Raw genomic sequence first — 56,788 nt, 5'->3', positions numbered from 1 at the left:
TTTTTCAGACCTCGCGAGGGATGGCTACCCAGACCAATAATCTCGAAGCCACCCTCAGGCTTGATTTCGGCGACAATAGCCACGATTTTCGATGTGCCGATATCAAGACCGACAATCATGTTCTTGCCTTCCTTGACTTTACTCATTTGAAAATCCCCCGATTTCATAGTTATGGTGCTCTGTTTGCCTTGAATTGAATACACAAACTCAGTGTATGCGAACAGCAAACCCGTTGGCATAACGCAAATCTACATAAGTGGAGTTGCCGTACCAATCCAGACTTTCGTTATATTGCGTATGAACTGCCACATAACGTTTCAAACGTTGTTCCATCTGTTTCCTTCCCAATTTAAGCCAGGTTCCAGTGTTCAGTCGTACGTGCCATGCATGCCGTGGTGTCAGGGCGATCTCCGTGACCGTGTACCCGGTCGGCTGCAGCAGCTTGTTGAAAATATGATACTGGCGTGTAATCAAATGATTGCTTTTATCAGGGCCTGTGAATACCGGGAGACGTGCATTATCCATAATCGCGTGAAATATTTCTCCATTCGTATTGACCAGTGCTGCCTCTCCCCAAGATGCAAGCGGTTTATGCTCTTCGAGTAATATGTCCAATGCAGGTGGCCAATTGCGCGAAATTTTAACTGAACGTACCCATGGCAGCTCCATGAAAGCTTTTTGTAAAATCTTCAGGTCGATCATTATAAAATTACCATTCACCGAGTTGTGTATGACCTGTTCAATCTGATCCCGGGTGATATGTGCTAGACGTATATTGCTTGTCTGGCTCTTGTCCACAGCCTCTACCCGAACCTCCCGTAATGAAAAAAATGGCAATGCCAGCACCCTGATTCCTACTGCATAGATCATGGCCAGAAGAACGCCTGTCAGCAGTATGTTTGCTAGAAGATTTAAGGATTGATGATCGTTCCACATATGTCCTGGTTACAGTATCAATTTACCCTGATCACCTTGATCTGGATTTTTATCTTTAAGCATATTCACAACTCAACTCCAGAATTTGTATAACAAGTTCATCAAAGGAAATGCCTGCAACCTGTGCCGCCATCGGTACAAGACTGTGATTAGTCATTCCTGGCGAAGTATTGGCCTCAAGGAAAAAAGGCTGGTCATTTTTATCCAGAATCAGATCCACTCTGCTCCAGCCGGTACATCCCAGTATCCGATGAGCATGTAAAGCCTGTTCCTGTATGCGGGTTGTCAATATTTCCGACAAACCACTTGGACAAGTGTAGCGTGTGCTTTCAGAAAAATATTTAGCCTGATAATCATATAGGCCTTCTGTCACATCGATTCGTACCAGCGGAAGAGGCACATCATCCAGAATGGCTGCTGTCAGCTCGATTCCCTGAATAAACTGCTCTGCTATTACAAGCGAATCGTGTTGTGCGGCAGTTTGATAGGCGGATTGCATATCTTGCGCGTAATCCACTTTGTTCAATCCGATGGTTGAACCTTCCCGGGCAGGTTTTATGATGAGCGGTAATCCCAGCCTGTCAGTCACTTCCTGGAAATTGCTGTCAGCATCTAGCATGACGTAGTCAGGTGTGCTGATACCTGCCGCCTGCCAGATCATTTTTGTGCGCCATTTATCCATTGCTAGTGCGCTGGCGAGTATGCCGCTGCCGGTATAAGGCAGATCCATCAGCTCCAGTGCCCCCTGAACAGAGCCATCTTCACCATAACGACCATGCAGCGCAATAAATGCCCGATCAAAGCCCTGTTTTAAAAGATTTTCCAGAGGCTGGTCGACCGGATCAAATGCATGCGCATCAACCTGGCTTCGCTGTAATGCTGCCAGTACGGCATGGCCGCTTTTAAGTGAGATTTCACGTTCAGCGGAACGTCCACCCAGCAATACAGCCACTTTCCCAAGGTCACGAATGTTCACAGCTCGTTTCCTTTGTGCTGTCCGATAATGCGTACTTCCGTGACCAGCCTGATCCCGGTTTTCTTGTAAACGATATCTTGCACAGTATTAATCACTGTCTCGATTTCCGTAGCAGTAGCGTGTCCACAGTTAATAATAAAATTGGCATGTAACGTAGAAATCATGGCATCACCGATCCGAAACCCCTTCAGACCACATTGCTCAACTAACCGGGCGGCATAATCTCCTGGCGGATTGCAAAAAACCGATCCTGCGCTGGGAAATCCCAAGGGTTGCGTTTTGATACGTGTACCTAGCAATGCTTTGACCGCCTGACGGGAAGGTTCCTGCTGACCAGGGCGAAGTCTGAACCAGCCGCCGACAAACCAGCTGCAAGATGTATCGGGCGGCACGACCTCATGCAATTCGACCTGACGGTAGCCGATACGGTAATCCTCAGGTGTTCGCTCATGCAATGTACCGTCGCGATCAATGGTTCTGACCCGCTCTACCCGTTCCCATGTTTCAGAGCCGTAACACCCTGCGTTCATCGCCAGTGCGCCGCCGACCGTACCGGGAATGCCGGCCAGAAATTCCGCACCGGCCAGGTTATGTAATGAAGCAAACCTGGCCAGCTTGGCGCAGGGTACCCCCGCTCCGGCATAAATCAGGCCACCATCCTCCTCTTGTTCAACCAGCAGCAGATCATTAAGTTTTGCATGCAATGCAATCATTACTCCCGGTAGTCCACCATCCCGAACCAGAAAATTACTACCGAGGCCAATCATCATGACGGGTTCGTCTTTCGGCCAGAAGTGTAAAAATACAGCCAGATCTTCCAGATCTGCCGGTTGGTAAAAATAGGCAGCGTGTCCACCGGCGCGCCAGGAAACATGCTGCTTCATGGGTTCATGTTGACGTAATTCGCCGCGTAGCAGATGTGTGTCGATACCGAGTGCAGGGGACTGCAAGCTCGGAGCATTAATATCGACTGGCAGTCGGGCTTTTGTCTGCATATTTTTCAATCAACCTGTTATCAGTGTCAGCTTCATCGTTGGCTCTGCCAGGCCAGGTGCGATTTTTCCAATGGATCCGGCCCCCATAATGAGAACTACGTCACCCTCCTGTACAACGGTATGAACGGCGGATTTCAGCTCGTTGATGTGTTCAATATAAATAGGCTCAACCTTTCCCTGCACCCGGATCGCCCGGGCCAGAGATTTGCTGTCGGCAGCAATGATTGGTTCTTCCCCGGCTGAATATATTTCTGTCAGCAGCAGTGCATCCGCACTGGATAACACCCGGACAAAATCCTCGAATAAATCCCGTGTACGACTGTAGCGATGTGGTTGAAACACCAAAACCAGGCGACGACCGGGAAAAGCATTGCGGGCAGCTGCCATCGTGGCAGCGATTTCAGCCGGATGATGGCCATAATCATCAATGAGGGTAAAAGATCTTCGATCCGGCAAACGGATTTCACCATACTGCTGAAATCGTCTATCGACTCCGCCGAAGGTAGCCAGCGCTTTTACCATTGCTTCATCCGGTATATTCAGTTCATTGCCAACCGCAATGGCTGCCAGCGCATTGAGTACATTGTGTTTGCCTGGCAGATTTAATGTGATGTCTAGTGTTCGTGCCGAGCCATTGACACCAATATGGGCACAGAAATGCATCTTGCATTGATCGTGGCGAATATCGGTGGCACGTATTTGTGCATTTTCAGATGTAATCCCATACGTGGTTACTTGCTTGGAAACCATTGGTATGATGGCGCTTACATGCGGATCATCTGCACAAAGTACTGCCATGCCATAAAAAGGCAGGTGTTCGATGAATTCGACAAAAGTCTGTTTGAGCCGGTTGAAATCATGTTCGTACGTGCTCATGTGATCTGCATCGATATTGGTCACCACGGTCAACACTGGTTGCAGATAGAGGAACGAAGCATCGGATTCATCCGCCTCAACTACAATGAATTCTCCTTTGCCCAGCCTGGCGTGGCTATCGACTGTTTTAAGTCTGCCGCCTATTACAAACGTTGGATCTTGGCCTGCTTCCGCCAGAATACTGGCAACCAGGCTTGTGGTAGTGGTTTTACCGTGAGTGCCTGCGATTGCAATACCCTGGTGCAGACGTAACAACTCAGCTAGCATCATGGCCCGAGGTACCACGGGTATACGGCGTTCACGTGCTGCAATAACTTCCGGGTTATCAGGCTGGATAGCTGTTGAAATGACGACGGCATCTGCAGATTGGATGTTTTCAGCCGCGTGGGTATGATGAATGACAGCACCCAGGCATTGCAGACGTTTGGTGGTCGAATTGCCATTCAGATCCGAGCCGCTGATCTGGAAGCCTTGATTGATCAGCACCTCAGCAATCCCGCCCATTCCCGAACCACCAATCCCTACAAAATGAATATGCTTGATTTTATGTTTCATGGGCTTGTCTCAATAAGTTGTTGACAAACTGTGACTACGCTTTGTGCAGCTTCAGGCATGGCCAGCATGCGTGCATTGATTGCCATTGTTTGCAGTTGTGTGCGTGTACAAGTCATCAGCCATTGTGCAAGTGAGTTTGCGGTCAGTTCGGATTGAGGCCATAAAACAGCAGCATTGTGTTCACTCAAAAATCGCGCATTAGCCGTCTGATGATCATCCACTGCGTAAGGGTAAGGCACCAGAATACTGGCTACTCCTGCCGCAGCCAGTTCAGCGATCGTTAGCGCGCCAGCGCGACAAATTACCAGATCACAATTCTGGTAATGCACAGCCATATTCTCAATGAATGCGACCAGATTACCTGTGACACCATGCTCAGCGTAAGCTTGCTGCAACGCAGCCAGATGAACTTTTCCGGACTGGTGGGTAACAAATGGCCGCTGATTTCCAGGAATCATGCTCAAAGCCTGCGGCAGCACGATATTTAATACCTGTGCACCAAGGCTGCCACCCACCACCAGGATGTTCAGCTTGCCTGCCCGTTTTGCATAACGCACTTCCGGTGACGGAAGCTGCGCGATCTCTGTTCGTACCGGATTGCCGGTGACCTGAATCTTGCCTGCCTGGTCCGTGATGGTGCCGGGAAATGCCAGCAGGATACGGCTGGCAATTTTTGCCAGTATTTTATTGGTTAGTCCTGCGATTCTGTTTTGCTCATGAATCAGCAACGGTTTGCCAGACAAAACAGCCATTATTCCTCCAGGAAGCGCCGGGTAACCTCCCATCCCGAGTACAATCTGCGGGCGTTGGCGATGCAATATGCAGAAACTTTGCCAGCAGGCTTTTGTCAATCTCCAGGGGAGCAACAAATAGCTGACCGGTTTTTTGCCGCGCAGCCCGGAAAAATTGATCAGCTCAATAGTAAAACCATGTTGTGGTACCAGTGTGGCCTCCATGCCATTACGAGTACCCAGCCAGATAACTCGCCAGCCCTCAGCCTGCATGGCACGAGCTACCGCAAGCCCCGGAAATACATGCCCGCCGGTTCCTCCCGCCATGATCATGATTGTGCGGGACAAGCTGTGAACTCCACATGTGGTGTATGCCATGGACCAGATTGCAGGTGTTTATTCATACATTTAGCCCTCTGCGTTTTTGCCGATTTTCCCAATCAATCCGCAGCAATATGGCAATTGCAATACTGTTGATAACGATACTGCTGCCGCCATAGCTCATGAATGGCAATGTCAAGCCTTTGGTAGGAAGCAGACCCATGTTTACGCCCATGTTGATGAAAGCCTGAAAACCCAGCCAGACTCCGATACCTTGCGCGACCAGTGCCCCGAATTGATCTCCCTGGGTGGCTGCCGCACGGCCGATTCTGAATGTGCGGATTAGCAGAAAGAAAAACAGCGCTATAACAGTGGCCACGCCTGCAAAACCAAGTTCTTCGGCCAGTACTGCAAACATGAAATCAGTGTGGGCCTCGGGCAGATAATTTAATTTTTCTACACTGCCTCCAAGCCCCACTCCCCACCATTCACCAAGTCCGAACGCGATTAGTGCATGGGTGAGCTGGTAGCCTTTATTGAATGGATCATTCCAGGGATCAAAAATAGCGTTGATCCGATCCATACGATAAGGCTCAAATATAATCAGCAGAATTAGCGGGATTGGTATCAGGCATAACAGCCCCAGAAACATTTTCAGGCTCATTCCGTTGATGAACATGATGGATAACACGATGGCAGCTATGATCACTGCAGCCCCCAGATCCGGTTCCATCAGCAAAAGTAGGGAAACAATAGCCAGTAATGTAAGAATGGGCAGAAAACCTTTGAAAAAATGATCCTTGTAAGCGGTTTTGCGTACAACGTAATCTGCTGTAAAAATCAGAATGAGTAACTTCATCAGCTCGGAAGGCTGGAAGTTAAATATCACCAGAGGCAGCCAGCGACGGCTGCCATTGATTTCAAGGCCGATACCCGGGATCAGCACTACGATCAGCAGTACAATACCTATTGCAAGCAGATAGTGAGAATAAGTTTGCCACTGGCGTAACGAAACCTGGAAAGCGACCATCCCGGCAAATATTCCCAATAAGATAGAAAGAGCTTGCCGGACAAGAAAATAATAAGTACCGCCCTCACCATATTTTGATTCGGCGATTGCAATAGAGGCGGAATACACCATGACCAGTCCTAGGCCCAGCAACAGCAGAACAGCTGAAAGCAGATGCAGATCTAGTTCGGGCTGGATTGGCTGATTATGTGTAGTGGATGGACTTATCATACGGTTAGTGACATGTCTGTGCCGTGAGTACAAATTTGTGTTCGATTCCCTGGACTGCAGCCGTAAAAACCTCAGCGCGATGGATGTAGTTGTTGAACATATCAAGACTGGCACAGGCCGGGGAGAGTAGAACGCTATCGCCACGCTCTGCCAGCAAAAAACTTACCCGGACAGCCTCATCCATAGTTGCCACGCGATGTACCGGTACATTGCAGCCCTGAATTGCCTGTGAAATTTTCTCGGCATCTCTTCCCAGCAGTACAACACCGCGTGTATGTTTGCTGATAGGCTGTTCCAGAGGTGAGAAATCCTGCCCTTTGCCATCTCCGCCTGCAATCAGAATCACGTTTTTTCGGAAACCATTCAGTGCGGCAACAGCGGAGCCCACGTTGGTGCTTTTGGAATCATCATAAAAAGTCACGCCATTGAACTCGGCAATTTTCTGCATGCGATGCGGCAATCCCTTGAAGATGTGCAAAGCATGTAACAACGGTTCAAAAGGTAGATCAATGGCCCGGCATAATGCTAGTGCCGCCAGTGCGTTGGCCGCGTTATGCAATCCCGCGACAGCAAGTTCGCTGACTTTCATCAAGCGAGTGGTGCCCTGTGCCAACCACAAATCCGATCCACTGGGTAACACACCGAATTCATCGTCGAATGCCGGTGCGGACAAGCCAAAAGTTAATTGTTTGCTGTTTTCGTGAGCCATGGCGTATACCCGGGCATCTTCCCGATTGAGTACCTGCACACAACTGTTATGTGGATCGGGAAATATCCTTGCTTTTGCGGCTGCGTATTCCTCGATAATGCGGTAGCGATCCAGGTGATCTTCGCTGAGGTTTAATACGACGGCAGCATTGGGACGTAAACTGCTGGTGGTTTCTAGCTGAAAACTTGACAGTTCGAGTACCCATAAATGCGGCCATTTTCCTGTATCTATTCGCTGCATCAGCGCATCCAGCGCCGCCAGGCCGATGTTACCCGCTACTTCAACATCCCATCCGGTATTCCTTGCCATTTCACCTACCATGGTGGCAACAGTGGTTTTCCCATTGGATCCGGTGATTGCCAGAATTTTCGTACCCAGTGGCGCGTGCTGATCAAGTGCGATGGCGAACAGCTCGATATCTCCTATTACTGATACGCCCTGTTGCAATGCAGCTTGTACCAGTGGCTCGGCAATTGCCACGCCGGGGCTGATAGCAATTGCATCAATGTCCTTGAACAGCTCTGCCTTGAATGGACCACAGAAAATCGTTTCAAGCGGCACTATCTGACTCAGCAGCTCAAGATTCGGTGGGGTGGTACGTGTATCGGCTACGGATACCCGGGCTCCGGCACGGGAAAGCCACTTGACCATGGAGATGCCGGTTTTACCCATACCCAGAACCAATATATTTTTGTCGGCGTAATTCATCGTAGTTTCAGTGTTGATAAGCCGATCAGCACCAGAATGATGGTAATAATCCAGAATCTCACTACAACCTGGTTTTCCTTCCATCCCTTGAGCTCGTAATGATGATGCAACGGTGCCATGCGGAAAACACGCCGGCCGAATAACTTGAAGGAGGCGACCTGGATCATGACCGATAATGCCTCCATGACGAATACCCCTCCCATGATGACCAGTACTATTTCCTGGCGAACAATGACCGTTATCACTCCCAATGCTGCTCCTAGCGCCAGGGCACCAACATCGCCCATAAACACTTCCGCCGGATTGGCGTTAAACCATAAAAATGCCAGACCGGCGCCAGCCAGCGCACCACAGAAAACAGCCAGTTCACCTGCGCTGGGAATATGTGGAATACCAAGATATTTGGCAAATATGGCGTGGCCGGCAACATAGGCAAAGATGGCCAGCGCGCCACTGATCATGACAGTGGGCATAATAGCCAGGCCATCCAATCCGTCCGTCAGGTTGACTGCATTACTGCTGCCAACGATAACCAGATAGGTCAAAATGATGAACAGAAATGATCCCAATGGGATGGCGACTTCCTTGAAAAACGGCACGATCATATCAGTGTGCTGAGGAAGTTCAGCCGTCATGGCAAGATATACTGCGACCAGCAACGCAATGATTGATTGCCAAAAAAACTTGGCTGAAGCCGAAAGTCCTTTGGAATTATGCTGTACGACCTTGCGATAATCATCCACCCAGCCAATTGCACCAAAACCCAAGGTTGTCAGTAGTACGAGCCAGATATAACGATTACTCAAATCTGCCCACAGCAGTGTCGTAATGATAACTGCCATCAGAATTAGTGCGCCACCCATGGTCGGAGTGCCCGCCTTTGTCAGGTGAGATTGGGGACCATCACTACGCACGGACTGGCCAACTTTACGCGTAGTCAGGCTGCGTATCATGGCCGGACCGATCAAAAAGGAGATGCTCAATGCAGTCAGCGCTGCCAGCATGGTACGTAGCGTGATGTAACTGAATACATTGAAAGCTCGGATATCTTCCGCAATCCATTGAAAAAGCGCCAATAACATTTTACGGTTCCCGTTGCAATGTCCGGTCGCAGACACAAAAAACAGTTTTAATCAGAGGATCTACCTTGTTCCTACTCAACATATCTATCCTGCAGTTGCTCGATCACACGCTCCATGCGCATGAATCGCGAGCCTTTGACCAGAACAGAAACATTCTTTCCCAGGCAGTCTTTTGCTTTTTCCAGCAATGTATCCAGATCGGCAAAATATTGTGCCCCGCTGCCAAATCCTGCAACGGTTTGCTGGCTTAATTCTCCCAGTGCCAGTAACGCATCTATGCCAGCTTTTGCAGCCTGTTGGCCGATGGTGTAGTGGAATCCTGCAGCATCCGTACCGAGCTCCCCCATGTCCCCCATAATCAGAATTTTTTTGCCGGGCATCTCTGCCAGAACATTCAGCGCTGCCTGCATGGAATCCGGGTTGGCATTGTAGGTGTCATCAATCAGAATAGATTGATATAGCCCCACTTTTTTCTGCAAACGCCCAGGAGTGCCCATGAAGTTATGCAGACCCTCGGCAATGGAGGTTGTGCTGATGCCGGCAGCCGTAGCAGCTGCCGCTGCAGCCAGTGCGTTGTAAATATTGTGACGGCCTGGTACCTGCAGCGTTATTTCAACTTTGTCGTCTGGCAGTTGCAACAACCATGCAGCTTCTGATGAGCTGGACATTTGTTGCGCACGGATTGCAGCAGGATTCGTTATGCCGAAATCCAGAATCTGTCTGCTTCCTGCCAGTTGTCGCCACAGCTGGGCATAAGCATCATCCGCGTTGATGATTGCAATGCCCTGTGCTCCCAGCCCTGTAAAGATTTCCCCCTTGGCACGGGCAATCGCTTCGGTTGTACCCAGGTGTTCAATATGTGCGGTGCCGGCATTGGTGATGACGGCAATCGTGGGTGCAGCCAGTTGACTGAGATAGGCAATTTCGCCAGCGTGGTTCATGCCCATTTCAATAACCGCGCAAGTATGCCCGGTATTGAGCTGCAACAGCATTTGTGGAACACCAATGTCGTTATTCAGGTTGCCGGTCGTTGCAAGAACGTTTCCTGATCCGAATTCATGTCTGAAAATAGCTGCAATCATTTCCTTGACGGTGGTTTTGCCATTACTACCTGTCACGGCAACCAGCGGGAGTGTAAAGTGCTGACGCCAGTTTGCGGCCAATTGGCCGAAGCCAAGCCGAGTGTCGTTTACTTTGATCCAGCCGAAATCAGATTTTGTCGGAACGATGACCGTATCGGTCGAAACCATTGCGGCAACGGCACCTTTTTCGATGGCAGTAGAAATGAAGTGCTGACCGTCAAACTGCTCGCCGGATAGCGCGATGAAAAGATCGCCCGGTCTCAGGGTGCGACTGTCTGTGCTGACCCCAGTGAATATCGGGTTGCCACCAGACCAATTTGAATTTGCATGCAGGGCTAGTGCAGCTTCCTGTACGCTCATCATCCCTGCACCTGCAATTCTGGACCAGCCAGGTCATGCAATACCTGCCGCACTACCTCGCGATCATCGAATGGATATTTTTTTCCTTGTATTTCCTGATGAGTTTCTGCCCCCTTGCCGGCGATCAATACAATATCGCCCTTGCGCGCACCATGAATAGCCCGGTAAATGGCTGCAGTGCGATCCGCTTCAGCCGTGCAGTGCTTGCCACTGGCCCCAAGCATGATTTCATTGATAATATCTGCCGGATTTTCATTGCGCGGATTATCGCTGGTAATAATGACTTCATCAGCCAGGTGTGAAGCAATCTCTCCAATCAACGGGCGCTTGCCGCGATCTCTATCTCCTCCGCAACCGATCACGCAAACCAGTTTTGCCTGGTTTTTTCGTATCCGTTTTTTCATGCGCGTACCGGCCAGTGTTTCGCGCAAGCCGGTTAATACTTCGTTCAATGCATCGGGTGTATGCGCATAATCAACGATTACGATGGGCTGATCACCTCCTCCCAGTTTTTCCATTCGCCCTGGAATTGGTTGTACTTGTTGCAAGGCAGTTATTGCATCATCAAGATCAACATTACTGGCAAGTAAAGTGGCCAGTACAGCCAATAGGTTATATGCGTTATAACGACCGGTTACATTACATTGCAGACTGGCGCGCCGATTACAAAATTCAACATCGAAGCTAATATGCTGTGTGGTAAATCGCAGATTACTTCCGTAGAGTATTTTTTGGTTACCGGTTGTACGGGCTGATGGATCAGGTTGCCTGAAACCGTAACCAATGATCGACACGTCTTTCCAGGCCAGCTGTTGTGATAGTTCCACGCCCAGTACCTCATCCAGATTAAGGACAGCGTGTTGCAGCCCCTCCCAGAAAAAGAGTTTTGCCTTAGCAGCAGCATAGGCATCCATACTGCCATGATAATCCAGGTGGTCACGCGTCAGATTGGTCAGTACGGCAATCGAAAATTCCGAACCAGCCAGCCTGTCTTGAGAAAGACCATGTGAAGAAGCTTCCATAACCAGGGAGCGAGCGCCGTGCTGTAAATAGTCAGCCATCAGTTGCTGCAGATATACTGCATCCGGCGTTGTATGGTTGGCATGATTCAACGCTCCCGGGAAGCCATGTCCCAGCGTGCCAATGATGGCTGTCTTTTCCCCCAGTGTCATCATGGCCTGGGCGTACCAGTGACTACACGTAGTTTTTCCGTTGGTGCCTGTGATTCCAACTAGCCGTAAATGTCTGGATGGGTGGTCGTACACCTGGCTGGCAATTTTCCCGGCTTCATGGCGTAATCCAGAGATACCCAGATTGGGTATCTTCCACTCCGGTTTCCAGGAAAATCCTTGTTTTTCCCAGATAACTGCATTGACGCCCAATGCAATTGCTTGTGGAATATCGTTGCGTGCATCATGCTGTTCGCCAGCACAAGCCAGGAAGGTATCGCCCGGTTTCAGGGTGCGGCTGTCTGCCGCCAGACGTTGTATCTTGACGCTCAGCCGATCCAGCAAGCAAGCAAGATAAGTTTCATCTGATCCAAAGCGGGACGAAGTGCTCATCCCTTATCTTCCAGCTCTGCAGGAACAGGTGATATAACCAGATTGCCCAGTGGCTCATCAAACGGCACGTTCAATATGCGCAACGTACCTTCCATTACCCGACTGAAGACAGGGGCGGCTACTGTACCGCCATAATAATTTCCGCTTGAGGGTTCATCAATCATGATGGCGATGATTACGCGCGGATCAGACGCCGGAGCGAAGCCGACAAATGAAGAGATATAGCGATCTTTGGCATAACCTTTCTGACCTTTCAGGCGTTTGTGTGCGGTACCGGTTTTTCCTGCAACACGGTAGCCGCTGATGCGTGCACTATTGCCTGTGCCTTCAGGTTGAACGGCAAGTTCCAGCATTTTTCGGACTGATTGTGCAGTTTCGTGCGAAATGACTTTCTGGCCAACGGCAGGCATATCACGCTTTAGCAGTGTGACAGGCTTTAATTCTCCATCAGTGGCGAACAGCGTATAAGCACGCGCCAGCTGCATTAAACTGGCTGAAATGCCATGGCCATAGGACATGGTGGCCTGCTCGATCGGTCGCCAGGTATTATATGCACGTAACCGTCCGCTTGCCTCGCCGGGAAATCCAATGCCGGTTTCAGTCCCAAAACCTGAGCGGTTGAGCATTTCCCAGAAAGTTTTTGGCGGGAGCAACAAAGCAATTTTTGCAGCGCCAACATTACTGGAAGCCTGAATAACCTGGGAAACGGTCAGGTTGCCCTTGTCACGCACGTCATGTATGACAGCTCTGCCTATTTTCAGTTTGCCTCCAGCAGTCTCCATCAGCGTATCCGGCTTGATCCGGCCGGTTTCCATTGCCACAGCCACGACGAATGGCTTTAATGTTGAACCAGGTTCGAATGTATCGACCAGCACGCGATTACGAATTACTTCATTATTCATGCTGGCGCGCTGATTGGGATTGAAAGCCGGGTAGTTCGCCATTGCCAGTACTTCACCAGTTTGTACATCCAACGCTACGATGCTACCTGCTTTAGCGTGCTGTTCTTTTACTGCGCGTGCCAATTCCCGGTAAGCGAGGTATTGTATTTTACTGTCAATTGACAGAACGACATCCTGGCCCGGTTTCGGAGATTGAATCTGCTCGACATCTTCCACAATACGTCCGATCCGGTCCTTAATCACGCGCCGTTTACCATCCTCGCCGGTCAGCATGTCCTGCCACGCCAGCTCCATTCCTTCCTGCCCCCGTCCATCTATATCAGTGAAGCCCAGAATATGCGCGGCCAGCTCGCGTGCTGGATAATAACGATAGAACTCGTGCTTGAGATTTACTCCTTTTATATTGAGTTCAGCTACCTTTTCCGCTAATTCTGGAGGGAGCTGCCGTCTCAGGTATACAAATTTTTTCCCGCTGCGAATGCGCTGCTGGATGACTGCTTCTTCTACGCCCGTCAAACTGGCTAATTGTCTAATTTGTTCCGGTGTTGCATTTACTCTTTGAGGTTCGATCCATACAGATCTGACAGGTGCGCTAACAGCAAGGATTTCACCATTGCGATCCTTGATATTGCCGCGCTGCATATTTTGTTCGATAACCCGCTCGTGACGTGACTGCCCTTGTTGCTGAAGAAAATCCTTGTTCAGTGCCTGTAAGTAAATTGACCGGGAGATTAGTATGATCAGGCACGTCAGTAGAAGTCCCTGCACCAAGCGTGAACGCCATTCTGGAACAGGAGAGATTGTTTTACGGGAAGGATTGAACAAAACTTTCATTCGGTTGTGCCCGGAGTGTAATCAGGATGAATAGCCAGAATATTTCCGGTCGTAGGTGGCGTAATCATGCCAAGTTCTTTCCGGGCGATTTTTTCTACACGCGCAGACATGGCCAGTGTGCTTTGCTCCAGTAGTAGCTGGCTCCATTCGGTTTCTAGCTGCTCAGTTAATTTTTGTTCCTTTTCCTGTTCCATGAAAAGTTTACGTGCTTCATACCGTGCGGTCACAATACCCAATCCACAGATAATCAATATTACAAATAGAAAAATATTTAGCTTGATCATCTGCTTATCGCGTTTCTGGTTTCCAGTTTTTCTGCCACCCGCATGACAGCGCTGCGTGCTCGTGGATTGGCGGATACTTCATCCGATCCTGGGCGAATTTTTTTACCGATAATTCTTAATTTTTGCTGATTGTGTAAACGGCTTTCCTCCTCCCTGATAGGCAATCTTCGCGGCAGAGTATCGGTACCGGTCTGCATACGCATGAAACGCTTGACAATGCGATCTTCTAATGAATGAAAGCTGATCACCACCAACCGGCCGCCTGTATTCAGCAACTCCACACATTGTGGCAATGTCATTGATAGTTCTTCAAGCTCCTGGTTAAGGTGAATCCGTATCGCCTGGAAAGTACGTGTCGCTGGATGCTGTCGATCATCCCGGTGACCGCGCTTACGCACAACTGCTGCGACAATCTCGGCAAGCCGAAGCGTGGTACTGATGGGCTGGCGTGCCTGCTCCATAACAATTGCACTTGCAATCTGTCCTGCGTACCGCTCTTCGCCGTAGGTTCTGATTATTTCCTTTAATTCTGTTTCTGACGCCATAGTCAGCCACTCTGCTGCTGTTTTACCCCGGCTGGAATCCATGCGCATATCCAGGGGACCATCATGACGAAAGCTGAATCCGCGCGAAGCTTCGTCCAGTTGAATTGACGATACACCAAGATCCAGCAGAATACCGTCAACCCGGTTTATGCCCAGCGACTGAAGTGCTGTGTACATTCCGGCATAACTGCTGTGTACTGCCTGAAATCTTTCATCCAGGATGGATCGAGCTTCGGAAATAGCCGCCGGATCCTTGTCAAACGCGATTAACTGGCCTGACTTGTCCAGTCGCGACAGAATCAGGCGGCTGTGGCCACCCCGGCCATACGTTCCATCCACATAGATGCCGCCTTTTTGAATATTTAGCGCATCTACAACTTCTTCCAGCAGAACGGATATGTGCACGGCGTTACCGGCACATTACAGTGAAAATCCTTCCAGTTCGGGAGGAATATCTCCGCCCTTGCAAGCAGTTGCCGTATCGATTTCCAGATCCCATTTCGCCATATCCCAGAGTTCAAATTTTTCGCCTTGTCCCGCGAGCACGACTTCTTTCTGTAAACCGGCAAATTGCCGCAAGGGGGCGCTGATCAGAATGCGACCGGAGCCATCCATTTCCACGTCACAGGCATTACCGATAATAAGTCTCTGCAAACTTCGAATCTGTGGGTTGAAGCTAGAAAAGCCGCTCAGTTTCTTTTCAATTGGTTCCCACACGGGCTGGGGGTATATCAGCAGGCATCTGGAGGGATCAGCAGTCACAACGATGTTGCCTCCACAATTGGCAAATAATTCATTCCGATATTTGGCGGGAATCGCGAGCCTTCCCTTGCTATCGAGATTTAATTGAGTGGAGCCACGAAACATTTCGTCCCTTTTGATTTCAATGGAGGTGGCTGTTTAATATTTGAATCGTATTTACTCCACTGGCATCCACAATTCTACATATTTCACCACTTTTTGCCACTTTACTCAATAAAATTTTCAGGGTCAAGTCGGGAGGAATTTTTATATTGTTGTGACAATTACTTAACAGATTTTTCCGGTAATCATTTCAAATAAAATCACCTTGTAAAGACAGCTTATTTCGGGATTTGAATATGGCATAGTACAAACCGGGAGAACATTTCAAACCAGACCGATATGGCTTTGGTATTTTGGGAACAGGCAGTTAATGACTTGTCGGCACGTGATCCGATGATGCACCGGATCATTCCGAGCATCTTGGTTATGCCCGGCATGATCCTGCCGGGCGTGGGGGGCGGTATCGGTTTCGATCCGGTGGATGATCTTGCACTTGTTATCGACATTGATCGACAGCTTGTAGCCGAAGTGGCTCTTGCCGGGCTTCTTCGTCCAGGTCGCGTCGGTATCCTTCTGGCACCGTGTCGCCGGCTTCCAGTCGGATGCCTTGGGTAAATCTCTCCAGGGACAACCGGTATGCATGCGTACAGTATGCCTTCGACAGTTATACGCAAATCTTGCTTGTTGTAGATGTTGTCGTGAAGCAAAATGGTCAATAGCTTCGACCAAAGTTCGGCATTGAGCAGTAATCGGAGTATTGCAAGCTCGTATTGTTGTTGTGTGAAAGCTACAACGATATGAGTGCTTCTTTAAATCAATGGCTTGAGATCAAACGGGAACAGGCCCTAGGCGCAGTATAATTACCGAAGAAAAACAGCGGTGATTCAAATCATTTGGACAAATACCATGACTCAACATATTTCCTGCAATTTACACGACTATATCGAAGTGGCTTGTATGTATGGCTATCAGGTCAGGTTGATCCTGAAGGACCAGTCAACTGCGGAAGGGAAGGCGAAGGATATTCTGACGGATACTGAAACGCGTGAGTTTCTGCTGCTGGAAACTGAAATCGGATCCCGGCAGGTTGAATTAATTTTTCTCGATAAACTGCAAGTACTGACTCCGGATGCACGATTTACTGAAGTTGTCTTTTCCGGATCCTGTGAATCCTGAATCCGTTACGATCCGGAAACTGCCTGAATAATCAGGCTAATCAGGCGCGCAATCCGTCATCCGTCGGACTGACTTTTCCAGATTCCGGCTTTTGCCGGAGTGACACAGCCTGAATTAACAGCGTAGCGGGATAACCGGTCTTTTCCCGGTCAGCGTCTACCGTCGTACCACATCGGCAGCTTCTTTTTATTACGCAATGAGCCCAAGGGAGACAATACCAGGTAAAAAAATTGTCGGGTAATCTCCCATCCGCTGTAAAGCCTGGTTTTTCTGGAGGATGTTTCGAGCGGGTGTTTGCTCAAAATTGCAAACTTGAGCTTGTGCTGGCGGCCATATTTCTTGAGTTTCCGGCTCAATTCGATTTCTTCCGCCGCGTACAGTGTCAAATCAAATCCGCCTACCTCTTTGAATGCGATGGCATTGCATACTATCAGCGCCCCAGCAGCCCAGCCAAGCTGCACTGACAGCAGCGTCCATATTCGCAGCAATATCTCCGCCCATCTGGGCTGATCCGGCATATAAAGCGTGCTGCCCGCACCGACATGCCTGCCTTGTTTGATCAATTCAAACATATCACCTACCAGTCCGGCATTCATAAGGCAATCGGCATCCATAAATATCAGCCATTTCCCCTTGGCAACATCTGCGCCAGCAGTTCTGGCACGCGCAATATGATTGATCGGCTCAAAAACCACCCGGGCACCTGCTCGTTTAGCCAAACGAGCCGTTGCATCAGTAGAATTGTTATCCACTACGATGACTTCATGGGTATAGCCATAGGAGCGATTCGCCATCACTGCATCGGCAACTGAACGCAGGCACTGCTCGATCAATTGCTCTTCATTGAAAGCTGGAATGATAAAAGAAATGCGCATATAACCTATTTCAATAATAAAAATTCAGTAATTACTGCCATTACCGAGCGTTCATCGTAAATCGCAGAATTACAACCTTATTCAGCTTACAATATAAAATTCGGGTAAGGATAGATATGCCCAGAAGCCTGCATTTATAATTACATCTTCCAATTTTAAACAGCTTGATTTCACGCGCCCCTGCCATATGATCTGGAAACCCAATGTTACAGTCGCCGCAGTTGTTGAACAGAATGGTAAATACCTGTTGGTGGAAGAAATTCCCAAAGGAACCGAGATAAAACTCAACCAACCAGCCGGTCATCTGGAACCCGGTGAGTCCATTATTCAGGCGTGCTGTCGAGAAGTACTGGAAGAAACTGGCCATACCTTTCAGCCTGAGGTGTTAACCGGCATTTATCATTGGACATCAGCCTCGAATGGTATTACCTACCTGCGCTTTACCTTCTCCGGTCAAGTTACTGCTTTTGACCACGAAAGAAAACTCGATACCGGTATCATACGGGCAATCTGGCTCAATATAGATGAAATCCGTGCAAAACAGGCATTTCATCGCACACCGCTGGTAATGCAATGTATTGAAGACTACCTCACCGGGAGAAACTATCCGCTGAATATCCTGAAGTACTACGGCTGAGAGCCAATCAGCTAACTACAAAATTCCGCACAAGGAATCTACATATGAACCGGTATGGCAACCCATGGACTTTCTACACTCTTATCTAGCAAGGATAGAAACAGCAATCCCATAACCATACAAATCACGATGCTGCCCAGCTTGTTTTTTGTTATACAATCCGGTGGTGGTTTATGTTCTAACCCGAATCAAAAGAATCGAGCCAGAATCAAACGGCCCGGTTAAAAGGAAATACACTAAGCAGCACCAAAATTTGAAATCATAAAGTGGAGGAAATATGAAGAAGGTTTTTCGAAACAGATACGTTGCCGGGCTATGCCTCGCAATATCAATGTTTCTGGTATCGTTGCCCGCATCAGCTCAGCTGATGCTCGCGCACGAGGGGCATCATGATGACTCAGGGTGTAAAGTTGATGATGGAGATTTTCCTGTTGCGATCAGCATTTATGAAGTTCCGGAAGGGAATATTCCTCCTATGCATTCATATTGCAGTCATGTTCCCAATGCAGGCAAGATCAATATGACGATTGAGCTTTCCGATGCCAAGACACGTGAAGTTCCTATCGCTGTCAGGGTCCTTATGGAAGGACATGAAGGTAGTGAGCACGGCGCACATGAAGTGCTGTATATGCCTGCCGAGAAATATTCTTCCGGTATTATCGTGGTTGCAACCAATCTTGAACAAGTTGGGCAGTATAATGTTCAGCTGGAAACAGACGATGGTGCAGGCAATGTCAAAACAGCCGTCAAGATCCCGCTGCATATTGGAGAGGGGAGTGGCCACAGTCATGGATCCAACTTTGGTACGATGGAATTGATTCTACTTGCTGGTGTGGGCATAGCAGGTGCTTTCATTTTTCTTCGCAAGAAAGATCCCGCAAAAGCTTAACCAAGATAATATCAATTAAATATGAAAGCATGCAGCATTGTGTTGCCCAAATATAGAGCTGCATGCCTGAATACCTGGATACTCGAAAAAAGTGGCGCAAGCTATGCGTAAGCATACTCCCAACCATTTTCTTACAATAAAAAATCATGGCACTCAGTTTGATATCCCCATCGTTTTCTCATCAAGGCCTAATTCCAGCAGATCATACCTGCGACGGTGAGGACTCTTCTCCGAAGCTCATCTGGACAGGAGTACCAGAAAATACGAAAAGCCTGGTTCTGATCGTTGATGACCCGGATGCACCTGATCCACAGGCACCCAAAATGACATGGGTACATTGGGTACTTTACAATATTCCAATTACGGTTGATAACCTGCCAGCACAAGTAACCGTAGATAGATTGCCTGCCGGTACTTTGGAAGGTATAAACGACTGGGGAAGAACTGGTTACGGCGGACCATGTCCACCAATCGGAACCCATCGCTATTTTCATAAGTTGTACGCTCTGGATACTATATTGCCCGATTTGAACCAACCAACCAAAGCTGTTCTGGAAAAAGCCATGCAAGGTCACATTATTGCTCAGGCTGAATTAATCGGACGATATTGCCGCCCAAGCAACGCCTGAAACACAAACAGCCAAGTTAAAAGCCAACAAACTGCATCATCCTGTCAATCCTGGCTGCTGACTCCGATACTGCTATCACTCTTGTTAATATGTCTATCAAATCACGTATCCGTACTATCCCACACTACCCTCGCGAAGGGATTATGTTCCGGGATATCACCACTCTTCTGAAAGATCCAGTCGGATTGCGTATAACTATTGATGAGATTGCCGAGCGTTATCGGGCTGAAAAAATCGACAAAGTTGTCGGAATAGAATCTCGTGGTTTTATCTTTGCCGCACCGGTTGCTTATGCGCTGGGGGCCGGATTTGTTCCCATCCGCAAGCAAGGTAAATTGCCGGCAGAAACCATCAGCTGTGATTACCAACTGGAATATGGTTACGATAAGATTGAAATCCATGCGGATGCAATCGATAAAGACGACCGTGTGCTAATGATCGATGATCTAATTGCAACAGGTGGAACGATGGAAGCAGCGATCAAGCTGGTTCAGGAGATGGGCGGAAAAATAATCGAATGCTGTTTTGTGATTGATTTACCTGGTGTCGGTGGAAGTACACGGCTGCGCCAACAAGACCATCCACTGTATTCTCTGTGCAGTTTTGATGATTGAATCTGCTGGCGGCATCCTCGTCTCTGGATTAAACACGTATACAGATATCTAATTTCTGTTCAAACAGAATCGTTGCAATGCTAATATCCGCAGCAGATTAGCCGCAATCCTGCCGGTTAAGATGCCGGAGCAACTTTCCACAATAACAAATTTTATATCGACCCAGCCTACTGGCTGCCGTGGAGTCCGTTCACATGTTAGATATCCAGCAATTACGTAGCGACCTACAAAATATTACTACTTGTCTAGCCCAAAGAGGTTACAACTTTCCTGTGTCCGATTTTGAGAATCTAGAAAGCCAACGTAAATCCATACAAACCCTGACTCAAACATTACAGGCAAAACGTAATTCAGCTTCTAAGCAAATTGGTATCGCCAAACAGCAGGGAGAAGATGTCAGTACGATCATGGCTGAAATAGCGAATATGGGAGATGCGTTAAAGCAGGCGGAAAATCAGTTCGAATCTATTCAAACCAAACTACAGCAATTGTTGATGGAAATTCCCAATCTGCCTCATAACAGCGTTCCGACAGGCAAGAATGCAGATGGCAATCTTGAAATAAGGCGCTGGGGAACGCCCAAGAATTTTGATTTTACAGTCAAGGATCATGTCAGCATCGGTGAGCATCTTGGGTTGATTGATTTTGAAACCGCGGCAAAGCTGAGCGGGGCACGCTTCTGCCTGCTGAAAGGCGGGGTGGCGCGGCTGCATCGCGCGCTGGCGCAATTTATGCTCGATGCCCATACGCAAGAAAATGGCTACAACGAGGTCTATGTGCCTTATCTAGTTAATGCGGACTGTTTGCGCGGAACTGGACAGCTACCCAAATTCGAACAAGATCTCTTTTCTGTACTGACCAACGCACAGGATGAAACAGATAATGTAGATAAAACAGGCATGGTTGGCCTGCACCTCATTCCTACTGCCGAAGTCCCTCTTGCCAATATCGTTCGCAATACGATTGTTCCTCTTGAGCAGCTTCCGCTTAAGTTTGTCGCTCATACTCCGTGTTTCCGTTCCGAGGCGGGAAGTTACGGTAAGGATACACGCGGATTAATCCGTCAGCATCAATTTGATAAGGTCGAACTGGTACAAATCACCCATCCGGAAAAATCTTACGAAGCATTGGAATCGCTGGTAGGTCATGCCGAGAAAATTCTCCAAAAGCTGGAGCTGCCTTATAGGATCATGTTGTTGTGTACAGGAGATATGGGATTCTCTGCCGCCAAGACTTACGACATTGAAGTATGGCTACCCGCACAACAAACCTACCGGGAGATATCATCGTGTAGTAATTGTGAAGCGTTCCAGGCGCGACGCATGCAAGCACGCTTCCGTAAGGGGCAAGATAAACCGGAACTGCTGCATACACTTAATGGCTCTGGACTAGCAGTAGGACGAACGCTGGTGGCCATCTTGGAAAATTATCAGAATGAAGATGGCAGTGTTACTATCCCGGAAATTTTGCAGACTTATATGGGCGGCATCAAGCGGATCAGCCTATAATGTATGCATGTTCGTCTGTATTAACTACTAGAAATGGAGGATTCTGATGCAAAATGACAATCATGATGCCACCCATACTGATAAGGATGTTACCCAACTTGCCGAAGAAGTCAGGAAAGCAATAGAGCAGGGTGGTGATGTGGAAAATGCTGTCAGAAATCTTACACTCAAGACTATGCACTCTAACGGTCTGGATATCGAATCCCTGAAACAGATAGCAACCGCTGTAATGGAAGGGGCTCAGGCTGGTGCGCAGCAGAAAATAACGCATGCCACAGGGCAATCTCAAACAGCGCGATCACAAATCACCCAGGCAGTCAGCGGACTAGATGGTGCTTTTGCTCAATTGGCCGGTGCTTCCAAGCTGGCTCTGGAAGAAGCAGCAGGAAAAGCAAAGCAGTTCTCCGACAGCGACCTGGCCAAAGCCCGGGCAGATTTGGAAGATCTGGAAGATGTATTTCTGGATACCCTGAAACAGACGGCTTCCGCCACACAGGGTTTGATTGCTGAAACACTGCAGGACCTGCTAACACATGCACAACATAATGGCACCGCTGTGGGCAGACAGATCAAAGATACGCTGGCAGTTTTGGCGCATCAAGTAGCTTCAGCCGGCCGGGCACAATTTGAAGCGGGCGTAAAACTCACTCAAATGACTGCAGATCTTCTGTACAAAATTTCTACCGGGGTCTTATCCGGCATCACCAGTCAAACTGATCGGGATAAAAAATAATCATTTCTCCGATCCAGAAAATCTGTCGAAAATTCTGGCGCGCCTCAACCTGGTAAATAATAACGGTTAACTGGGTTGAGCAAGCTATCCAGCTCGTAACAAAGCGGCTGACCTGTCGTAATTGATAAGCGCATCACCTGTGCGCCTGTCAATCCTTCCAATTGCATAACTAAAGTTCTTAAAAGCCCCTTGTGCGAGACAATTAGCAAACGTTTCCCCTGCCTGATTTCAGGGAGAATCGTTTGCTGCCAGAAGGGCTGTACGCGCACCAATGCTTGTTGCATACTTTCTGCCAGAGGTAACTGGGCATGATTAACTGCTGCATAGCGCTGCTGGCTGGCGGGTACACGAGGATCATTTGCCATCAGCAATGGAGGCACCGCATCAAAATGGAGCTGGCTTTTCAGTACCGGCCAGATACCAAATCTACGAATGGCAGCCCAAGGACGCATGCCCTCCAGTGCGCCGTAATGACGTTCATTCAGCCGCCAGCTCCGATGAACCGGGAGATGGCTCAGGCTCATTTCCGATTGTACAAAAGCGAGCGTATCTCGTGCGCGCTTTAGCTCCGAACAGAAACAGATATCAAAACTAAAACCTGCCTGCTTGAGACGCTGGCCTGCTCTTCTTGCTTCCTCCTCACCTTGCAAGCTGAGTGCAATATCACTCCAACCAGTAAAGTGCCTGTCTTTATTCCAGACACTTTTCCCATGGCGGAGCAATACCAGCCGGGTTAACTTTTCTGTTTTACTCACAAATATGATTGTAAATTTTTAGAGACAGTAAAAGTTACAAAAATATTAAACATCAATCCCGTACATTATTTTTCTTTACTGCCGCCGTAGATTCCTGCCAGATTTGCCTCAATGCAGACCACAATCCATTACGATTGGCTTGTAAAATCAATTGGTTATCACCAAATTCCTGTGCAAGCCTCTTTTGAGCCTTGCCGAGATTGTGGTAGGGCATGCTCATGAAAAGATGGTGTGTAGCGTGGTAACGCAGCCCGACCGGCGCCCATAATCCAGTCATAAAATTACCGGGGACATTGATGGAATCAAGATACTGCTCAACCAGTGTCAGATGATAATCACCTCTATGACGATACGCATGGGCAGCCAGAGTGCGCAGTGAATTCAGGATAAAAATTGCGACAGCAACCACATACCAGAGCACCAATACCTGCCAGGATAACTTCCCCAATATCACACTGGCTACGACAATTACTGCAAACAAAAATGTCGCCAGCTCCTGCAGCTGCCAATGATGATCGTTACGTACAGCATTTGCTCGACGAATATAGGCTGGATTAATTGTTAGCGAAGAAGCACGCTCCCAGATAATTTTCCGCAAGGGTGGAATCAGATACGAAATTGGAGTCAGCAACAAAAACCGCATCACCAGCAGTAGCGGCAGAATCAGTGAAAGCAGTACATAACCTACTAACCCTACCGGATGTTGAGTGGCAAAGGGAAGATATTCCCCATCTTCAGAGGTGCCATAGATAGCCGGTTTATGATGATCATAATGCACGCCGTCATAGGTAAAAGACGGGATCATAAATGGAATGCCACAAGTCAGATTCCACACCAGTCGGAACATTTTGAACGTTCCTCGCTCAAGATGGGCAAGCTCATGGATGAAAATTGCAGCACGATAAAAGGCAAATATCGCTACCCAACAAGAAAGTATTTGCCAGATGGAAAACCATGACATGTGGAATGCCGTCGCGAAAGCTGCCCATCCCAGCATGATGTGAAACAGAAAATCTGACCAGTAAATTCCAGGATCAGGCGTCATTAGGTCACGCACCAATGCACGCGCCTCATATAAGGGAAAATTGACTTGTATCGTATTATCGTTATCAGCAGCCATGAGGGAAAATATTTTTCAAATTTATCCCCAGTTAGAAATCAGGTGTTTGATTATCAGCTGGTTTATATCTGGATTGGTTCCGTTAATTTTGCTGAAATCAGGCATACCGGGCCAACCAGCGTCAAAAAAAGTTTTACCAGCAAATTCTCTGGCTTGTGCATAACGAGGAATAACGTGAAAATGGACATCAGGGTCAACCATCATCAACATCAGGTAATTCAATTTGTCATACTGAAAGGCTTTTCTTAAAGCAACGTCAATCTTGCCAGTCACAATTTTCAGTTCAGTAAAACTGGCACTGCTCAACGCAGAAAAACTTTGTACCGGTTCATGCGCAATCAAAACCAAAGCACCCAAGGTCAACTGGGCTGGACGCAACAGCACGCTCCAATACTGAAACTGGCAAATAACTGTGTCTGGCGCGCCAAACTTCTGCATGGTGCCATTAAATATTTTCATACTCACTATCTTTTCTCCAGATCAGCCTGGTGCCTGCAGGAACTGATCAGATTGCGATTGATCTGCAGCAATCTCCACACAAGAGAAGTAGTTTCTCGCCCTCTGTAAATCCTGAATAAAGTCAATTTCACACCAGTGATTACCAACAACCGAGTGGCTACTTACTATACCTTGTTTAGCTAACGCACTGATAATAGCCAGATACCACGATCCAAGTTTCTCCGGTTCGCGTAATGCCTGCTCCACTGCATTACGGAAAAGCCGCGCACCTTGCCCGTTGAAACGAATCAGTCCAATTGATTCTGCATTGGTTTCCTCTACAGACAGTTTCTTGCTGACCTGTTTCACTTGGCCTAGCAGATCAAGCTGAACCTTCATGTCATCGTCATCAAATTTTTCTTTAAAATCAATGCATAAAGTGATTGGTGCTATTTGTGTGCGCAACACACCTGACAGCAAATTATCTTCCAGCAGCGTATCACCATTCAGTAATAGAAATCCGGTATTCATCTCTTCACGTGCAATCCAGCAACTGGCCAGATTATCCGCTACTTCGTAGAAAGGATTAAACACAACCCGAATATTAGAATGATTCGGATAGCGTTCGGCTAACAGCATTTCCACTTTGCCAATTTGGAAGCCGGCGACGATTACGATTTCCTGGATACCATTGGCCAGCAAGGTATCAATCTGCCAAACAATCACCGGTTTGCCTGAAACTGGCAACAGGCATTTAGGAGTATCTTCAGTCAAGGGTAATAATCGTCTGCCCTGCCCGGCACTCAGAATGATCGCCTTACCCGGAAAATCATCAATTTGATCAGTCATTTTTATATCCGGCTCTATTCAATTACGGGTTCTTTCGATATATTCACACATTTAGCAGTACGCTCATTTTTCTCAATTCATCCGCTATATGCCTGATAGCAGAAAGAAAAGCGTCAACTTCTTCAATTGTATTATCTGGCCCCAGACTTGCCCTTACCGCACATCGCGCCAGAATAGTTGGTACATTCATGGCTTCCAGTACATGACTTTTACCGGGTACAGTACTGGAACAGGCAGCGCCACTGGCAACTGCAAATCCTCTTTTATCCAGGCGAACAACTAAGGTATCGCCTTCTATATCTGGCAATGCAAAATAACAGGTATTAGGCAAGCGAGAAGCATCCAATCCAAATACCGTAGCACCCATCGCCAGCAAACCATGCTCCAGATGATCACGCAACTTCACCGTGTGTGCCATTGATTCAGTTAGCCTGGATATAGCAAGTTCACAAGCAGCACCAAATCCGACAATAGCTGGCACATTCTCGGTACCGGAGCGCAGCCCATCTTCATGGCCGCCTCCGTAAATGAGCGGTTTAAGTGGTAGACGCGCATCAATAATCAGCGCTGCAGCCCCCTTGGGCCCGCAAATTTTATGTGCAGACAACGTCATGGCATGTATGCCAAGTTCATCAAAATTTACCGGAACTTTACCAAATGCCTGCACTGCATCGGTATGCATCCAAGTACCCTGTGCCTTTGCAGCCTCAGCAATGGAAGTAACATCCTGAATCACACCAGTTTCATTATTTGCCAGCATTACTGAAACCATGGCTGGTTTTTCTGCAACCAGCATTTCCGTTGCTTCATCCGTATTTACCTGTCCTGCAGCATCCACTGACAGATAATGCAGTTGCCATTTCTCACCGTTTTTTCTTGTCAGTGCCTGCGCGGTACGCATGACGCATGGATGCTCAATTGCACTTACAATCAGTGCGGAAGGCTTCAGGCTATCTGCTACACCGCGAATAAACAAGTTATTTGCCTCAGAACCACCACTGGTAAAAATGACCTGTGCAGGCCGAGCTCCTACCGCCTGAGCCACCTGTTCACGCGCCTGATCAATTGCTCGGCGTGCAGCCAATCCAAGGGAATGACTGCTAGACGCATTACCATAATGTTCACGGAAGTAAGGCAGCATCGCTGTCAGCACTGCATCATCCACTTTAGTAGTGGCATTATGATCAAAATAAACTTGAGTCATGAGATGTAAGAATCGGTTAGTACACCGGATAGCTTGTATCCGGCAAACTCCTGATATAGAAATCAATAAAGAACGAGTATAGTCAAATTTGTGGACTGCGGATACGATCTTTCAAATATCTGCCTCAAATTAACTGGCAACAGATAAATCACTCGATGGTGCAATCACAAGATACCTGCCCAGAGGGTGATGCATCTAATTTGTACGGTGGCAAGAAAAGAAGAGGTGTTTTTGGCGTATCTTATAGCAAGCAAGCAAGCAAGCAAGCAAGCAAGCAAGCAAGCAAGCAAGCAACGCCATGCCAGTGGATAAAGCGATGGTGGGTATTCTCCCGTAGTCCGGCGGTAAATCCCTCCCTATGCCCCTTCTCTGCCCGGTAAATGCTCATCAAGTAGCAACCAGCTTATTTGAAATATCATGCCTGCGATGGGGTTGTGTTGTATGAGATCCTTTTAAAAATAAAAGAATCTCATATTTTCAATCTCGTGACTACGCCATCTAAGTTAAAATCGACATTTCTCATTCGCGTTGACTGGGTAGGGTGATCAGGGTAGAATCGCCGCACTTTTTTAGGGACATTTCACTTTTTAATTTTTCGACGTATCCGCTTGGATTATGTTTCTGATTAAGCACAGACCGCTTGGTATTGTTCTGCTCTGGCAACTGACATTTGCATTTGTGGTGGCGATTGTTTGTGGTTTGTTGTCAGGTGTAAGTGGCGCATTCTCTGGTTTTTTTGGTGTATTAGTCAGCGTAATTGCAGGAGGTGCTTACGCAGTTTTGGTATCCAGGCACAGCGGATATTCTGCAGGTGATGTTTTACGCACGGCACTTCGTGCGGAAGCTGTGAAAATATTTTTAATAGTAATGCTGTTATGGATCGTGTTTGCAGCATATAAAGATTTGAAGCCTGTTATATTTATTGGTTCGTTTACTGTTGCTGTATTGATGTCAAGCATGGCAGTGTTTGTTTCAGAAAAGCCTCCTGTTAAATGAACATATCAAATAACGTAATAAAGGTAAGTAGATGTCAACTGAAGCTGAGTTAAACCCAACATCGTACATACAGCATCACTTAACACATATGACGATGAGCATCGGAGAGGGTTCATTCTGGGTTTTGCATGTGGATACACTGGTGATGTCATTGATACTTGGCGTGATCAGTCTTGGTTTTATTTGGATGGTTGTTAGGAAAGCTACGTCGGGAGTCCCCGGTAAAACACAGGCTTTTGTTGAGTTGTTGATAGAATTTATAGATGATCAGGTAAAAAATACATTTCACGGAAATCGTCATGCCTTTGTTGCCCCGGCGGCGTTAACAATTTTTGTCTGGGTTCTTCTGTTAAATTCCATGGATTTTTTGCCTGTCGATATTATGGCGTGGATTTACGAGCACTTGTTCGGTCTGCATAACTGGCGAGGTGTGCCGACGGCAGATGTTAATACAACTTTTGCACTTGCGCTTTCTATCTGGGTGCTAACAATTTACTTCAGCATCAAAGTAAAGGGTTTTGGAGGGTGGATTAAAGAGTTGTTTTGCGCCCCTTTCGGCAAGAATCCTATATTGTGGCCGTTTAATTTGTTGTTGAATCTGATTGAATACATCTCAAAGCCTTTATCTCATTCTTTGCGACTTTTTGGGAACATGTATGCGGGTGAGATTATTTTTATGTTGCTCGGTATGTGGGCGGCAACAGGGATCGCCGGTACAATTTTTGGAGCTGTCCTTGGTGTTGGTTGGGCAATTTTTCACATACTGATCGTGGTGTTGCATGCGTTTATATTTATGATACTGGCTGTGGTTTATCTTTCCATGGCGCATGAATCACATTGATTTAAAAGTTTTTTTGTTATTAACTTGAACTAAAGGGAAAAATATGGATAACGTTCAATTTCTTGCAATGATTCAGGCGTATACCGGAATTGGTATTGGATTAATGATTGGTTTGGGTGCAGCGGGTGCGTGTATTGGTGTGGGTGTGATGTGCGGCCGATTTTTGGAAGGTGCTGCTCGTCAGCCTGAAATGATTCCTACCTTGCAGGGTAAGGTGTTTTTGTTGCTGGGATTGACTGATGCTTCATTTATTATTGCCGTAGGTTTAGCAATGCTTTTTGCATTTGGTAACCCATTGTTAGCTGTTGTTCAGTAAATTATTGAATTAGTTGCCGAATGTAAATAAGGGGCTGTTATGAATATAAATTTCACATTGGTCTCGCAAGCGATAGCTTTTTCCATATTTATATGGTTTACCACAAAATTTGTGTGGCCGTATTTGTTGCGTGCTATTGAAGAGCGTCAGCAGAAAATAGCGGATGGCTTGGCAGCAGGTGAGCGTGGTAAGAAGGAATTGGAGCTTGCCAGCCAGCGTTCATCAGAGGTATTGAAAGAAGCCAAGCAGCGTGCGGGTGAGATCGTTATTCAGGCGGAAAAAAGAGCTTCTGACATCATAGAAGAAGCTAAAAAGAATGCTCGAGTTGAGGGTGAAAAAATTCTAGCCGGAGCTAAAGCGGAAATTCAGCATGAGATTTTTAGTGCGCGTGAATCATTGCGTCAACAGGTGGCGGGGTTGGCAGTGCAAGGTGCTTCAAAAATTCTACGTCGTGAAGTAAATGCCAAGGCTCATGCTGATCTACTGGCATCAATAGAGACAGAGTTAAAATAAATGGCTGAAGCGATAACAATTGCACGACCGTATGCAGAGGCAGTTTTCAGACTTGCTCAAGGAAGTGAATCTTTGTCACTCTGGTCGGAGATGCTTGGGATTGTCAGCTCTGTTATTCAGGAATCTCAGGTAAATGCTTTAATCGGTAACCCACAAATCCCATCAATAAAACTGCGTGAAATCGTTTTCAGTATTTGTGATAAAGAACTAAATGAAGATGGAAGGCGTTTAATTTCATTGTTGATTGAAAATGGACGGCTACTTGTATTGCCGCAGATAAGCGAGCTGTATGAGCAGCTTAAGGCGCAACATGAGAGTGTGCTTGAAGCGGAAATAGTATCAGCATTTCCTCTTGAATCGTATCAGCTGGAAAAGCTCATATCGGTTCTGGAGGCAAAATTTCAGCATAAAGTAAAGGCTCAGGTAAGTGTGGATAGTGGGCTTATTGGTGGCGTAAAAATTGAAATCGGTGACCAGGTGATTGACAGTTCTGTGTCCGGAAAGCTGGAAGCTATGGCGGCGACTCTCAAAAGCTAGGAGTGATATAAAATGCAGTTAAATCCATCAGAAATCAGTGAATTAATCAAGAGTAAAATTGAAGGCCTTTCTGTTACATCGGAATTTCGTACACAAGGAACTATTGTATCGTTAACGGATGGTATCGTTCGAGTGCACGGTCTTTCTGACGTAATGCAAGGCGAGATGCTGGAGTTTCCGGGTGGGACGTATGGCCTGGCGTTAAATTTGGAGCGTGATTCGGTTGGTGCGGTTATCTTAGGTGCTTACGAACATCTTACGGAAGGGGATATCGTAAAATGTACTGGCAGAGTTCTTGAGGTTCCTGTAGGAGAGGCTTTGCTGGGTCGTGTCGTAAATGCTTTAGGGCAGCCGATTGATGGTAAAGGACCTATAGCTGCACAGGGAATGGAACCAATAGAGAAAATTGCTCCTGGCGTCATATCACGTAAATCAGTTGATCAACCAATGCAAACTGGCTTGAAATCGGTTGATTCAATGGTTCCGATCGGAAGAGGGCAGCGTGAGTTGATCATTGGAGATCGGCAGACAGGTAAAACAGCAGTTGCAATTGATGCGATCATTAATCAAAAAGGTGAAGATATGATCTGCATCTATGTTGCAATAGGTCAGAAAGCCTCATCAATTGCAAACGTGGTGCGTAAACTGGAAGAAGTTGGTGCCATGGCATATACCATTGTGGTAGTGGCTTCTGCTTCTGAATCAGCAGCTATGCAGTATATTGCACCTTATTCTGGCTGTACCATGGGTGAATATTTTCGTGACAAGGGGCAAGATGCGCTGATTGTCTATGATGACCTAACTAAGCAGGCATGGGCTTATCGTCAGATTTCTTTGTTGTTGCGCCGACCTCCTGGTCGTGAGGCTTATCCGGGAGATGTTTTCTATCTTCACTCTCGTTTATTAGAAAGAGCAGCAAGAGTGAATGCTGATTATGTTGAAAAAGCTACTGGTGGAAAAGTAAAAGGAAAAACAGGATCGCTAACCGCGTTACCTATTATTGAAACTCAAGCAGGTGACGTAACGGCATTTGTACCTACTAACGTAATTTCAATTACGGATGGTCAGATATTCCTTGAGTCTGATTTATTTAATGCAGGTATACGGCCGGCAATCAATGCTGGTGTTTCGGTTTCCAGAGTCGGGGGCGCTGCTCAGACCAAGGTCATCAAAAAACTAGGCGGTGGTATTCGTTTGGCTTTGGCGCAATATCGTGAACTTGCTGCTTTTGCACAGTTTGCTTCTGATCTTGATGAGGCCACACGTAAGCAACTGGAGCGTGGAAAAATGGCTACCGAGTTAATGAAGCAGGCGCAGTACGCTACATTAAAAGTTTCAGAGATGGCATTAACACTGTTTGCGTTAAATAAAGGTTATTTTGATGATGTTGACATTAAGCGCGCTCTTGCTTTTGAGTCTGCATTAAAAAGCCATGTTCGTAGTCATCATGCTGCAATACTGGATAAGATCGAGACAACCAAGGAGCTTGACGCTGAAACAGAAAAGGCGTTAGAAGCAGCTATTCAGGAATTTAAGCAGAACGGGATATACTAACCCATGGCAAGCAGCAGAGAAATACGAAACAAAATCAAGAGTATTAAAAATACGCAAAAGATTACGCGTGCGATGGAAATGGTTGCTGCCTCCAAGATGAGAAAAGCACAGGATCGCATGAAAAAGGCGCGTCCTTATGGCGAAAAGATTCGTAATGTGGCCGCACATATGAGCAAGGCGAGTGTTGAGTATCGTCACCCTTTTCTGATTGACCGTAATTCTGTTAAAAGAGTAGGAATTATTGTTGTGACATCAGATAAAGGGTTATGTGGCGGGCTGAATACTAATGTATTACGTAGAGCTCTCAATGAAATACGAGTTTGGGGAGCCGAAGGCGAGCAAATAGAAGTTTGCTGCATAGGTAACAAAGGTTTGGGGTTCATGAGTCGTCTCGGTGTCCAGGTGATTTCACAGGTTACTGGTTTAGGTGATGCACCTAATATGGAAAAATTGATAGGCGCAGTTAAGGTTGTCTTGGATGCTTATACTACTGACCATTTTGACAGGGTATATATTTTCTATAACCGTTTTGTCAACACTATGAAACAAATACCGGTTATGGAGCAACTTCTCCCGCTGACTGACGAGCATATGAGGGATGATAGTAATGAAGCCAAGCCTGCTCGCGCTCCATGGGATTATATTTATGAACCTGAAGCTAAACCTGTTATTGACGATATTATGATCAGGTATATAGAGGCACTCGTATATCAGGCAGTTGCTGAAAATATGGCTTCCGAGCAATCAGCAAGGATGGTTGCTATGAAAGCAGCCTCCGATAATGCTGGTAATCTAATTGACGAACTGACACTCATTTATAACAAATCTCGTCAGGCAGCTATTACCAAAGAACTTTCAGAAATCGTCGGTGGAGCAGCGGCTGTTTAAGTATTGTAAATTTGTATTTAGGGAAAAGTGATGAGCCATCAAGGAAAGGTCGTTCAATGCATTGGCGCGGTAATCGACGTAGAATTTGCATCAGAGGGAATACCAAAAGTATATGACGCTCTGGTAATGGAAGGGTCGGAGTTAACATTGGAAGTACAGCAGCAGTTGGGAGATGGCGTTGTCAGAACCATTGCACTTGGATCGTCAGATGGTCTGAGGCGAGGGATGATGGTTACCAATACACAAAAGCAGATATCGGTTCCTGTTGGTACCAAGACGCTGGGGCGCATTATGGATGTTCTCGGTAGGCCCATTGATGAAATGGGAGAAATTGGTGCAGAATCATTCATGCCCATTCATCGGACTGCCCCTGCTTTTGATGAACTGTCAGCCTCGACGGAGCTGCTGGAAACTGGAATCAAAGTTATTGATTTGATTTGTCCTTTTGCCAAGGGAGGCAAGGTTGGGCTTTTCGGCGGTGCTGGTGTAGGAAAAACTGTCAACATGATGGAGCTTATCCGTAATATCGCAATTGAGCATAGCGGATACTCGGTATTCGCTGGTGTGGGCGAGAGGACACGGGAAGGAAACGATTTCTATCATGAAATGAAAGATTCCAATGTATTGGACAAGGTGGCATTAGTTTATGGACAGATGAACGAGCCACCTGGAAACCGTTTACGTGTTGCGCTAACAGGTTTGACAATGGCTGAAGCATTTCGCGATGAAGGGCGTGATGTCTTATTCTTTGTAGACAATATTTATCGTTACACTCTGGCGGGGACGGAGGTTTCTGCATTATTAGGGCGTATGCCATCTGCAGTTGGATATCAGCCGACACTTGCAGAAGAAATGGGGCGTTTACAGGAAAGAATTACTTCTTCTAAAACGGGTTCAATTACGTCAATTCAGGCTGTATATGTACCGGCTGATGACTTGACCGATCCGTCTCCGGCAACGACGTTTGGTCACCTTGACGCTACTGTAGTGTTGTCGAGGGATATCGCTTCTCTTGGGATTTATCCTGCTGTTGATCCACTCGATTCGACTTCACGTCAATTAGATCCCCTGGTTGTTGGCGAAGATCACTACAACACAGCGCGTGAAGTTCAGCAGACATTACAGCGTTACAAAGAGCTGCGTGACATCATTGCTATTTTAGGTATGGATGAACTTTCACCAGAAGATAAATTATCGGTTAGTCGCGCACGAAAAATACAAAGATTCCTGTCGCAGCCATTTTTTGTTGCCGAAGTCTTTACAGGCTCACCCGGGAAATATGTTTCATTAAAAGAAACCATTAAGGGCTTCAAAGGAATTATTAATGGTGAGTATGATGATATTCCCGAACAGGCTTTTTACATGGTGGGCGGAATTGAAGAAGTGCTAGAGAAGGCTAAATCATTCCAATAATAAATATCTATTTTATAGGTAATCAATGGGTACGATATTCCACTTGGATATAGTGAGTGCAGAAGAATCGATTTATTCTGGACCTGCAGAATTCATTGTTGCTCCGGCAGTGATGGGGGAGGTAGGAATATATCCTCAGCATACCCCTATGCTTACTCGTATCAAATCAGGTGTGGTACGAGTAAAGGCACCACTTCAAGATGATGAAGAAATTTATGTTTCGGGTGGTATGCTTGAAGTACAGCCCGATGTTGTAACAATTCTGGCAGATACCGCTGTGCGGGGGCAGGACTTAGATGAAGCCAAAGCCTTGGAGGCGAAGCGCAAAGCAGAAGAAATCATGAAAAATAAGACTTCTGATATTGAATATGCACGGGCACAAGCTGAATTAATTGAAGCAACAGCCCAGCTGGCAGCTATTCGGAAGCTAAGAAAAAGGAGACACTAGAGTTATCTAATTAGTGTTCAATGGTAATGTGTTTATAAAAAAGGGCGATTCATAATCGCCTTTTTTTATAAACAGAAGGTATTTTGTTAGCTGTCTTATTTATTCCACCCTTTCCCTTTCCAGTACACTTAATTTGCGTGTGTTTGTCACTGATAATTGTGCAAGAGTGATAGATAATTCTTGGTTTAGCAGATACACCTTTGACTGCATAACCATAAACAAAGCATTTCAAGTAAGGATTAACTCGTGTTACAAATTGATGTAGTCATACTGGCAGCTGGGATGGGTAAGAGGATGCGGTCAACTTTACCCAAGGTTTTGCATCCTTTGGCCGGAAAACCTATTTTATTCCATGTTTTAGATACTGCGCGTATTCTGTCTCCTACAAAAATATGTGTGATTTACGGGCATGGCGGAGAGCTGGTTCGGCAAACTGTTGGTAATGATCCTAATCTTATCTGGGTAAAACAGACACAGCAGCTGGGGACGGGGCATGCAGTAAAGCAAGCTCTGCCTTGCTTGGGGAAGAATGGTATTACGCTGGTTTTATTCGGTGATGTACCGTTAGTAAAGAGTAATACACTCAAATCCCTGATTGATAAAGCGTGTGAAGATAGCCTGGCTTTGCTGACTGTAGAATTAAATGACCCTGCCGGTTATGGGCGTATCATACGCGACCCTAAAACAAATCGTGTCCAAGCAATTGTAGAAGAACAGGATGCCCTGCCATCGCAGAAGAAAATTCGTGAAATTAACACAGGCATCATGGTTCTTCCGAATATGTATCTGGAGAGCTGGCTCGATAGGCTAAGTAATGCCAATACTCAGGGCGAATACTACCTTACCGATATTATTGCGATGGCTGTTAATGATGGAGTCCAAATAGAGACTTCCAGCCCCGCATCTGATTGGGAAGTGGTTGGTGTAAACGACAAGATTCAATTGTCTACCTTGGAGCGCGCCCATCAGCAGGATGTTGCAAAGGGGCTTATGGAGCAGGGAGTGATGTTTGCTGATCCTGCGCGCTTTGATGTGCGCGGCCAGCTGATTTGCGGACATAATGTTGAAATCGACATCAACTGCGTATTTGAAGGTAATGTACGCTTGGGGGATAACGTGAAGATTAGCGCAAACTGCATACTTAGAAACGTGGCCATCTCGGATGGATCGATTGTCCATCCTTTTAGCATGATAGAAGATACAGAGGTAGGTAAAAATTGCCGTGTTGGCCCTTATGCTCGCATCCGACCGGGGACACAACTCGACGACGCTGTACATGTTGGAAATTTTGTCGAGATTAAAAATAGTCATATAGCTTCTGGGAGCAAGGTTAATCACCTCAGCTATATTGGTGATACTGAAATGGGCAGACGGGTGAATATTGGTGCTGGTACGATTACTTGTAATTATGACGGAGCCTTTAAACACCAAACGATCATTGAAGATGACGTGTTTATTGGCTCTGATTCGCAGTTGATCGCTCCGATAACGGTGGCCAAGGGATCGACAATTGGCGCTGGATCCACTATTACGCGTGATACGCCTGAAGGTCAGCTAACATTATCCAGGATTAAACAAATAAGTATTGCCAACTGGAAGCGGCCGAAAAAAAACAAGGATTGATGCTGTTTATACAAGGTAGAGCTGAGTAGAGGATAGGTTATGTGCGGTATTGTAGGTGCAATTGCGAAAAATGATGTTGTACCATTTTTATTGGAAGGATTATCCAGGCTTGAGTACCGTGGTTATGACTCGGCAGGAATCGTAGTTGCAGATGGTACGTTGCATAGATTGCGGACAACGGGCCGTGTTTCTGAGCTGAGCAAGCTGGTTCATGCCGGAGGAACATCAGGACTTACCGGTATTGCGCATACTCGTTGGGCAACGCATGGGGCGCCTTCTGAGCGGAATGCTCACCCGCATTTTTCTGGTGATCAAAGAAAAATTGCTGTTGTACATAATGGTATTATCGAAAATCACGAAACTCTCCGGCAACGTTTAGAACAGGAGGGATTTAAATTTCTGTCAGATACCGACACCGAAGTAATTGCTCATTTGATTTCGCTTTATCTTCGTAAGACCGATGATTTGCTGGATGCTGTCTGCCATTCCCTTGAGGAGTTGCAGGGCGCATATGCTATCGCCGTTATGGAAGAGGCGCGTCAGGATCGCATTGTCGTTGCCAGAAATGGGGCTCCACTCTTGCTCGGGATAGATGATGGTGGACTTTACGCTGCTTCTGATGCCTCTGCACTGGTACAGATTACGCAGCGGATTGTGTATCTTGAAGAAGGAGATGTGGCGGAGTTGTCCAGTGATGGATATCGTATTTTGAATTGCCTGAATACGGTAAACGGCTGTGAAGTCACTCGTGAAGTAATTGAGAGCAGCTTGACGCGGGATGCGGTGGAGCTAGGTTCATATTCGCATTTTATGCAAAAGGAGATCTTTGAGCAGCCGGTTGCTGTGGCAAATACCCTGGAAATGGTATTGAATGTACAATCAGTGTCTCCTCAATTATTTGGCAGTGAAGCACAAACGATTTTTGCCCAGACTCGGGGAATATTGATACTCGCTTGCGGGACCAGCTATCATGCTGGTCTGGTTGCAAAATACTGGTTGGAAACAATTGCAAGACTTCCTTGTAATGTCGAGATTGCCAGTGAATATCGATATCGCAATCCAATTGCTGATCCAGCTACGCTGGTTATTGGTATTTCTCAATCTGGTGAAACTGCGGATACTCTGGCTGCGCTAAGTTATGCTAAGTCATTAGGCCATCGCTACAATTTAGCAATTTGTAACGTGCCGGAAAGTGCCCTGATTAGGCAAACTAATCTGCGCTTCCTGACTCGTGCCGGCCCTGAAATTGGAGTTGCCTCCACAAAAGCTTTCACTACGCAGCTGGCAGTTTTGCTGTTGTTTACAGCAGTGCTTGCAAAGATACGCAACAAATTGCCGACTGAAGACGAACAGAAAATGATTGCCGCATTACGGCATTTGCCAGTTGCGATACAGCGTACGCTTCAAAGTGAGCTGGAAATTAAAAAATGGGCAGGAGATTTTTCCCAGAAACACCATGCTCTGTTTCTGGGGCGCGGCGTACACTACCCAATCGCATTGGAGGGGGCGCTGAAGCTTAAGGAGATTTCGTATATTCATGCTGAAGCTTATGCCGCAGGTGAACTCAAGCACGGCCCTCTTGCGCTTGTAGACAGTGGAATGCCTGTAGTTGCCATAGCTCCGAATGATGTGTTGCTGGAAAAGCTGAAATCCAATTTGCATGAAGTGCGTGCACGCGGAGGAGAGTTGTACGTCTTTGCAGATGCAGATTCACGTATTGAGGAGAGTGAAGGGGTGCATATTATTCGCATGGATGAATATGGAGGTGTACTTAGTCCCATTTTGCATACTATTCCGTTACAGCTATTGGCTTATCACGTGGCTTTGCAAAAGGGTACCGATGTTGATAAACCCAGAAATCTGGCAAAATCCGTTACGGTTGAGTAATTGAGCTGCTTTGATTTTCAGCTTGCGATTAAAGTATCCAAGTACTCTCTGGCCCGACCAACAAGGCACACGGCTGCGGCATGCTTTATACAATGATGCTGGAATGGTAGCATTGTAGCCTTTCAATGATTAGAGGAAGTCAATGGCTGGTCATAGTAAGTGGGCCAATATTAAGCATAAAAAGGCCGCGCAAGATGCAAAACGAGGAAAGATTTTTACTCGTCTGATTAAGGAAATTACAGTTGCTGCCCGGCTGGGTGGCGGAGACCCTGGTAGTAATCCCCGTTTAAGGTTGGCGATGGATAAAGCCTTTGGACATAACATGCCAAAGGATAATGTCGAGCGTGCGATCAAGCGCGGGTGTGGTGAGCTTGAAGGCGTTAACTATGAGGAAATTCGCTACGAAGGCTATGGGGTATCCGGGGCTGCTGTCATGGTTGATTGCATGACGGATAATCGTACACGAACCGTGGCGGATGTTCGTCATGCATTTACCAAGCACGGTGGCAACTTGGGAACGGATGGTTCTGTCTCTTATTTGTTCACACATTGTGGCCAATTATTATTTGCGCCAGATATTGATGAAGCGCGGTTACTGGAAGTTGCGCTCAATGCAGGTGCGGAAGATGTTATCGATAATGATGACGGCAGTCTGGAAGTTATTACCAGTCCGGATACATTTGTAGCAGTCAGAGACGAGCTGGAAAAGGCTGCTTTTAAGGCTGAACTGGCTGAGGTAACCTGGAAACCGGAAAACGAAATCTTGCTGCAGGGTGATGATGCAGCCAAAATGCAGAAGCTGTTGGATGCTCTGGAAGATATAGACGATGTACAGGATGTTTATACTACTGCAGTCTTAGACATCTAATCTTGTTACCTTCCGGCAAGAGCATCCGCATACTGGGGATTGACCCTGGCTTACGTATAACAGGTTTTGGTGTTATCGAAAAAAATGGAAGCCAACTAACCTACCTTGGAAGTGGCTGCGTAGTAACCGAAAAATCCGGTTTACCGGATCGCTTGAAGACCATCCTTGATGGACTGAATGAAATTATTTTGCAGCACCAACCGGAGCAGGTTGCTGTAGAACAGGTTTTTGTCAATATCAATCCTAAATCGACGCTGTTGCTCGGACAGGCTCGCGGTGCCGCAATTAGTGCAGCAGTTCTTCATGAACTTTCCGTGTACGAATATACTGCTCTGCAAATCAAGCAATCTGTAGTGGGGAATGGCCATGCCCGGAAAGAGCAGGTGCAGGAAATGGTGATGCGATTGTTGAGGCTGGGAGAACGCCCTCGCTCGGATGCGGCTGATGCGTTGGCCTGTGCCATTTGCCATGCTCATGGAGGAACAGGCTTGCTTGCCCTGAGTGTGCGTAATCATCCGAAACGAGGTGGTTGTCCGTGATTGGCAGAATTACCGGGTTGCTGCTTGAAAAACATCCTCCGCTGGTGTTGGTTGATGTACAAGGTACCGGTTATGAAATTGACGTGCCAATGAGTACTTTCTGCAAGTTGCCTGATATTGGCAAAAAGGTAACGCTCCATACCCATTTCTGGGTACGAGAGGATGTACATTTACTGTTTGGTTTTATGACGGAGCAGGAACGTGCACTTTTTCGCCAGCTTACAAAAATTTCTGGTATTGGTGCGAGAACAGGTTTGGCGATTTTGTCCGGCTTGAGCGTCACAGATCTCCATCAAGCTGTGGTATCGCAGGACAGTATTCGCCTAACCAAAATCCCCGGAATTGGAAAGAAGACGGCGGAGCGTTTATTACTGGAGTTGCGCGATAAGATCGACCCAGTAGCGATCCTTTCTGAAACGGGACCGACTGCATCTAACGTTGATAAAGACATTCTCTCTGCGTTATTAGCACTGGGCTATAATGGCCGCGAAGTTAACCGGGCGTTAGAGCAATTGTCGGAAGGTGTTACGGTATCTGACGGTATTATGCAGTCACTTAAATTTTTGTCGAAAGTAAAATAACATTTTGGCTGATCTTAAATGATTGAATCGGATCGGATTATCACTGCCTCTCCGTTTTCTTCCCAAGAAGAAGTAATAGAACGCGCACTTCGTCCTGTTCAGCTGGATGACTATGTCGGTCAGGAAAAGATCCGTGAACAATTGAAGATTTTTATTGAGGCTGCCAGACAAAGGCAAGAAGCACTGGATCATGTGCTGCTGTTTGGCCCGCCCGGATTGGGTAAAACGACACTGGCTCATATTATTGCTCGCGAAATGGGTGTGAATTTGCGCCATACTTCCGGCCCAGTACTAGAGCGCGCAGGTGATCTGGCCGCTTTGCTGACCAATCTGGAAGCCAATGATGTATTGTTCATTGATGAGATTCACCGGCTTTCTCCCGTTGTTGAGGAAATCCTGTATCCGGCGATGGAGGATTACCAGTTAGATATCATGATCGGCGAGGGAGTGGCAGCAAGATCAGTCAAGATTGATTTGCCAAGTTTTACTCTAGTGGGAGCGACTACGCGAGCGGGTATGTTGACCAACCCACTGAGAGACCGCTTTGGAATCGTTTCCCGTCTGGAATTTTATACTTCCGATGAGCTCAGCAAGATTGTTACCCGTTCTGCCGGGTTGCTTGATGTCGATATTACTGCCGATGGCGCCAGAGAGATTGCATGCAGATCACGGGGCACGCCACGGATCGCCAATCGATTACTGCGCAGAGTCCGTGATTTTGCTGAAGTCCGGGCGAACGGACGTATTGATCGCCAGGTAGCAGATGCTGCATTGCAGATGCTGGATGTTGATGCTGCTGGTCTGGATGTACTGGATAGAAAGCTTCTGCTAGCAGTGCTGGAAAAATTTGGCGGTGGTCCGGTAGGAGTGGATAATCTTGCTGCGGCTATCAATGAAGAGCGTGACACGATTGAAGAAGTGCTGGAGCCTTATCTTATTCAGCAGGGTTTTCTGCAGCGTACGCCTCGTGGCCGAATGGCAACAACCATGACTTATCAGCATTTCGATATCATCCCTTTACAGCAAGCCGCTACACTCGGTCTGTTTAACCCAGATTGAAAGCCGGTAATAACCCGCAAACCAAGATTCAATATCTTTCTGAAGAGTATTTTTACAAAAATGAAAGCTGCTTTTTTTTATCCCGTGCGTGTCTACTACCAGGATACTGATACGGGAGGTGTTGTATATCACGGATCTTACCTCAACTTTATGGAGCGCGCCCGTTACGAGTGGTTGCGCGATCTGGGGTTTACGGTGGATACCATGATCCGGTCACATAAAATGATTTTTCTTATTCGTTCACTCAGTATCGAGTACTTCAAGCCGGCTGTACTAGACGATTTGCTGGACATAACTGTGAAGGTAACAGAAATGGGCAGAAGCCGGATAACGTTGCAGCAGCAGATTTTACGTGAACAAGGTACACTTGCCAGCGCAACTGTTCATGCAGTATGTGTCGGATCAGATACGTTGAAACCGATTAGTATTCCAGTGCCACTTCGTCAAAAAATAGAAAACGGCCATTATGAGTAAAACCATCACCCAGGATTTATCATTTCTTCACCTGATTAGCGGTGCAAGCCTCCCGGTTCAACTGGTTATGCTGCTATTGTTGTTGGCTTCATTTATTTCCTGGTGGTTTATTTTCAGAAAATTATTTACCCTCCGTCAGGAAATCAAGCAAACCGATGAATTTGAAAGCGTATTCTGGCGCGGATCAGATTTGAATGCGCTGTATCAGCGAGCGGCCAGTGCGCGCCATGCAGCAGGTAGTATGGAGCGTATTTTTGAAGCTGGATTTCGTGAATTCACCAAATACCAGTCGGGGATCGATATCGGTCCCATCATGGACAGTACGCGCGGCGCAATGCGAGCTGTTTACCAGCGGGAAATGGACAGGCTTGAATCACATTTATCGTTTCTGGCTACTGTAGGATCTGTAAGTCCGTACGTAGGATTGTTCGGAACGGTGTGGGGGATTATGAATGCCTTTCGTGAGCTGTCCAATGTTGGTCAGGCGACCATCGCGCATGTTGCGCCTGGTATTGCTGAGGCGCTGATTGCAACGGCAATGGGGCTTTTTGCAGCGATTCCGGCCGTAATTGCCTATAACCGCTATGCTAGTGATACCGCTCAGCTCGCCACTCGCTATGAAAGTTTTATAGAGGAAGTATCCAACGTTTTGCAGCGTCGTGTGGCTAAACCTCGGGATATGGCAAATTTCTCATGATTCCGCGTCGCAGTAAACGCCGATTAATGAATGAAATCAATGTTGTGCCGTATATTGACGTTATGCTAGTGCTGCTTATAATTTTTATGATCACAGCACCGCTTATCCAGCCCAGCCAAATTGAATTGCCTGAAATCGGTAAATCATCTGTACCTCCAGCAGAGCCTTTAGAAGTCACAATTACCGCAAATGGTAATCTCACGTTACGTGATCGTGCCGGTGCGAACAGGGAGCAGCAGGTGAATCACAACCAGCTAGTGGAGCTGATCAAGGCCAGGCAGGCACAGAATACCAATCAGCCTGTCGTGATTGCAGCAGATAAAAATGTTCGTTACGAAAAGGTAATTCAAGTAATGGATATGTTGCAACAGCAACAAATCCGTAAAATCGGGTTGTTAACCAAGTCAAAATAACTATCGGGGTGTATGCGCAATGGTCTGGCTACCCGGGAATAAGAGCGAACCGGGAAAACTGCGTGCGGCATTGTTTGCCCTGTTGGTGCATGCAGCATTTCTCGCTTTGCTGGTATTTGGCCTGAACTGGAAGAATGAAGCACCTGAAGCGATGTCCGTTGATTTATGGGCAGATCTGCCTCAACGTCCGATCAAGCCTATATCACCTGTTGCGCAAGTAACATCCCAGACCGAACCAGCTAAGCTGCAATCCCGGCCACAACAAAAAGCTCAAACCCAGCCTCAGCCGGTGATCAAGGCGACACCCCCTCCGGTGCGTAAACCCGAGATTGCACTTAAACCCGAGATTGCACTTAAGGATAAAACGGAAAAACTACAACCTAAAGAGGAAGTGAAAAAACTGGAACCGGTGAAAAAGGAAGTGTCAAAAGAAGAACCAGCCAAGAAACCGGTAGAGAAACCAGCATCCAAGGAAGAGGTAAAGAAACCAGAGTCGGTTAAGAAAGAGGCACCCAAAACTGAATCTATCAAAAAAGTCGAACAGAAAGCCGAGAAAAAGGATGACGCTCGGCAGCAGGCTGAAGCACAAAATCTGGCTCAGCAGCGTGAACAGCAGATAGCTGCAGCAAAGGCAGCCCAAGCCAGAGCGCTGGGTGAAATCGAAAAATACAAAGCCATGATTCAGGCCAAGATTCGTAGCCGGATTATCATGCCGCCGGATCTTCCGGGGAACCCTGCAGTTGAGTTTATGGTGACCCTGCTACCGGGAGGAGATGTGCTGACAGTCACTTTGCGCAAATCAAGTAGTTATACTGCTTTTGATGAGGCAGTGGAAAGGGCGATTTATCTAGCGAAGCCCTTGCCTTTGCCCCCGGATCCCGGATTGTTTAATGAGTTTCGTAATTTAAATATTACTGTTTATTATCGTGAATAGTTTTTGACCTACCTCTACAACATGGCATGGTGATTCATATGCGTAATTTTTTGTATTGTACTGGTGTGTTTTTGTTGTTATGGATAAATACACCGCTACAAGCTGCTCTTGATATTGAGATCTTTGGTGGTGGGGCTAACAGGATGCCGATTGCCATAGCTCCGTTTAATGGCGGAAAAGGGCTTCCCCAGGATATTTCGGCGATTGTATCGGCTGATCTGGAGCGCAGCGGGATATTTAAACTGGTTGATCCGTTGGGGTTAACCTCGCAAGAGCCAGTGAGCTATGTCGATTGGCTGGGGCGAGGTGCGAGTGCGCTGGTTATCGGCAGTACATCAATGTTGCCGGACGGGCGGGTGGATATCCAGTTTCGCTTGCTGGATGTTGCCAAACAGGTTCAACTGACTGGATTTAGCGGTACCGTTACGATCGAACAGCTGCGTGCCTTTGCTCATCGTATTGCGGATATTGTATATGAAGCACTGACAAATGAACCTGGTGTCTTCAGCACGAGGATTGCCTTCGTCAGAAAGCAGGGAAGCCGCTATGCATTGCAAGTGTCAGATTATGATGGGTTCAATGCACGTTCACTGATCGAGTATACCGAGCCGATCATCTCCCCGGCTTGGTCGCCAGATGGCAGCAAAATTGCTTACACTTCCTTTGAAAAGAAAAAACCAGTGGTTTATGTGCAGGCGCTGGCAACCCGTGAACGTAAGGTGGTAGCAAATTTCAAAGGAAGTAACAGTGCCCCGGCCTGGTCGCCTGATGGTGGAAAATTGGCAGTGGTTTTGACATTGCATGGTGGATCACAGATTTATCTGATCAATGCGGATGGTAGTGGACTGCAGAGGATTTCACAAAGCCCGGGGATAGATACAGAGCCCAGTTTTTCACCGGATGGAAAATGGCTGATATTTACTTCTGACAGAGGAGGAAGTCCGCAGATATATCGTATGCCGTCTTCTGCTTGTAAAAAAGAGAGGTTGACCTTTGAGGGAGATTACAATGTCAGTCCGCGTTATAGCTCGGATGGAAAACGGTTTGTCTATATCCACAGAAATTCTGGCCGATTCAGCGTTGCTGTACAGGATTTATCGACTCGCCAGATGCAATTACTAACGGATTCCAGTTTTGATGAATCTCCCAGTTTTTCCCCCAATAGCCGCATGGTTCTGTACACGACGGAAGTGAGTGGGCGTGGTATATTATCCATCGTTTCCAGTGATGGCCAGACGAGAAGTCGTTTTTCGCAGGAAGCAGGTGATGTCCGGGAAGCAGTTTGGGGGCCGTTGCTGAAACAGCGGTAATGTGGATAAGAAATGCTCACTGGATGTGGGTTAATTAATTATTTATTTATGGTGAGAAATGAAAAAATTTTTTGCAGTACTGGCGATTAGCCTGCTGTCAGCTTGCGCTAGCGATAATGCACAACAAACTTCTGATGTTGAGGATCATTCGTATAGCAGGGGAGGAGAAAGTGAAGGTATGCGAAGCGGTACTGGATCGGATAGATTTGGGATGAATCCTTTACAGGATCCGAACAACATATTATCCCGGCGCAGTGTTTACTTTGACTTTGACAGCTATACGGTAAAGGGCGAGTACCGCGACCTGGTTCTTGCGCACGCTGCCTATTTGCGTGACAACCTGAACGCACAGGTGTTACTGCAAGGCAATACTGATGAACGTGGCAGCCGGGAATATAACCTTGCACTTGGGCAACGCCGGGCCAACAGTGTGAAGGATATCCTACTACTATCCGGTGCCCGTGATCAACAGGTTGAAGCTGTCAGCCTGGGCGAAGAAAAACCGCGTGCTCTGGGGAGTGATGAGTCATCCTGGGCTGAGAACCGACGTACTGATATTCTCTATCAAGGGGAGTATTAATGTTTTTGCGCGCTTTCTTGCCATTACTTTTGTTTCTTGGTTGTAGCGTTGCACAGGCTGCACTGTTTGGTGATTCTGAAACACGTGAACAGTTGGATGCGCTGCGCACAAAGGTATTGGAAATGGAAGCGCGCATGCAGCGTACGGAAGAAGTTTTTATGGGCCAATCTCTAATCGAATTGCATTCCCAGGCAGAAGCCCTCAAGGAAGAAATGGGAAAACTACGGGGGAAGATAGAGGTACTTGAGGATGAGAATCGGTCATTGCGCAAGCAACAAAAGGATTTCTATCTGGACCTTGATAACCGACTGCGTCAGATTGAGCCTGGTTCAGCGAGCGTCTCTGTGCCGGACTCCGAAATCTCTGTCCCGGCATCAGAACCGCCAGCTGCTGATATAAAAAATACTACACCTCTCAAAGCGCCTGTGATTTTGCAATTACCGGATACAGCGCAGCGCAATCGCTATGATGCAGCCTATGCTTTGTTTAAGGATGGTGATTATTCCGGATCGATAGCCAGTTTCGAGAGTTTCTTGTCCCAGCATCCCCAATCTGCTCTGGCACCTGCCGCAGCCTATTGGATTGGAAACGCACATTATGCAATGAGAAATTTTGACAAAGCGATTGCTGCGCAACAGCGATTGATTGAAACGTATCCTGATAGTCCCAAAGTACCGGATGGGCTTCTTAATATGGCAAGCAGTCAGGTTGAAATCGGTCAAAAAGCTGCTGCCAGAAAAACATTGGTAAATCTCATTACGAACTACCCTGGTACTGAGGCGGCAGAAAAGGCTAAGCGTCGTTTGGGATCTCTCAAATAGACTTGACTGTCTATATTGCTAAAATTTAGCACAACTTGTTCTACTCATTTTTAAATTCCTTTTGGCAAGCAGAGGGAATGTTCCAGTTCCGTTAGGATCCGATGTTACGAGTTACGGAAATTTTCTATTCGCTTCAGGGGGAAACAAGCCGGATGGGATTGCCCACGGTATTTATCCGCCTGACCGGCTGCCCGTTACGTTGTGGATATTGCGATACCAGCTACGCATTTTCTGGTGGCGAAAGTATGGATATCAGTGAAATCATGCGCAAAGTGGCTTCGTTTTCTCCGCATTATGTCACTGTTACGGGAGGGGAGCCGTTAGCTCAAGCCGACAGCCTGACTCTGCTGACAGCTTTGTGTGATCGAGGATATTCCGTTTCTCTTGAAACCAGCGGAGCACTGGATATTTCACGAGTAGATACGCGTGTATCGAGAATTCTGGATATCAAAACACCAGGTTCTGGTGAGATGGAAAAAAATTACTGGAATAACCTCGACTGCCTGACTGCTCATGATGAAATAAAATTTGTATTGTGTGATCGGACTGATTATAACTGGGCGATGCAAAAACTCCTGACGCTGGAGTTAGCTAACATCTGCCCGGTTTTGTTCTCCCCGGTTTATAACCAGCTTGATCCCGCAGCGCTGGCGGCTTGGATATTACAAGATAGATTGCCGGTTCGTTTGCAATTCCAGCTACATAAGTTGCTCTGGGGGGAGTGTGTCGGGCGATAAAACAGTAGACGGGTTTGATTCATGAAAAAAGCAGTTGTGCTGTTATCAGGAGGGCTGGATTCCACTACAACACTTGCTATTGCCAGGGGAAATGGGTTTGCCTGTTACGCACTCAGTGTTGATTATGGTCAGCGTCATGCTGCCGAGCTAGCTGCTGCAACGCGAATTGGTCAATCACTCCAGGTTTGTGAACATCAGTTTCTCAAGCTGGATTTGACTGTTCTGGCCAGCTCTGCGCTGACCGATCCTTCTGTTACTGTTCCGATACATGGCACCAATCGAGGAATTCCAGCCACTTATGTTCCGGCCCGAAACACCATTATGTTGTCGCTGGCGCTGGCATGGGCGGAGGTGCTGGGCAGCCAGGATATTTTCATCGGTGTAACAGCTGTTGATTATTCTGGATATCCTGATTGCCGGCCGGATTATATTGATGCTTTTGAGAAAATGGCGAATCTGGCCACAAAAGCAGGAAGAGAAGGCAATCTTCTAAAGGTGCATGCTCCTTTAATTAATCTGCCCAAACATGACATCATTCGTCGCGGCCTGGAGCTTGGAATAGATTACAGTATGACTGTTTCCTGTTACCAGGCAGATGCAAGCGGGTGGGCTTGCGGTCAGTGTGATGCGTGCCATATCCGCCGAGCTGGTTTTGCAACGGCAAATATTCCCGACCCAACATACTACCAGGACAAACGATGATTACAATCGACTGCGCTCGATGCAGATACCAAGCTGTTTCACCCCTTGAATAACATCCAGTTTTGCTGCACTGACTTTTACCCAGGGTGAGCCAAATTCGTTAAGAATCATCTGAGCAATATTTTCTGTGAGCGTTTCAAGTAAAGAAAAATGTTGCTGATCGAGCATTGAATTAATTTTATACGCGACTTGTGAGTAATCCAGCGTATCTTCAATATGATCAGTCTTGCTAGCCTGTTGAGAGGGCAAAGCAATCTCAAGGTTTAATTCGATGGTCTGCGGAATTTTTTTTTCCCACGGATAAATGCCAATCAAGGTTTTTATTCTGAATTCTTTGAGAAAGATAATATCCATGGACAGACTCCGGGTTGGTTTGGGGGTTACGGGTAATACCCGGGTTGCACAATTTTAGTTTATTTATTGGAATATAAAAGTTTTGATGATTACGGTGATTCTGATTTTTTCTGCCTACTTGCTAGGCTCAATTTCTTTTGCTGTTGTTGCAAGCTGGTTATTCAAGCTTCCGGATCCGCGTAGTTACGGTTCTGGTAATCCCGGAGCAACGAATGTATTGCGTACCGGTAAGAAAGCGGCAGCGGCAGTAACATTATTGGGAGATGCGGGTAAAGGCTGGGTAGCGGTTGTGGTCGCTAAATATTTGGGTAATGTTCTGGGATTAGGTGATGAGGTCATTGCCAGCGCAGCACTTGCAGTATTTCTGGGACATTTATTTCCGATTTTTCTTGCGTTTAAGGGTGGAAAAGGCGTTGCCACATCGGCAGGCATACTGTTAGGATTAAATCTGTGGTTAGGTATTCTTGCTATATTAACTTGGATAATCGTTGCATTGGTTTCGCGTATTTCTTCATTGTCTGCCTTATTGTCAGCTCTGCTTGCACCGTTGTACACTTATTTTTTATTGCAGAAAGAAATGCTGACAATAACTGTGCTCATCATATCCATACTATTGATATTAAAGCATCAATCGAATATTGCTAACTTGATCGCCGGCAAGGAAACAAGGATAGGCAAAAGTAGCTAATTTCAAGCTGCATATTCTCATAAATCTTCCAGGTTCCAGCGAGCCTTGATGGTAAAGCTGCCATCTGATCCAGGTGGTTTTTCGTTGAGCTGCTGCAAGCGTAATGCGCCGGCTAAGGCGATCATTGCACCGTTATCAGTACAAAATTCTAGCTCAGGAAAGAAGACGGCAATACCCGTTCCTACCAGATGATGTCGCAGTTTTTGGCGTAAACGGCTATTTGCGCCTACGCCGCCGGCTACGACCAGTTGTTGCAGTCTGGTAATTTTTAAAGCAGCGATAGATTTTTTTACCAGTACGTCAGTAACCGCATCTTCAAAAGCAAGCGCGATGTCGGCACGGGTTTGAGTATTTGCTTTTTGTTTATTAATGAGTAAAGCTGCGGCTGTTTTTAATCCACTAAAACTGAAATTCAGATCGTCACTGTTAAGCATGGGGCGTGGGAGTTTAAATCTTCCTGGTTGGCCCTGGGTTGCCAGGTCTGCGAGCAATTTTCCACCCGGATAATCCAAGCCCAATAGTTTTGCAGTTTTATCAAATGCTTCTCCTGCGGCATCATCCACCGTTTCACCTAATAGCTTGTATTGCCCGATGCCTTTTACGTGCATTAATTGAGTGTGTCCTCCGGATACAAGCAGCGCCACAAACGGAAAATCAGGCGCCGGATCAGATAAAAGTGGGGAAAGAAGATGGCCTTCAAGATGATGGATGTTCAATACAGGGATGTTGCGTGCAAAAGCTAGTGCATTGCTAATGCTCGCACCTGTCAATAACGCTCCCGCAAGTCCCGGACCCTGGGTATAGGCAATTGCATCAATAGTTTCCAGAGAAGTATTCGTTTGTTCTAATACCTGTGTGACAAGGGGTAATACCCGACGGATATGATCACGTGATGCGAGTTCCGGCACAACACCACCATAATCACGATGCATGTCAACTTGAGAGTACAGAGCGTGGCCAAGCAATTTTCGACGGGTGTCATAGAGTGCCACGCCTGTTTCATCACATGAAGTTTCAATACCTAATACGAGCATTTTGGGATTTTTGGTGGGAAATATTTTTTGTAGTGATCAAACTTTCTTTTGGAAAAAAAATGATTGATGTTAAACTAGCGGGATTTTTCGAGGCTGGTTGGGCAAACAGGCTTTGGAAAAAGCAGGCTGGTTTGGAGCGAACTTGCGTTGCTTCATTATTCAAACAAGGAATCAGTCAGGTTTATAACTTAGTTTTAACTGCAGGGCAAACCGATTAACTTTTGCTTTGTGTGATATGGAAAACAATCAAAGGAGACCGAAAGGAATTATTACTTTATGACTACTGTTAAAGTCAAGGAAAATGAGCCATTTGAAATTGCAATGCGGCGTTTTAAACGTTCTATTGAAAAAACAGGTTTACTGACCGAGTTGCGCGCACGGGAATTTTATGAAAAACCCACAGCGGTGCGTAAGCGTAAACATGCTGCGGCAGTAAAACGTACCTATAAACGGTTACGTAGTCAGATGTTGCCACCCAAATTGTATTGATTCCATTTGTTTTCCTGGGTTTCATCATTTAATGAAATTAAGGCAAAAAATAACCGAGGATATGAAGTCGGCAATGCGTGCAGGGGACGTGCAGCGTCGAGATGCGTTACGTTTGCTGCAAGCTGCCTTAAAACAAAAAGAAGTTGATGAGCGGATTGAGCTGGACGATGGTGCCGTAGTTGCTGTGATAGAGAAAATGCTTAAGCAGCGTCGGGATTCCATTTCGCAATATGAAGTGGCACAGCGTCAAGATTTGGCGGATATCGAAAAATTTGAGGTAGAGGTTCTACAGGTGTATATGCCTGTAGCACTAAGTGATGCTGAGCTGGATGCTATGATAAACGAAGTGATTACTTCACTTGGAGAAAGTGGGTCACCAAAAATTGGGCAGATCATAGCGCTGCTTAAGTCAAGGCTTGCAGGTCGGGCAGATATGGGAAGGGTATCTCAGCTGGTAAAGGAAAAAATCGCATCAAATTAAGTTGAAGCTAACCGGCTAATACCTGTTCCAGGCAGGCATACTTCAGAAGAGGTGTGCTCCGAGTGGTCTTTTATCGGAGATTTATTACCCATAAATGATTGCGCAGCCATTTATTCAGGAATTGTTGGATCGTATCGATATTGTCGATATTGTTGCGAGACATCTTAAACTCAAAAAGGCCGGTGCAAATTTTACAGCGTGCTGTCCTTTCCATAATGAAAAAACCCCGTCATTTACTGTAAATTCGTCCAAGCAGTTTTACCATTGCTTTGGTTGCGGCAGGCACGGCAATGCCATTAATTTTTTGATGGAACATAGTGGAGTCAGTTTTGTCGAGGCAGTGGAAAGTCTCGCGGCGCATGCTGGTATACAAATTCCTGCTTGGAAGAACATTAATTCAAAAGCATCCGATTCAGGTGAAACTTCATTGAATGAAGTGAGATTTGATGAGGTTATACAGACATCATCTGATTTGTATGGGCGGATGGAGCAGGCTGCAAAGTTTTATCGTGTGCAACTCAAACAATCAGAGTTGGCGATTGCTTATTTGAAAGATCGAGGGGTGTCAGGGCAGACCGCTTTGCATTTCGGAATCGGATACGCACCTTCTGGCTGGCAAAATCTGGCTGAGATCTTTACGGATTATCCGTCAGGTGATTCCAGTCATGCGCTGGTGCGATCAGGTTTGATCGTCGCTCATGAAAGCAAAAAAAACTATGACCGTTTCCGTCATCGGATCATGTTCCCTATTCTCGATCTTAAGAAGAGAATAATAGGGTTTGGCGGACGAGCATTGGATGGGAGTGAACCGAAGTACCTCAATTCGCCGGAAACCCCGTTATTTATCAAAGGACGCGAACTTTATAACCTGGTATCAGCCGGTCCGGCAATCCGAAAATCAGGTCGGGTAGTCGTCGTAGAGGGCTATATGGACGTTGTAATGCTGGTGCAGCACGGCATTGAAAACGTAGTGGCAACTTTAGGTACGGCAACGACGTCTACGCATATCCAGAAGCTTTTACGTTATACGGATGAAGTGGTTTTTTGTTTTGATGGAGATGAAGCCGGTACAAAAGCTGCTTGGCGAGCATTAGAAACCAGTTTGCCGCAACTCAAAGATGGAAAGGATATCAAATTCTTATTTCTACCGGATAAAGAAGATCCGGATAGCTATATTCGCAAATACGGCAAGGATGCTTTTAAAGATCTGCTGGAAAAAGCTCAGCTGCTATCTGTGTTTTTTTGTAAAGAGTTATCCAGCCGTGTGAATCTTAGTACAAGTGAGGGACGTGCCCGATTGGTTCAGCAGGCAGAACCGCTGCTTGTACAGATTAATGCTCCTATATTTGGATTTATGTTAATGAAGCGTATTTCTGAGTTAGCTGGGGTGGATCAGAATCAGCTGATTGCTTTTCTGAAACCCGGAAAGAAGAATCAGCCTTCCATATCTCGTTCAAATGTATCCAGGCCCTTATCGGTTACGCCATATCGAAGGTTGATACAGATTTTGCTGCACACTCCAGCTTATGTGGATAAGCTGGATACAGATCTTTTTGCATTAAATGATGGTCAAAATGAGGAAAAGGCACTGCTGGCTGCATTGGTAGATTTTCTTAAAACATCTTCCTGCACTTCGATGGATGAATTGAATTCAGTAGCAATCATGTTGCATCTTGATCAAACTCCGCATCGTGTTTTATTGGAAAAGATTGCCCGGGATATACATGTAAAAGATGTAGATTGGGATATCGATGCTGAATTTACTGGAGCAATGGTGCGATTACGAGAAGCTCAACGTAAGTCGAGAGTGGCTGAGTTACACAATAGACCGCTTACATCACTTACTCCAGAAGAGAAAAAAGAGTTGCGACGATTGATACTTTCTTGAGCTGTGGCGTGTAGGACCTTTTACAAGGTGATCAAAATAAAAAATGTGGGGTATATCAAATTGTGTTGCCGCGATTGGTTGATAAGCGATGCTTTTGTTCATCTATTAAAAGTGCGTCAGAAATTTGATATAATTAAAAGCTTTCGGTTTGTTTCGTCTTTAGTCTTAATGGGTGCTCTGCATGGCAAAAGTAAAAGTGTCAGAATCAGCTAAAAAAAATACGGTTACATCACAAAAAACGACTGAAACAAAAAGTAAAAAAACGCCTATTACAGTCCACGATGATGAGATTAAAGTGGTAGTTAAGGGTGCTGGCGATATTTCTGTGGCTAAATCAGGGGTTGCATCTGTTAAAAAGAAGGCGATCACCCGGAAGAAATCTGTCAAGGGAACGAAGTCCAGCGGTGATCTATCTACCTCGCCCGGACAGGATGTGGTGATGCCTGAAACAGGAGTGGAAGAGTCGAAACTCGTTGATGATATTTCTGAAAAAAACAAAGTGAGCAAAAAAGATAAAAGCCTTCTTTCAGAGAAGCAGGTTATTGAATTGAGCAGGAGCTCCGTGTCTATATCATCGGGCGATGATGTTGAATTACGCAGAATGCGTTTGAAGAAATTAATTATGCAGGGTAAGGAACGCGGTTATCTGACTTACTCTGAGATTAATGACCATTTGCCAGATGATATGTTGGATGCTGATCAAATTGAAAGCATTATCAGCATGATCAATGACATGGGTATTTCGGTACACGATGAAGCGCCTGATGCAGAAGCTTTGCTGATGTCGGATACGGCGACGGCGGTGGCTGACGAGGATGTGGCTGAAGAAACGGAAGCGGCACTTTCTAGTGTGGATTCAGAGTTTGGACGTACTACAGATCCAGTACGGATGTATATGCGTGAAATGGGTTCGGTAGGGTTGTTGACGCGAGAAAGTGAAATAGAAATCGCCAAGCGTATCGAAGATGGTTTAAGACATATGATCCAGGCAATTTCTGCCTGTCCGACGATTATAGAAAACATACTTGGGCTGGCTGCAGATGTGGAAAGCGGCCAGTTGCGTGCAGACGAGCTGGTCGATGGTTTCTTGGATGACGATACAGAGGAAATCATAGGCAAGGGAATGCCTGAAGAATCACTGGATCAGGACTTTGATTCGGATGAAACTGAGGAAGAGCAAATCGCTTCAGCCAATGCCGATATGCTGAAGATGAAAAATGAGGTGCTGGAGCGTTTTGCTGTGATACGCCAAACCTATGATGATATGAAAAAAATCATTGATAAAAAGGGTGGTGGGCGCCAAGACAAGAAATATAAGCAGCTACAGGAAAAAATTTCTGCCGAACTGATGGCAATGCGCTTCTCGGCCAAGATGGTTGAAAGATTGTGTGATACACAGCGTACTATTGTGAATGATATTCGCAGCTGCGAACGCAAAATTGCTGAATTGTGTGTCGTGCGGGCGAAAATGCCACGAAATCATTTTATTAAGGCATTTCCAGGTAACGAAACAAATATTGACTGGATCAACTCGGAAGTAGATGCAAATCAGCCTTACAGCCAATCTCTTGAGCATTATCGTCCGGCTGTTATGGAGCAGCAGCAAAAGATGCTTATTCTTCAGGAACAGGCTGGTATTCCTATCAAGGAATTGAAGGAAATTAATCGTCGTATGACGACGGGTGAAGCCAAAGCACGACGTGCAAAGCGCGAAATGACAGAGGCTAATTTGCGGTTAGTTATATCAATTGCCAAGAAATACACTAATCGCGGATTGCAGTTTCTTGATCTGATACAGGAAGGTAATATCGGATTGATGAAGGCAGTTGATAAATTCGAATATCGACGTGGATACAAGTTTTCAACGTATGCGACATGGTGGATCCGTCAGGCAATTACACGCTCTATTGCAGATCAGGCACGTACTATTCGTATCCCAGTGCACATGATAGAAACTATCAACAAGATGAATCGTATCTCCCGTCAGATTCTGCAGGAAACCGGACAAGAGCCAGAACCTGCAGTACTTGCAGAAAAAATGGAGATGACTGAGGAAAAAATCAGAAAAATCCTTAAGATATCAAAAGAACCAATTTCAATGGAAACACCTATTGGTGATGATGAGGATTCTCACTTGGGAGATTTTATTGAAGATGTCTCTACCATGGAGCCGGCCGATGCTGCGATTTATGCAGGATTGCGTACTGTCACAAAAGATGTACTGGACTCTTTAACGCCTCGGGAAGCAAAGGTTTTACGCATGCGTTTCGGTATTGAAATGAATACAGATCATACTCTAGAAGAGGTAGGAAGGCAGTTTGATGTGACGCGTGAACGAATTCGCCAGATCGAGGCAAAAGCGCTGCGAAAATTAAGGCATCCTGCCCGATCTGACCGATTACGCAGCTTCCTGGATAGTGGAAATTCCTGATACTATATTAATCAAATTGAAAAAAGAAGCTGTCAAAAACTTCTGTCATCAGGGTCTGTAGCTCAGTTGGTTAGAGCAGGGGACTCATAATCCCTTGGTCGTAGGTTCAAGTCCTACCAGACCCACCATTCAATCAAATAGTTATGGGTTATATAACCCATAACTATTTCCGCAAACCGCTACTTCGTTGGAGTGGTTTTGTCACCTTTTCTCTCCCGAACATATATCTCCGTCATCATGGTGACTGATGCGTGTCCCAGTTGCTTTTGAGCCTGTCTGATATCATCTGCAGACTCTGCTTTATCGATCCCGGCTTTTGCACACAAATCGCGGAACTGAAATTTGCCTTTATCTACGCTGGCCGCTTCCCTGATGACCTTATCAAAATGTGCGCGCAGCGTGATATATGCCAGCTTCTTACTGGCTGTAGTAGTCTAATTTGCCCGGACACCTTGATAGGTGGAAAAAAACCCATCATCCGAGGAGTTTTACATCAAAAAGCAATGTAGGCCATGAAAGAATGGTATAAAACTCATCCCCATCTCTTTCATAAAAAACCATACAATCATTCAGGATGCGACAGCTAGCTTCTCCTGCTTAGCTTCCATCGTCAATTGAATCAGTTGCAAGCGTGACTTATTAATGGTGATTTGAGGTAACTCAGATTTTTATTTTATAGACTTTCAGTTCTATTTGGAGTATAAGTAACTATATAACGAATTTGTTTCAAAGCTTTTGCAGTTATTGGTGTTCCTGTTGGTATTCCATGTGCAATCTTAGATTCAAATAGCTCTACGGAAGCCTTTCCGTTTTTTGACAAAGGAGTATTCACATGACGACAGGTATAGTTAAATGGTTTAATGATGCAAAAGGTTTTGGGTTTATTACCCCTGATGATGGTAGCGAGGATTTATTCGCGCATTTTTCTGCAATCAGCATGAATGGATTTAAGACTCTGAGAGAAGGTCAAAGAGTTTCTTTTGATGTGACACAAGGTCAAAAGGGTAAACAAGCATCCAATATTCAAGCTCCCTGATTAAGACTTGATCTGATAAAAAGCCCAGCCCTTAAGAAGCTGGGCTTTTTGCTGTTTACCCTACATTCCCCACCTTTCCATTCCCTTCCTTGCCATCTGTGCAGGTAATTCACCCCCCTCCCCCCCCGGGTGATCCATCCAGCTAGGGGGTCTCATCCACCTCAGTCCAACCGGTAACGAGTAGATCCTGAAGATCTTCAGAGCATTCCACAAAGGCCGCCAATTCTACGTGGTAAAGTATTGGCCCAGACTTTCAGTTCTGTGATCAGTTTGTCTGTTAGTTACTACGATGGTACGAGCTAATCTCTTATAGCGACGGGATCTGGCTTTGTCCAGACAGGTGCCTTGATAGACAGCTTCGGCGCAGGAGGTGCCTTTGCTTCTTAATACCTTAATAGTCATTGCCATCTCCTGTGTTAACAATAGCGGCCACCTTGATATGGTCTAATAGACCCGGACACTCCAGTTAAGAGAAAATAGTCTTAATTGGAGGATGAAATGGAGCCTAGGAAACACTATACAAAGGAATTCAAGCTGGATGCAATCAGCTTGGTACTGGATCAGGGATTAACGATAGCAGAAGCTGCCAGAAGCCTGGAAATCAGGGCTAACATGCTTGGGCGATGGATCAGGGAGAGCCAGGCGGATACTAATGGTCAGGCATTCCGCGGTAATGGGAAACTGACACCGGAGCAGGAAGAAATCCGGCGGCTTAAACTAGAAAACA

62 protein-coding genes, 1 tRNA gene and 1 pseudogene (1 of these 64 cut by a window edge) are annotated in these 56,788 nt (G+C 46.5%); 40 read left to right on the top strand and 24 right to left on the bottom strand.

Going from position 1 to position 56,788, the window contains the following annotated elements:
* The 16 genes and pseudogenes from ftsA to ABF86_RS12880 all read right to left on the bottom strand — a co-directional run.
* Positions 1-146, bottom strand: partial view of a cell division protein FtsA gene (gene ftsA / locus ABF86_RS09545; RefSeq protein WP_011633369.1) — the 5' portion only. 1,093 nt of this gene lie to the left of the window's left edge; 146 of the gene's 1,239 nt are visible here — the first part of the coding sequence; its start codon is at positions 144-146; its stop codon lies off the left edge, out of view.
* Positions 147-207: 61 nt separating this feature from the next.
* A complete protein-coding gene (locus ABF86_RS09540) occupies positions 208-936 on the bottom strand; it encodes a cell division protein FtsQ/DivIB (protein WP_074455765.1) in 729 nt (242 codons plus the stop codon).
* 55 nt (positions 937-991) lie between these two features.
* Positions 992-1,912 (bottom strand): D-alanine--D-alanine ligase, encoded by a 921-nt coding sequence (locus tag ABF86_RS09535; protein ID WP_074455764.1) that lies wholly within the window; start codon positions 1,910-1,912, stop codon positions 992-994.
* Positions 1,909-2,907, bottom strand: coding sequence for a UDP-N-acetylmuramate dehydrogenase (gene murB / locus ABF86_RS09530; RefSeq protein ID WP_176752578.1), 999 nt, complete (start codon positions 2,905-2,907; stop codon positions 1,909-1,911). Before murB ends, ABF86_RS09535 begins: the two co-directional genes overlap by 4 nt.
* A gap of 9 nt (positions 2,908-2,916) precedes the next feature.
* Positions 2,917-4,338: a UDP-N-acetylmuramate--L-alanine ligase gene (gene murC / locus ABF86_RS09525; RefSeq protein ID WP_074455763.1), complete on the bottom strand. Its 1,422-nt coding sequence runs from the start codon at positions 4,336-4,338 to the stop codon at positions 2,917-2,919.
* Positions 4,335-5,447 carry an undecaprenyldiphospho-muramoylpentapeptide beta-N-acetylglucosaminyltransferase gene (murG, locus tag ABF86_RS09520; protein ID WP_074455762.1) on the bottom strand — a complete coding sequence of 371 codons (1,113 nt, stop codon included), beginning with the start codon at positions 5,445-5,447 and terminating at the stop codon, positions 4,335-4,337. Before murG ends, murC begins: the two co-directional genes overlap by 4 nt.
* 22 nt (positions 5,448-5,469) lie before the next feature.
* Positions 5,470-6,630, bottom strand: coding sequence for a putative lipid II flippase FtsW (gene ftsW / locus ABF86_RS09515; protein ID WP_074455761.1), 1,161 nt, complete (start codon positions 6,628-6,630; stop codon positions 5,470-5,472).
* A gap of 4 nt (positions 6,631-6,634) precedes the next feature.
* On the bottom strand, positions 6,635-8,047 hold the full coding sequence (murD, locus tag ABF86_RS09510) for a UDP-N-acetylmuramoyl-L-alanine--D-glutamate ligase (RefSeq protein ID WP_074455760.1): 1,413 nt from the start codon (positions 8,045-8,047) through the stop codon (positions 6,635-6,637).
* Positions 8,044-9,129 carry a phospho-N-acetylmuramoyl-pentapeptide-transferase gene (gene mraY / locus ABF86_RS09505; RefSeq protein ID WP_074455759.1) on the bottom strand — a complete coding sequence of 362 codons (1,086 nt, stop codon included), beginning with the start codon at positions 9,127-9,129 and terminating at the stop codon, positions 8,044-8,046. Before mraY ends, murD begins: the two co-directional genes overlap by 4 nt.
* Before the next feature lie 71 nt (positions 9,130-9,200).
* Positions 9,201-10,571, bottom strand: a complete 1,371-nt coding sequence (gene murF / locus ABF86_RS09500) for a UDP-N-acetylmuramoyl-tripeptide--D-alanyl-D-alanine ligase (RefSeq protein ID WP_309147355.1) — start codon at positions 10,569-10,571, stop codon at positions 9,201-9,203.
* Positions 10,571-12,133 (bottom strand): UDP-N-acetylmuramoyl-L-alanyl-D-glutamate--2,6-diaminopimelate ligase, encoded by a 1,563-nt coding sequence (locus tag ABF86_RS09495; RefSeq protein ID WP_074455758.1) that lies wholly within the window; start codon positions 12,131-12,133, stop codon positions 10,571-10,573. Before ABF86_RS09495 ends, murF begins: the two co-directional genes overlap by 1 nt.
* Positions 12,130-13,869, bottom strand: a complete 1,740-nt coding sequence (locus ABF86_RS09490; RefSeq protein WP_011633380.1) for a penicillin-binding protein 2 — start codon at positions 13,867-13,869, stop codon at positions 12,130-12,132. The genes ABF86_RS09495 and ABF86_RS09490 overlap by 4 nt, the downstream gene beginning before the upstream one ends.
* Positions 13,866-14,153 (bottom strand): cell division protein FtsL, encoded by a 288-nt coding sequence (gene ftsL, locus ABF86_RS09485; RefSeq protein WP_011633381.1) that lies wholly within the window; start codon positions 14,151-14,153, stop codon positions 13,866-13,868. The genes ABF86_RS09490 and ftsL overlap by 4 nt, the downstream gene beginning before the upstream one ends.
* The gene (rsmH, locus tag ABF86_RS09480; RefSeq protein ID WP_074455757.1) at positions 14,150-15,103 is read right to left on the bottom strand and encodes a 16S rRNA (cytosine(1402)-N(4))-methyltransferase RsmH; all 954 of its coding nucleotides are present in this window, start codon (positions 15,101-15,103) and stop codon (positions 14,150-14,152) included. Before rsmH ends, ftsL begins: the two co-directional genes overlap by 4 nt.
* Positions 15,104-15,118: 15 nt before the next feature.
* Positions 15,119-15,565, bottom strand: coding sequence for a division/cell wall cluster transcriptional repressor MraZ (gene mraZ / locus ABF86_RS09475; protein ID WP_074455756.1), 447 nt, complete (start codon positions 15,563-15,565; stop codon positions 15,119-15,121).
* Between the two features lie 393 nt (positions 15,566-15,958).
* A pseudogene (locus tag ABF86_RS12880) lies at positions 15,959-16,260 on the bottom strand (transposase); the annotation flags it as partial.
* Positions 16,261-16,408: 148 nt separating this feature from the next.
* Here ABF86_RS12880 and ABF86_RS09460 point away from each other — a divergent pair.
* Positions 16,409-16,678 carry a Rho-binding antiterminator gene (locus ABF86_RS09460; protein ID WP_074455778.1) on the top strand — a complete coding sequence of 90 codons (270 nt, stop codon included), beginning with the start codon at positions 16,409-16,411 and terminating at the stop codon, positions 16,676-16,678.
* Between the two features lie 149 nt (positions 16,679-16,827).
* On the opposite strand, the gene ABF86_RS09455 is transcribed toward ABF86_RS09460, so the two are convergent.
* The gene (locus ABF86_RS09455) at positions 16,828-17,553 is read right to left on the bottom strand and encodes a glycosyltransferase (RefSeq protein WP_074455754.1); all 726 of its coding nucleotides are present in this window, start codon (positions 17,551-17,553) and stop codon (positions 16,828-16,830) included.
* A gap of 187 nt (positions 17,554-17,740) precedes the next feature.
* On the opposite strand from ABF86_RS09455, the gene ABF86_RS09450 reads away from it, so the two are divergent.
* From ABF86_RS09450 to ABF86_RS09425, 6 genes are all read left to right on the top strand, one after another.
* Positions 17,741-18,190, top strand: a complete 450-nt coding sequence (locus ABF86_RS09450) for an NUDIX hydrolase (protein WP_011633387.1) — start codon at positions 17,741-17,743, stop codon at positions 18,188-18,190.
* Positions 18,191-18,467: 277 nt separating this feature from the next.
* On the top strand, positions 18,468-19,079 hold the full coding sequence (locus tag ABF86_RS09445; RefSeq protein ID WP_011633388.1) for a hypothetical protein: 612 nt from the start codon (positions 18,468-18,470) through the stop codon (positions 19,077-19,079).
* A gap of 146 nt (positions 19,080-19,225) precedes the next feature.
* Positions 19,226-19,708, top strand: a complete 483-nt coding sequence (locus ABF86_RS09440; RefSeq protein WP_074455753.1) for a YbhB/YbcL family Raf kinase inhibitor-like protein — start codon at positions 19,226-19,228, stop codon at positions 19,706-19,708.
* Positions 19,709-19,797: 89 nt separating this feature from the next.
* On the top strand, positions 19,798-20,322 hold the full coding sequence (locus ABF86_RS09435; protein WP_011633390.1) for an adenine phosphoribosyltransferase: 525 nt from the start codon (positions 19,798-19,800) through the stop codon (positions 20,320-20,322).
* 194 nt (positions 20,323-20,516) lie between these two features.
* Positions 20,517-21,830 (top strand): serine--tRNA ligase, encoded by a 1,314-nt coding sequence (serS, locus tag ABF86_RS09430; RefSeq protein ID WP_011633391.1) that lies wholly within the window; start codon positions 20,517-20,519, stop codon positions 21,828-21,830.
* 46 nt (positions 21,831-21,876) lie between these two features.
* Complete coding sequence (locus tag ABF86_RS09425) at positions 21,877-22,563, top strand: DUF6781 family protein (protein WP_011633392.1); 687 nt, start codon at positions 21,877-21,879, stop codon at positions 22,561-22,563.
* A gap of 44 nt (positions 22,564-22,607) precedes the next feature.
* Here ABF86_RS09425 and ABF86_RS09420 read toward each other — a convergent pair whose 3' ends face one another.
* From ABF86_RS09420 to ABF86_RS09400, 5 genes are read right to left on the bottom strand one after another with little or no spacing between them, the layout of a single operon-like run.
* Positions 22,608-23,318 (bottom strand): 2,3-bisphosphoglycerate-dependent phosphoglycerate mutase, encoded by a 711-nt coding sequence (locus ABF86_RS09420; protein ID WP_074455751.1) that lies wholly within the window; start codon positions 23,316-23,318, stop codon positions 22,608-22,610.
* A gap of 52 nt (positions 23,319-23,370) precedes the next feature.
* On the bottom strand, positions 23,371-24,438 hold the full coding sequence (locus ABF86_RS09415; protein ID WP_074455750.1) for a fatty acid desaturase: 1,068 nt from the start codon (positions 24,436-24,438) through the stop codon (positions 23,371-23,373).
* 21 nt (positions 24,439-24,459) lie between these two features.
* The gene (locus ABF86_RS09410) at positions 24,460-24,897 is read right to left on the bottom strand and encodes an HIT family protein (protein ID WP_074455749.1); all 438 of its coding nucleotides are present in this window, start codon (positions 24,895-24,897) and stop codon (positions 24,460-24,462) included.
* 21 nt (positions 24,898-24,918) lie between these two features.
* Entirely contained in the window at positions 24,919-25,725 is an 807-nt protein-coding gene (locus ABF86_RS09405) for a phosphocholine cytidylyltransferase family protein (RefSeq protein ID WP_074684649.1), read from the bottom strand.
* 43 nt (positions 25,726-25,768) lie between these two features.
* Positions 25,769-26,929 carry a cysteine desulfurase family protein gene (locus tag ABF86_RS09400; protein WP_074455747.1) on the bottom strand — a complete coding sequence of 387 codons (1,161 nt, stop codon included), beginning with the start codon at positions 26,927-26,929 and terminating at the stop codon, positions 25,769-25,771.
* A 615-nt stretch (positions 26,930-27,544) separates the two neighbouring features.
* On the opposite strand from ABF86_RS09400, the gene ABF86_RS09395 reads away from it, so the two are divergent.
* From ABF86_RS09395 to queC, 24 genes are all read left to right on the top strand, one after another.
* On the top strand, positions 27,545-27,925 hold the full coding sequence (locus tag ABF86_RS09395) for an ATP synthase subunit I (protein WP_011633398.1): 381 nt from the start codon (positions 27,545-27,547) through the stop codon (positions 27,923-27,925).
* A 31-nt stretch (positions 27,926-27,956) separates the two neighbouring features.
* Entirely contained in the window at positions 27,957-28,766 is an 810-nt protein-coding gene (atpB, locus tag ABF86_RS09390; RefSeq protein WP_074684650.1) for a F0F1 ATP synthase subunit A, read from the top strand.
* A gap of 43 nt (positions 28,767-28,809) precedes the next feature.
* Positions 28,810-29,082 (top strand): F0F1 ATP synthase subunit C, encoded by a 273-nt coding sequence (atpE, locus tag ABF86_RS09385; protein WP_011633400.1) that lies wholly within the window; start codon positions 28,810-28,812, stop codon positions 29,080-29,082.
* A 39-nt stretch (positions 29,083-29,121) separates the two neighbouring features.
* Positions 29,122-29,595 carry a F0F1 ATP synthase subunit B gene (locus tag ABF86_RS09380; RefSeq protein ID WP_011633401.1) on the top strand — a complete coding sequence of 158 codons (474 nt, stop codon included), beginning with the start codon at positions 29,122-29,124 and terminating at the stop codon, positions 29,593-29,595.
* Positions 29,596-30,132, top strand: coding sequence for a F0F1 ATP synthase subunit delta (locus ABF86_RS09375; RefSeq protein ID WP_074455746.1), 537 nt, complete (start codon positions 29,596-29,598; stop codon positions 30,130-30,132). It begins immediately after the preceding gene.
* 12 nt (positions 30,133-30,144) lie between these two features.
* Positions 30,145-31,686 carry a F0F1 ATP synthase subunit alpha gene (atpA, locus tag ABF86_RS09370; RefSeq protein ID WP_074455745.1) on the top strand — a complete coding sequence of 514 codons (1,542 nt, stop codon included), beginning with the start codon at positions 30,145-30,147 and terminating at the stop codon, positions 31,684-31,686.
* A gap of 3 nt (positions 31,687-31,689) precedes the next feature.
* A complete protein-coding gene (gene atpG, locus ABF86_RS09365; protein ID WP_074455744.1) occupies positions 31,690-32,574 on the top strand; it encodes a F0F1 ATP synthase subunit gamma in 885 nt (294 codons plus the stop codon).
* A gap of 30 nt (positions 32,575-32,604) precedes the next feature.
* On the top strand, positions 32,605-33,987 hold the full coding sequence (gene atpD / locus ABF86_RS09360; protein WP_074455743.1) for a F0F1 ATP synthase subunit beta: 1,383 nt from the start codon (positions 32,605-32,607) through the stop codon (positions 33,985-33,987).
* A gap of 25 nt (positions 33,988-34,012) precedes the next feature.
* Positions 34,013-34,435: a F0F1 ATP synthase subunit epsilon gene (locus tag ABF86_RS09355; RefSeq protein WP_011633406.1), complete on the top strand. Its 423-nt coding sequence runs from the start codon at positions 34,013-34,015 to the stop codon at positions 34,433-34,435.
* 246 nt (positions 34,436-34,681) lie between these two features.
* Positions 34,682-36,058 (top strand): bifunctional UDP-N-acetylglucosamine diphosphorylase/glucosamine-1-phosphate N-acetyltransferase GlmU, encoded by a 1,377-nt coding sequence (gene glmU, locus ABF86_RS09350; RefSeq protein WP_011633407.1) that lies wholly within the window; start codon positions 34,682-34,684, stop codon positions 36,056-36,058.
* Between the two features lie 39 nt (positions 36,059-36,097).
* A complete protein-coding gene (gene glmS, locus ABF86_RS09345; protein ID WP_011633408.1) occupies positions 36,098-37,945 on the top strand; it encodes a glutamine--fructose-6-phosphate transaminase (isomerizing) in 1,848 nt (615 codons plus the stop codon).
* 142 nt (positions 37,946-38,087) lie between these two features.
* Entirely contained in the window at positions 38,088-38,813 is a 726-nt protein-coding gene (locus ABF86_RS09340; protein ID WP_011633409.1) for a YebC/PmpR family DNA-binding transcriptional regulator, read from the top strand.
* 2 nt (positions 38,814-38,815) lie between these two features.
* The gene (ruvC, locus tag ABF86_RS09335) at positions 38,816-39,352 is read left to right on the top strand and encodes a crossover junction endodeoxyribonuclease RuvC (RefSeq protein WP_074684651.1); all 537 of its coding nucleotides are present in this window, start codon (positions 38,816-38,818) and stop codon (positions 39,350-39,352) included.
* A complete protein-coding gene (ruvA, locus tag ABF86_RS09330) occupies positions 39,349-39,933 on the top strand; it encodes a Holliday junction branch migration protein RuvA (protein WP_074684652.1) in 585 nt (194 codons plus the stop codon). Before ruvC ends, ruvA begins: the two co-directional genes overlap by 4 nt.
* A gap of 18 nt (positions 39,934-39,951) precedes the next feature.
* On the top strand, positions 39,952-40,992 hold the full coding sequence (ruvB, locus tag ABF86_RS09325; RefSeq protein WP_074455740.1) for a Holliday junction branch migration DNA helicase RuvB: 1,041 nt from the start codon (positions 39,952-39,954) through the stop codon (positions 40,990-40,992).
* Between the two features lie 60 nt (positions 40,993-41,052).
* Positions 41,053-41,466: a tol-pal system-associated acyl-CoA thioesterase gene (gene ybgC, locus ABF86_RS09320; RefSeq protein ID WP_074455739.1), complete on the top strand. Its 414-nt coding sequence runs from the start codon at positions 41,053-41,055 to the stop codon at positions 41,464-41,466.
* Entirely contained in the window at positions 41,459-42,163 is a 705-nt protein-coding gene (gene tolQ / locus ABF86_RS09315) for a protein TolQ (RefSeq protein ID WP_011633414.1), read from the top strand. The genes ybgC and tolQ overlap by 8 nt, the downstream gene beginning before the upstream one ends.
* Positions 42,160-42,576, top strand: a complete 417-nt coding sequence (gene tolR, locus ABF86_RS09310; RefSeq protein WP_176752576.1) for a protein TolR — start codon at positions 42,160-42,162, stop codon at positions 42,574-42,576. The genes tolQ and tolR overlap by 4 nt, the downstream gene beginning before the upstream one ends.
* Positions 42,577-42,595: 19 nt before the next feature.
* Positions 42,596-43,510: a cell envelope integrity protein TolA gene (tolA, locus tag ABF86_RS09305; RefSeq protein ID WP_074684653.1), complete on the top strand. Its 915-nt coding sequence runs from the start codon at positions 42,596-42,598 to the stop codon at positions 43,508-43,510.
* 38 nt (positions 43,511-43,548) lie between these two features.
* Positions 43,549-44,820: a Tol-Pal system beta propeller repeat protein TolB gene (gene tolB / locus ABF86_RS09300; RefSeq protein WP_160803568.1), complete on the top strand. Its 1,272-nt coding sequence runs from the start codon at positions 43,549-43,551 to the stop codon at positions 44,818-44,820.
* 58 nt (positions 44,821-44,878) lie between these two features.
* Positions 44,879-45,400 carry a peptidoglycan-associated lipoprotein Pal gene (gene pal, locus ABF86_RS09295; RefSeq protein WP_074684655.1) on the top strand — a complete coding sequence of 174 codons (522 nt, stop codon included), beginning with the start codon at positions 44,879-44,881 and terminating at the stop codon, positions 45,398-45,400.
* Positions 45,400-46,221: a tol-pal system protein YbgF gene (gene ybgF, locus ABF86_RS09290; protein WP_074684656.1), complete on the top strand. Its 822-nt coding sequence runs from the start codon at positions 45,400-45,402 to the stop codon at positions 46,219-46,221. The genes pal and ybgF overlap by 1 nt, the downstream gene beginning before the upstream one ends.
* 101 nt (positions 46,222-46,322) lie before the next feature.
* Positions 46,323-46,958 carry a 7-carboxy-7-deazaguanine synthase QueE gene (gene queE / locus ABF86_RS09285; protein ID WP_011633420.1) on the top strand — a complete coding sequence of 212 codons (636 nt, stop codon included), beginning with the start codon at positions 46,323-46,325 and terminating at the stop codon, positions 46,956-46,958.
* Positions 46,959-46,979: 21 nt separating this feature from the next.
* Entirely contained in the window at positions 46,980-47,660 is a 681-nt protein-coding gene (queC, locus tag ABF86_RS09280) for a 7-cyano-7-deazaguanine synthase QueC (protein WP_074455735.1), read from the top strand.
* Here the strand turns inward: queC and ABF86_RS09275 are convergent, their stop codons facing one another.
* Positions 47,661-48,014, bottom strand: a complete 354-nt coding sequence (locus tag ABF86_RS09275; RefSeq protein WP_074455734.1) for a dihydroneopterin aldolase — start codon at positions 48,012-48,014, stop codon at positions 47,661-47,663.
* Between the two features lie 85 nt (positions 48,015-48,099).
* On the opposite strand from ABF86_RS09275, the gene plsY reads away from it, so the two are divergent.
* Positions 48,100-48,702 (top strand): glycerol-3-phosphate 1-O-acyltransferase PlsY, encoded by a 603-nt coding sequence (gene plsY / locus ABF86_RS09270; RefSeq protein WP_074684657.1) that lies wholly within the window; start codon positions 48,100-48,102, stop codon positions 48,700-48,702.
* Positions 48,703-48,719: 17 nt separating this feature from the next.
* Here the strand turns inward: plsY and tsaD are convergent, their stop codons facing one another.
* Positions 48,720-49,736, bottom strand: coding sequence for a tRNA (adenosine(37)-N6)-threonylcarbamoyltransferase complex transferase subunit TsaD (gene tsaD / locus ABF86_RS09265; protein WP_011633424.1), 1,017 nt, complete (start codon positions 49,734-49,736; stop codon positions 48,720-48,722).
* 59 nt (positions 49,737-49,795) lie between these two features.
* Between tsaD and ABF86_RS09260 the strand changes: the two genes are divergently transcribed.
* The 8 genes from ABF86_RS09260 to ABF86_RS09225 form a co-directional block, all read left to right on the top strand.
* Positions 49,796-49,954, top strand: a complete 159-nt coding sequence (locus ABF86_RS09260) for a hypothetical protein (protein ID WP_204987591.1) — start codon at positions 49,796-49,798, stop codon at positions 49,952-49,954.
* A 58-nt stretch (positions 49,955-50,012) separates the two neighbouring features.
* Positions 50,013-50,225: a 30S ribosomal protein S21 gene (rpsU, locus tag ABF86_RS09255; RefSeq protein ID WP_011110871.1), complete on the top strand. Its 213-nt coding sequence runs from the start codon at positions 50,013-50,015 to the stop codon at positions 50,223-50,225.
* A 31-nt stretch (positions 50,226-50,256) separates the two neighbouring features.
* Positions 50,257-50,706 (top strand): GatB/YqeY domain-containing protein, encoded by a 450-nt coding sequence (locus ABF86_RS09250; protein ID WP_074684658.1) that lies wholly within the window; start codon positions 50,257-50,259, stop codon positions 50,704-50,706.
* A 94-nt stretch (positions 50,707-50,800) separates the two neighbouring features.
* Positions 50,801-52,594 carry a DNA primase gene (dnaG, locus tag ABF86_RS09245; protein ID WP_074684659.1) on the top strand — a complete coding sequence of 598 codons (1,794 nt, stop codon included), beginning with the start codon at positions 50,801-50,803 and terminating at the stop codon, positions 52,592-52,594.
* A gap of 181 nt (positions 52,595-52,775) precedes the next feature.
* Positions 52,776-55,025, top strand: a complete 2,250-nt coding sequence (gene rpoD, locus ABF86_RS09240) for an RNA polymerase sigma factor RpoD (protein ID WP_177162449.1) — start codon at positions 52,776-52,778, stop codon at positions 55,023-55,025.
* Positions 55,026-55,076: 51 nt separating this feature from the next.
* Positions 55,077-55,153, top strand: a tRNA-Ile gene (locus ABF86_RS09235).
* Positions 55,154-55,857: 704 nt separating this feature from the next.
* Positions 55,858-56,061, top strand: coding sequence for a cold-shock protein (locus ABF86_RS09230; RefSeq protein WP_011633429.1), 204 nt, complete (start codon positions 55,858-55,860; stop codon positions 56,059-56,061).
* 498 nt (positions 56,062-56,559) lie between these two features.
* Positions 56,560-56,788 (top strand): transposase (locus ABF86_RS09225; protein ID WP_160803567.1); only part of this gene is annotated, 229 nt, incomplete at its 3' end.

It is taken from the genome of Nitrosomonas sp. GH22, from assembly GCF_009833115.1.
Lineage (GTDB): Bacteria > Pseudomonadota > Gammaproteobacteria > Burkholderiales > Nitrosomonadaceae > Nitrosomonas > Nitrosomonas eutropha.
Note: the sequence above shows the minus strand (reverse complement) of the source record. Positions and strands in the feature narration are given on the sequence as shown.

Excerpts from the sequence above, each read along its gene's own strand:
- tolA (WP_074684653.1), top strand. The coding sequence starts at position 42,596 with ATGGTCTGGCTACCCGGGAATAAGAGCGAACCGGGAAAACTGCGTGCG.
- dnaG (WP_074684659.1), top strand. The coding sequence starts at position 50,801 with ATGATTGCGCAGCCATTTATTCAGGAATTGTTGGATCGTATCGATATT.
- murC (WP_074455763.1), bottom strand. The coding sequence starts at position 4,338 with ATGAAACATAAAATCAAGCATATTCATTTTGTAGGGATTGGTGGTTCG.
- ABF86_RS09355 (WP_011633406.1), top strand. The coding sequence starts at position 34,013 with ATGGGTACGATATTCCACTTGGATATAGTGAGTGCAGAAGAATCGATT.
- atpB (WP_074684650.1), top strand. The coding sequence starts at position 27,957 with ATGTCAACTGAAGCTGAGTTAAACCCAACATCGTACATACAGCATCAC.
- rpsU (WP_011110871.1), top strand. The coding sequence starts at position 50,013 with ATGACTACTGTTAAAGTCAAGGAAAATGAGCCATTTGAAATTGCAATG.
- ftsL (WP_011633381.1), bottom strand. The coding sequence starts at position 14,153 with ATGATCAAGCTAAATATTTTTCTATTTGTAATATTGATTATCTGTGGA.
- ABF86_RS09250 (WP_074684658.1), top strand. The coding sequence starts at position 50,257 with ATGAAATTAAGGCAAAAAATAACCGAGGATATGAAGTCGGCAATGCGT.
- plsY (WP_074684657.1), top strand. The coding sequence starts at position 48,100 with ATGATTACGGTGATTCTGATTTTTTCTGCCTACTTGCTAGGCTCAATT.
- ABF86_RS09460 (WP_074455778.1), top strand. The coding sequence starts at position 16,409 with ATGACTCAACATATTTCCTGCAATTTACACGACTATATCGAAGTGGCT.
- atpA (WP_074455745.1), top strand. The coding sequence starts at position 30,145 with ATGCAGTTAAATCCATCAGAAATCAGTGAATTAATCAAGAGTAAAATT.
- ybgF (WP_074684656.1), top strand. The coding sequence starts at position 45,400 with ATGTTTTTGCGCGCTTTCTTGCCATTACTTTTGTTTCTTGGTTGTAGC.
- ABF86_RS09340 (WP_011633409.1), top strand. The coding sequence starts at position 38,088 with ATGGCTGGTCATAGTAAGTGGGCCAATATTAAGCATAAAAAGGCCGCG.
- ftsW (WP_074455761.1), bottom strand. The coding sequence starts at position 6,630 with ATGATAAGTCCATCCACTACACATAATCAGCCAATCCAGCCCGAACTA.
- glmS (WP_011633408.1), top strand. The coding sequence starts at position 36,098 with ATGTGCGGTATTGTAGGTGCAATTGCGAAAAATGATGTTGTACCATTT.
- ABF86_RS09375 (WP_074455746.1), top strand. The coding sequence starts at position 29,596 with ATGGCTGAAGCGATAACAATTGCACGACCGTATGCAGAGGCAGTTTTC.
- ABF86_RS09450 (WP_011633387.1), top strand. The coding sequence starts at position 17,741 with ATGATCTGGAAACCCAATGTTACAGTCGCCGCAGTTGTTGAACAGAAT.
- pal (WP_074684655.1), top strand. The coding sequence starts at position 44,879 with ATGAAAAAATTTTTTGCAGTACTGGCGATTAGCCTGCTGTCAGCTTGC.
- tolB (WP_160803568.1), top strand. The coding sequence starts at position 43,549 with ATGCGTAATTTTTTGTATTGTACTGGTGTGTTTTTGTTGTTATGGATA.
- mraY (WP_074455759.1), bottom strand. The coding sequence starts at position 9,129 with ATGTTATTGGCGCTTTTTCAATGGATTGCGGAAGATATCCGAGCTTTC.
- rpoD (WP_177162449.1), top strand. The coding sequence starts at position 52,776 with ATGGCAAAAGTAAAAGTGTCAGAATCAGCTAAAAAAAATACGGTTACA.
- ABF86_RS09405 (WP_074684649.1), bottom strand. The coding sequence starts at position 25,725 with ATGACTGATCAAATTGATGATTTTCCGGGTAAGGCGATCATTCTGAGT.
- ABF86_RS09445 (WP_011633388.1), top strand. The coding sequence starts at position 18,468 with ATGAAGAAGGTTTTTCGAAACAGATACGTTGCCGGGCTATGCCTCGCA.
- ABF86_RS09395 (WP_011633398.1), top strand. The coding sequence starts at position 27,545 with ATGTTTCTGATTAAGCACAGACCGCTTGGTATTGTTCTGCTCTGGCAA.
- murB (WP_176752578.1), bottom strand. The coding sequence starts at position 2,907 with ATGCAGACAAAAGCCCGACTGCCAGTCGATATTAATGCTCCGAGCTTG.
- ABF86_RS09455 (WP_074455754.1), bottom strand. The coding sequence starts at position 17,553 with ATGCGCATTTCTTTTATCATTCCAGCTTTCAATGAAGAGCAATTGATC.
- ABF86_RS09415 (WP_074455750.1), bottom strand. The coding sequence starts at position 24,438 with ATGGCTGCTGATAACGATAATACGATACAAGTCAATTTTCCCTTATAT.
- ABF86_RS09380 (WP_011633401.1), top strand. The coding sequence starts at position 29,122 with ATGAATATAAATTTCACATTGGTCTCGCAAGCGATAGCTTTTTCCATA.
- atpE (WP_011633400.1), top strand. The coding sequence starts at position 28,810 with ATGGATAACGTTCAATTTCTTGCAATGATTCAGGCGTATACCGGAATT.
- ABF86_RS09425 (WP_011633392.1), top strand. The coding sequence starts at position 21,877 with ATGCAAAATGACAATCATGATGCCACCCATACTGATAAGGATGTTACC.
- ABF86_RS09230 (WP_011633429.1), top strand. The coding sequence starts at position 55,858 with ATGACGACAGGTATAGTTAAATGGTTTAATGATGCAAAAGGTTTTGGG.
- ruvB (WP_074455740.1), top strand. The coding sequence starts at position 39,952 with ATGATTGAATCGGATCGGATTATCACTGCCTCTCCGTTTTCTTCCCAA.
- tolR (WP_176752576.1), top strand. The coding sequence starts at position 42,160 with ATGATTCCGCGTCGCAGTAAACGCCGATTAATGAATGAAATCAATGTT.
- murF (WP_309147355.1), bottom strand. The coding sequence starts at position 10,571 with ATGAGCGTACAGGAAGCTGCACTAGCCCTGCATGCAAATTCAAATTGG.
- queC (WP_074455735.1), top strand. The coding sequence starts at position 46,980 with ATGAAAAAAGCAGTTGTGCTGTTATCAGGAGGGCTGGATTCCACTACA.
- ABF86_RS09400 (WP_074455747.1), bottom strand. The coding sequence starts at position 26,929 with ATGACTCAAGTTTATTTTGATCATAATGCCACTACTAAAGTGGATGAT.
- tsaD (WP_011633424.1), bottom strand. The coding sequence starts at position 49,736 with ATGCTCGTATTAGGTATTGAAACTTCATGTGATGAAACAGGCGTGGCA.
- tolQ (WP_011633414.1), top strand. The coding sequence starts at position 41,459 with ATGAGTAAAACCATCACCCAGGATTTATCATTTCTTCACCTGATTAGC.
- atpD (WP_074455743.1), top strand. The coding sequence starts at position 32,605 with ATGAGCCATCAAGGAAAGGTCGTTCAATGCATTGGCGCGGTAATCGAC.
- serS (WP_011633391.1), top strand. The coding sequence starts at position 20,517 with ATGTTAGATATCCAGCAATTACGTAGCGACCTACAAAATATTACTACT.
- murD (WP_074455760.1), bottom strand. The coding sequence starts at position 8,047 with ATGAATTACGCCGACAAAAATATATTGGTTCTGGGTATGGGTAAAACC.
- ABF86_RS09275 (WP_074455734.1), bottom strand. The coding sequence starts at position 48,014 with ATGGATATTATCTTTCTCAAAGAATTCAGAATAAAAACCTTGATTGGC.
- atpG (WP_074455744.1), top strand. The coding sequence starts at position 31,690 with ATGGCAAGCAGCAGAGAAATACGAAACAAAATCAAGAGTATTAAAAAT.
- ABF86_RS09540 (WP_074455765.1), bottom strand. The coding sequence starts at position 936 with ATGTGGAACGATCATCAATCCTTAAATCTTCTAGCAAACATACTGCTG.
- murG (WP_074455762.1), bottom strand. The coding sequence starts at position 5,447 with ATGGCATACACCACATGTGGAGTTCACAGCTTGTCCCGCACAATCATG.
- queE (WP_011633420.1), top strand. The coding sequence starts at position 46,323 with ATGTTACGAGTTACGGAAATTTTCTATTCGCTTCAGGGGGAAACAAGC.
- ABF86_RS09260 (WP_204987591.1), top strand. The coding sequence starts at position 49,796 with ATGATTGATGTTAAACTAGCGGGATTTTTCGAGGCTGGTTGGGCAAAC.
- ABF86_RS09435 (WP_011633390.1), top strand. The coding sequence starts at position 19,798 with ATGTCTATCAAATCACGTATCCGTACTATCCCACACTACCCTCGCGAA.
- ybgC (WP_074455739.1), top strand. The coding sequence starts at position 41,053 with ATGAAAGCTGCTTTTTTTTATCCCGTGCGTGTCTACTACCAGGATACT.
- ABF86_RS09495 (WP_074455758.1), bottom strand. The coding sequence starts at position 12,133 with ATGAGCACTTCGTCCCGCTTTGGATCAGATGAAACTTATCTTGCTTGC.
- ABF86_RS09490 (WP_011633380.1), bottom strand. The coding sequence starts at position 13,869 with ATGAAAGTTTTGTTCAATCCTTCCCGTAAAACAATCTCTCCTGTTCCA.
- mraZ (WP_074455756.1), bottom strand. The coding sequence starts at position 15,565 with ATGTTTCGTGGCTCCACTCAATTAAATCTCGATAGCAAGGGAAGGCTC.
- ABF86_RS09410 (WP_074455749.1), bottom strand. The coding sequence starts at position 24,897 with ATGAAAATATTTAATGGCACCATGCAGAAGTTTGGCGCGCCAGACACA.
- ABF86_RS09440 (WP_074455753.1), top strand. The coding sequence starts at position 19,226 with ATGGCACTCAGTTTGATATCCCCATCGTTTTCTCATCAAGGCCTAATT.